36 protein-coding genes are annotated in these 43,906 nt (G+C 32.7%); 22 read left to right on the top strand and 14 right to left on the bottom strand.

Going from position 1 to position 43,906, the window contains the following annotated elements; all coding sequences use genetic code 11:
* Positions 1–388 precede the first annotated feature (388 nt).
* Positions 389–862 carry a regulatory protein RecX gene (locus HSX10_RS17135; RefSeq protein ID WP_173589476.1) on the bottom strand — a complete coding sequence of 158 codons (474 nt, stop codon included), beginning with the start codon at positions 860–862 and terminating at the stop codon, positions 389–391.
* A 246-nt stretch (positions 863–1,108) separates the two neighbouring features.
* Between HSX10_RS17135 and HSX10_RS17130 the strand changes: the two genes are divergently transcribed.
* The gene (locus HSX10_RS17130) at positions 1,109–6,934 is read left to right on the top strand and encodes a DUF8693 domain-containing protein (RefSeq protein WP_173589475.1); all 5,826 of its coding nucleotides are present in this window, start codon (positions 1,109–1,111) and stop codon (positions 6,932–6,934) included.
* A 615-nt stretch (positions 6,935–7,549) separates the two neighbouring features.
* Here the strand turns inward: HSX10_RS17130 and HSX10_RS17125 are convergent.
* The 4 genes from HSX10_RS17125 to gdhA form a co-directional block, all read right to left on the bottom strand.
* Positions 7,550–9,979 (bottom strand): TonB-dependent receptor plug domain-containing protein, encoded by a 2,430-nt coding sequence (locus HSX10_RS17125; protein ID WP_173589474.1) that lies wholly within the window; start codon positions 9,977–9,979, stop codon positions 7,550–7,552.
* Positions 9,980–10,008: 29 nt separating this feature from the next.
* A complete protein-coding gene (recO, locus tag HSX10_RS17120) occupies positions 10,009–10,728 on the bottom strand; it encodes a DNA repair protein RecO (RefSeq protein WP_173589473.1) in 720 nt (239 codons plus the stop codon).
* 3 nt (positions 10,729–10,731) lie between these two features.
* Entirely contained in the window at positions 10,732–13,116 is a 2,385-nt protein-coding gene (porZ, locus tag HSX10_RS17115) for a type IX secretion system anionic LPS delivery protein PorZ (RefSeq protein WP_173589472.1), read from the bottom strand.
* A 120-nt stretch (positions 13,117–13,236) separates the two neighbouring features.
* Positions 13,237–14,580: an NADP-specific glutamate dehydrogenase gene (gdhA, locus tag HSX10_RS17110; RefSeq protein WP_173589471.1), complete on the bottom strand. Its 1,344-nt coding sequence runs from the start codon at positions 14,578–14,580 to the stop codon at positions 13,237–13,239.
* Positions 14,581–14,881: 301 nt separating this feature from the next.
* Between gdhA and HSX10_RS17105 the strand changes: the two genes are divergently transcribed.
* Positions 14,882–15,673, top strand: a complete 792-nt coding sequence (locus HSX10_RS17105) for a THC0290_0291 family protein (protein WP_173589470.1) — start codon at positions 14,882–14,884, stop codon at positions 15,671–15,673.
* Between the two features lie 76 nt (positions 15,674–15,749).
* On the opposite strand, the gene HSX10_RS17100 is transcribed toward HSX10_RS17105, so the two are convergent.
* The gene (locus HSX10_RS17100; RefSeq protein ID WP_173589469.1) at positions 15,750–16,892 is read right to left on the bottom strand and encodes a cystathionine gamma-synthase; all 1,143 of its coding nucleotides are present in this window, start codon (positions 16,890–16,892) and stop codon (positions 15,750–15,752) included.
* A gap of 147 nt (positions 16,893–17,039) precedes the next feature.
* Here HSX10_RS17100 and HSX10_RS17095 point away from each other — a divergent pair, with 147 nt between their 5' ends.
* On the top strand, positions 17,040–17,759 hold the full coding sequence (locus HSX10_RS17095; RefSeq protein WP_173589468.1) for a DUF3298 and DUF4163 domain-containing protein: 720 nt from the start codon (positions 17,040–17,042) through the stop codon (positions 17,757–17,759).
* On the opposite strand, the gene HSX10_RS17090 is transcribed toward HSX10_RS17095, so the two are convergent.
* Positions 17,756–19,003, bottom strand: a complete 1,248-nt coding sequence (locus tag HSX10_RS17090) for a cation:proton antiporter (protein WP_173589467.1) — start codon at positions 19,001–19,003, stop codon at positions 17,756–17,758. The genes HSX10_RS17095 and HSX10_RS17090 overlap by 4 nt on opposite strands.
* A gap of 4 nt (positions 19,004–19,007) precedes the next feature.
* On the bottom strand, positions 19,008–19,196 hold the full coding sequence (locus HSX10_RS18790; protein WP_246293552.1) for a DinB family protein: 189 nt from the start codon (positions 19,194–19,196) through the stop codon (positions 19,008–19,010).
* 83 nt (positions 19,197–19,279) lie between these two features.
* Here HSX10_RS18790 and HSX10_RS17080 point away from each other — a divergent pair, with 83 nt between their 5' ends.
* Both HSX10_RS17080 and HSX10_RS17075 read left to right on the top strand, forming a co-directional pair.
* On the top strand, positions 19,280–19,633 hold the full coding sequence (locus tag HSX10_RS17080; protein ID WP_173589466.1) for an arsenate reductase family protein: 354 nt from the start codon (positions 19,280–19,282) through the stop codon (positions 19,631–19,633).
* A gap of 57 nt (positions 19,634–19,690) precedes the next feature.
* Positions 19,691–20,824, top strand: a complete 1,134-nt coding sequence (locus tag HSX10_RS17075; protein WP_173589465.1) for a hypothetical protein — start codon at positions 19,691–19,693, stop codon at positions 20,822–20,824.
* 61 nt (positions 20,825–20,885) lie between these two features.
* On the opposite strand, the gene HSX10_RS17070 is transcribed toward HSX10_RS17075, so the two are convergent.
* Positions 20,886–21,365, bottom strand: coding sequence for an acyl-CoA thioesterase (locus tag HSX10_RS17070; RefSeq protein WP_173589464.1), 480 nt, complete (start codon positions 21,363–21,365; stop codon positions 20,886–20,888).
* Between the two features lie 133 nt (positions 21,366–21,498).
* Between HSX10_RS17070 and HSX10_RS17065 the strand changes: the two genes are divergently transcribed.
* Genes HSX10_RS17065 through nadD form a run of 3 tightly spaced genes read left to right on the top strand, consistent with a single transcriptional unit; the run spans position 21,499 to position 23,554 of the window.
* Positions 21,499–22,356, top strand: coding sequence for a YicC/YloC family endoribonuclease (locus tag HSX10_RS17065; RefSeq protein WP_173589463.1), 858 nt, complete (start codon positions 21,499–21,501; stop codon positions 22,354–22,356).
* A gap of 27 nt (positions 22,357–22,383) precedes the next feature.
* Positions 22,384–22,974 (top strand): guanylate kinase, encoded by a 591-nt coding sequence (gmk, locus tag HSX10_RS17060; protein WP_173589462.1) that lies wholly within the window; start codon positions 22,384–22,386, stop codon positions 22,972–22,974.
* 1 nt (position 22,975) lies between these two features.
* Positions 22,976–23,554 carry a nicotinate (nicotinamide) nucleotide adenylyltransferase gene (gene nadD / locus HSX10_RS17055; protein ID WP_173589461.1) on the top strand — a complete coding sequence of 193 codons (579 nt, stop codon included), beginning with the start codon at positions 22,976–22,978 and terminating at the stop codon, positions 23,552–23,554.
* Between the two features lie 31 nt (positions 23,555–23,585).
* Here the strand turns inward: nadD and HSX10_RS17050 are convergent, their stop codons facing one another.
* On the bottom strand, positions 23,586–23,945 hold the full coding sequence (locus HSX10_RS17050; protein ID WP_173589460.1) for a YraN family protein: 360 nt from the start codon (positions 23,943–23,945) through the stop codon (positions 23,586–23,588).
* 181 nt (positions 23,946–24,126) lie between these two features.
* Between HSX10_RS17050 and HSX10_RS17045 the strand changes: the two genes are divergently transcribed.
* Together HSX10_RS17045 and HSX10_RS17040 are read left to right on the top strand one after the other, a co-directional pair.
* Positions 24,127–24,429: a hypothetical protein gene (locus tag HSX10_RS17045; protein WP_173589459.1), complete on the top strand. Its 303-nt coding sequence runs from the start codon at positions 24,127–24,129 to the stop codon at positions 24,427–24,429.
* A 54-nt stretch (positions 24,430–24,483) separates the two neighbouring features.
* Positions 24,484–24,837, top strand: coding sequence for a hypothetical protein (locus tag HSX10_RS17040; RefSeq protein WP_173589458.1), 354 nt, complete (start codon positions 24,484–24,486; stop codon positions 24,835–24,837).
* Here the strand turns inward: HSX10_RS17040 and HSX10_RS17035 are convergent.
* On the bottom strand, positions 24,829–25,854 hold the full coding sequence (locus HSX10_RS17035) for a S66 peptidase family protein (RefSeq protein ID WP_254453265.1): 1,026 nt from the start codon (positions 25,852–25,854) through the stop codon (positions 24,829–24,831). The two genes, HSX10_RS17040 and HSX10_RS17035, sit on opposite strands and share 9 nt — an antisense overlap.
* A gap of 49 nt (positions 25,855–25,903) precedes the next feature.
* Here HSX10_RS17035 and metG point away from each other — a divergent pair, with 49 nt between their 5' ends.
* The 4 genes from metG (at position 25,904) to HSX10_RS17015 (ending at position 30,609) form a co-directional block, all read left to right on the top strand.
* A complete protein-coding gene (metG, locus tag HSX10_RS17030) occupies positions 25,904–27,988 on the top strand; it encodes a methionine--tRNA ligase (protein WP_173589457.1) in 2,085 nt (694 codons plus the stop codon).
* Between the two features lie 171 nt (positions 27,989–28,159).
* Positions 28,160–28,630, top strand: a complete 471-nt coding sequence (locus HSX10_RS17025; protein ID WP_173589456.1) for a lipocalin family protein — start codon at positions 28,160–28,162, stop codon at positions 28,628–28,630.
* A gap of 73 nt (positions 28,631–28,703) precedes the next feature.
* A complete protein-coding gene (locus tag HSX10_RS17020) occupies positions 28,704–29,405 on the top strand; it encodes a YiaD family glycine zipper/OmpA-like lipoprotein (RefSeq protein WP_173589455.1) in 702 nt (233 codons plus the stop codon).
* A 382-nt stretch (positions 29,406–29,787) separates the two neighbouring features.
* On the top strand, positions 29,788–30,609 hold the full coding sequence (locus HSX10_RS17015; RefSeq protein ID WP_173589454.1) for a T9SS type A sorting domain-containing protein: 822 nt from the start codon (positions 29,788–29,790) through the stop codon (positions 30,607–30,609).
* Between the two features lie 55 nt (positions 30,610–30,664).
* Here the strand turns inward: HSX10_RS17015 and HSX10_RS17010 are convergent, their stop codons facing one another.
* Complete coding sequence (locus tag HSX10_RS17010) at positions 30,665–33,196, bottom strand: alkaline phosphatase family protein (RefSeq protein WP_173589453.1); 2,532 nt, start codon at positions 33,194–33,196, stop codon at positions 30,665–30,667.
* Complete coding sequence (locus tag HSX10_RS17005) at positions 33,180–33,326, bottom strand: hypothetical protein (RefSeq protein ID WP_173589452.1); 147 nt, start codon at positions 33,324–33,326, stop codon at positions 33,180–33,182. The genes HSX10_RS17010 and HSX10_RS17005 overlap by 17 nt, the downstream gene beginning before the upstream one ends.
* A gap of 84 nt (positions 33,327–33,410) precedes the next feature.
* Here HSX10_RS17005 and HSX10_RS17000 point away from each other — a divergent pair, with 84 nt between their 5' ends.
* The 4 genes from HSX10_RS17000 (at position 33,411) to HSX10_RS16985 (ending at position 39,621) form a co-directional block, all read left to right on the top strand.
* Positions 33,411–35,537 carry a Tex family protein gene (locus HSX10_RS17000; protein WP_173589451.1) on the top strand — a complete coding sequence of 709 codons (2,127 nt, stop codon included), beginning with the start codon at positions 33,411–33,413 and terminating at the stop codon, positions 35,535–35,537.
* A gap of 98 nt (positions 35,538–35,635) precedes the next feature.
* A complete protein-coding gene (locus HSX10_RS16995) occupies positions 35,636–37,996 on the top strand; it encodes a hypothetical protein (protein WP_173589450.1) in 2,361 nt (786 codons plus the stop codon).
* Positions 37,997–38,087: 91 nt separating this feature from the next.
* Positions 38,088–38,990 carry a histone deacetylase family protein gene (locus HSX10_RS16990; protein ID WP_173589449.1) on the top strand — a complete coding sequence of 301 codons (903 nt, stop codon included), beginning with the start codon at positions 38,088–38,090 and terminating at the stop codon, positions 38,988–38,990.
* Between the two features lie 112 nt (positions 38,991–39,102).
* Positions 39,103–39,621 (top strand): ferritin, encoded by a 519-nt coding sequence (locus tag HSX10_RS16985; protein ID WP_173589448.1) that lies wholly within the window; start codon positions 39,103–39,105, stop codon positions 39,619–39,621.
* 294 nt (positions 39,622–39,915) lie between these two features.
* Here the strand turns inward: HSX10_RS16985 and HSX10_RS16980 are convergent, their stop codons facing one another.
* Positions 39,916–40,248 carry a single-stranded DNA-binding protein gene (locus HSX10_RS16980; protein ID WP_173589447.1) on the bottom strand — a complete coding sequence of 111 codons (333 nt, stop codon included), beginning with the start codon at positions 40,246–40,248 and terminating at the stop codon, positions 39,916–39,918.
* 317 nt (positions 40,249–40,565) lie between these two features.
* Between HSX10_RS16980 and HSX10_RS16975 the strand changes: the two genes are divergently transcribed.
* The 4 genes from HSX10_RS16975 (at position 40,566) to HSX10_RS16960 (ending at position 43,801) form a co-directional block, all read left to right on the top strand.
* Positions 40,566–40,940, top strand: coding sequence for a hypothetical protein (locus tag HSX10_RS16975; RefSeq protein WP_173589446.1), 375 nt, complete (start codon positions 40,566–40,568; stop codon positions 40,938–40,940).
* The gene (locus tag HSX10_RS16970; RefSeq protein ID WP_173589445.1) at positions 40,933–41,316 is read left to right on the top strand and encodes a hypothetical protein; all 384 of its coding nucleotides are present in this window, start codon (positions 40,933–40,935) and stop codon (positions 41,314–41,316) included. Before HSX10_RS16975 ends, HSX10_RS16970 begins: the two co-directional genes overlap by 8 nt.
* 140 nt (positions 41,317–41,456) lie before the next feature.
* Entirely contained in the window at positions 41,457–43,166 is a 1,710-nt protein-coding gene (locus HSX10_RS16965) for an ATP-dependent nuclease (protein WP_173589444.1), read from the top strand.
* Between the two features lie 206 nt (positions 43,167–43,372).
* Positions 43,373–43,801 carry a hypothetical protein gene (locus HSX10_RS16960; protein WP_217363311.1) on the top strand — a complete coding sequence of 143 codons (429 nt, stop codon included), beginning with the start codon at positions 43,373–43,375 and terminating at the stop codon, positions 43,799–43,801.
* The last annotated feature ends 105 nt before the right edge of the window (positions 43,802–43,906 follow it).

Here is a 43,906-nt window from a genome sequence, read left to right as displayed (position 1 = left end):
TCTAAAATACTAAACCAACCAATATCATAAATCCCAAACCCAGACTTCAAAAAACTACAATCTCTTAGTTATCAAATTAAACACAGTCCAAATATCTCATTAAGCACAATCCTTTTTACCACATTAAGTATAATTCTTTTGTCACATTGAGCGCAGTCGAAATGTCTAACCTCCAAAATCTAAAATTCTAAACCAACCTACATCATAAATTGTAAATCCAGACTTCAAAAAACTACAATCTCTTAGTTCTCAAATTAAACACAATCGAAACACCTCATTAATAACAATCCTTTTTGCCACATTGAGCGTATTCCTATTGTCACATTGAGCGCAGTCGAAATGTCTCACCTCCCAAATCTAAAATCCACTCCTATCAAACAGTACATTTTTATTTCAAATACGCATTAATTTTATCATAAACCAAAGCAGATTCCCACCCCCGATACAACAAATAATCCGCCACCTTTTTTTTCTTCTTATAAACATTAGGTTCCTTAACCTGAGCAATGCGCTTTTGCACCAAGTCATCTAACGTCTGCTCATAATCATCAAGATCAATTTCTTTAAGTGCCACATCCATGCTATACTTAGAAATAGCTCTAAACTTCAACTCACGTACCAACCTGTTTTTACCCCATTTTTTCATCCGAAACTTCCCACGTACAAAAGCCTTAGCAAAACGTTCCTCGTTCAAAAAGTTATGTTCAATTAAGTGTACCGTAATATGATCTATAACCTCAGGGATCATACCCATATCTCTCAACTTTTGCCGCACTTCTTTATGGCAACGCTCTTGGTAAGCACAATAATGCTCTAGTTTACGCTTAGCCTCATCTACGGTATAAGTTTTACTGGTATCCATAAGTTTCAAAAGTACAGTATTACTAACTATTTGTATAAAAAGAAAGCATAATCATTTTACAGTATTCATACCAAATACACATTTCACCGATGAAATACGTACTTTTTATCGTATTTTATTGCACTTTATAGTTTTTTATTAATGTTTACTTAATATTTTCTTAATAAAAACATACCTTGAGCAACACTAGTAAAAACAACGGTTCAGCTATCTTTGCCGGTATTTAACCCTCATTAATTACCCCCTATGATTAAAAACTACTCCCTCTTTTTTATAGCATTCTTATGTTTTAGCTTGTCTGGTTATGGGCAAACTTATAATCAAATTACCAGTATAGCCGACCTTACCGATGGTAACTATCTAATTGTTGGAGATGGTTCTACTAACGTTGGTTTAATGAAAAACACAACATCAAGTAGCGTTATTATAGATTATACTACAATCGCAAGTCCAGGAGCAACAATTACTACAGGCTACACAGCTGCCAACGTTTTTGAGATTACAGTATCTGGTGGCAATATCACTATTTACAATTCAAACGAAGGGTATGCGTCATGGGGACGATCTGGAGCGACAGGGAATGATGCAGACTTCTATTCAGGCACTGTGGCCAACACAGAAAGATGGACACCAACAGTCAATGGATCAGGCCTATGGTCACTTGCTAATGTTTCTAATAGCAGTAGAATCTTACAATGGAACAACAGCTCTCCACGTTTTATTGCATATACTTCAAATCAAGTAAAATTAAAGCTTTATAAAGAAGATGCTCCTGCTGGCCCAACAATAACCGCAGCACCAACAACACTTTCAGGTTTAGATTATTTTTATAATATGCCTCCCTCTTCTGAAGATACATTTACAGTAGAAGGAAGCCTTTTAACCAATGATATTGTAATCACAGCACCAACCGACTTTGAAATTTCATTAACTTCTGGTGCTGGGTTTACAAATAGTATTACCTTAACTGAAAGCAGTGGCACAGTAGCTTCTACTACAATTTACGTAAGATTAATATCAGGAAAAGCTCTTGGGACGTACACTGACGATGTAGATATTACAAGCACAGGTGCATCAACAAAAACAGTGTCGGTAACTGGAGATGTAGTAGATATTTATTGTAATGCAGGCCCAACAAGTAGTGCCGATTCGGAAATTGAAAATGTTACCTTAACAGGAGTAAGTCTTAATATTAGCAATGATACTAGCGGAACGTGTACAGGAGGAGGAACAGGTGCAATAAATGATTTTACAGCACAAAGTGCAGACGTTTATCCAGGTGGAAGTTATGCGCTAAGTGTAGCTTTTGGTGATTGTAGCGAAAGTTATATAGATTATGATGGAGCAGGTGGTGTTTGGATAGATTGGAATGATGATGGAGATTTTGATGATACAGATGAAGAAATAACAACAGTAACTTTGGTTGGCTTAAATTCAGGCACAAATCAAATAGAAAACATAACAATCAATGTGCCTGCTTCTCAAGCATTAGGGGATTACAGAATGCGAATTGTTCAACAAGAAGGAGGTACAACAGGGGCTATTTCACCATGTGGTACATTTAGTTGGGGTTCTGTTGAAGACTATACCGTTACTGTAGTAGCAGCAACAGGAAACTTAATTACAGTGACACAAGCCACAGGAGGAACAATTTCTCCGGGTTCAACAATTGTAGCAGATAATGCCAACCAGAGTTTTACAGCAACACCAGACGCGTGTTACACCTTTACCAATTGGGTTGTAAATGGTAGCAATGCAGGAAGCACAAATCCGTACACCTTTACTAATGTAACAGCAAACCATACAATTACTGCCGTTTACACCCAAGACACTTATAATATTACAGCAACCGCTGGTGCCAATGGTACTATTAGCCCAACAGGTGTTACTAGTGTGGGTTGTGGTAATAATCAAACCTATACTATAACAGCAGACAGTGGTTATGTAATAGACAATGTTTTAGTAGATGGTGTATCTGTAGGCGATGTAACGTCTTACGATTTCACTAATGTCACAGCAACACATACAATAAGCGTGAGTTTTGCGGTTTATGTAACACCTCAAATTGTAATTACTGAATTTGCAGGTAAAGGATATGGAGGAAGTTTTAATGACGAATATATTGAAATAGCAAATTTTGGAACTACAAGTATAGACTTAACAGGATGGTTTTTAAAATACTATGAAAGCTCTCTAGAAGAAACCGTTAATTTATCAGGTATATTAGCACCTAATACTGCCTATGTAATTGCAGCAAGAAGTTCACATACAGCCGCAATATTACCAGACATAGTAGCATCCTTTAGCATGAATGCTCCAGCTTATGCAGTTCTTTTAGAGGGAACAACCGTAAGAGATGAAGCAGGTTCCAGCTCTAATAAATTTGATGATGATTATAATTATGAATTTACAGATTGCTCTAATGACAATAAACCAACTGCAAATTGGGATAATCTAGGCACAGGAAATGGAACTCCTGGTGTTGTTAATTGTAACGCTCCAAAACCAGAATTACAATTAGTAGACAATACAGCAACTAACCAAGATTGTGGTTTCACCTTAGACTATGGTGATGTAGCCATTGGCTCAACCTCAGACCTAACCTTTGATATTGAAAACAAAGGAACCCTAGACCTTACCATAAGTGCTTTGGCAATTACTGGAGATTATACAATTATAACACCTGCAACAGTGCCGTTTACAATTACACCAGGAAACGCACAAACCGTAACCGTACGATTAACACCACTATCAGATGACCCAATATTTGGGGAACTTACTATTACAAGTAATGATGACGATGAAGGCAGTTGTATTGTTAATCTAGCAGGTACTGGGTTTACTCCTGGCCCCAACATTAACGTTAGAGCTGTAGTAGGTTCTAATCCTACAATTGCAAATGGAAGCACAACAACTGCTGGGTTTAACAACACGTTATTTGCAGCACAAACCATTAGTACAACACAGCAAACAAAAACGTTTAGAATTGGTAACGAAGCAGGTTCTGCAAATTTAACCGTATCTAGCATTACACTATCTGGTGATACGGCAGACTTTTTTGTAACAGAAAGTATATCTAATCCTTTTGCTATAGATACCTATCAAGATTTTACTATTACCTTTCAACCGACTACAGATTCGGGTTTAAGAAGTGCTACAGTAACCATTGCAAATTCAGATGCTAATAAAGACCCTTATACATTTGTAGTAGAAGGTAATGCAAATTGTCCATCTGTAGGTGGCACAATAGCTCCTGCAGAAGGTCCTGTTGGCACGGTAGTTACCGTAATGTCACCTGGCAATGACCTTACAGGTGCTACAGCAGAATTAAACGGAGTCGCGTTAACCACAATAGCATCAAATGCTTTAGAGCTTCAAGTAAGATTACCTAACACCATTACAACTGGTGGTGCTTTAAGTGTAGAGCTTACAAATGGTTGTATTTTTAGCAATACATTTACACTTATAAATGAAACAATTGCAGGTTGCGAAACAACTTCGGGTGGTGGTAGCTTAACAGATTTATTTATAAGTGAAATAACAGATTCATCTAAAGGGAGTTTAACCTACATTGAGTTATATAACGCAACAGGTGCTACAATTAACTTTGCAACTACAAATTATACGGTTAAAATATATAATAATGGTAGCGCAACAACGTCTTTTAGTTTTGTTATTAATACAGGTACCATTGTCAACAACGGCACTTTCATTATTGCCACAGGCCTATCTATAGCATCCTCGCAATGTAGTTTAATAACTGGTGGAGATGGTAGCTTAGGAGATATGACCATTGCAAATTCTGGTGCTAGTATTAATTTTCACAAAGATGGAGATACAGATTTAGGCCATGATTTTATAGGACTTTATAGTGGATCTTCAACCTTAGTAGATGCATGGGGAGTGTTTGGCGACGCTACTTGGGCAACGGGATTAGGTCTTGGAGAAAGCGGAGTAAATTTCCAAAGAGATACTGCAGCAACACTACCAAATACAACATTTTCTACATCTGATTGGATAATCACAGACTGGACAGGTAATGAATGTGATGACGTAGATTATTCAACTATTGGAGCCTATGACTTTTCCACAGGAGAAGCACCAACAATAACCTTACAACCATTAGACGCTGACTTTGGTTGTGAATTTTCTGCCAGTTTTACAATTAATGGTACAGAAAGCTACAACGAATCAGATGACACACAAGAATTAGCCTACCAATGGTACTATAATACTCCAGGAACATCTACATGGATAGAAATACTTTCTGGTAACACAAACTACACAGGGCAACAATCAGCAACATTAAACGTCATAGACAGCTCTAGTTTAAATGGTTACCAATACTATTGTCAGTTAAGAGAAAATAGCGCTACCTGTTTCACAGCGTCTAACGCAGTGAAACTTGAGGTCTTCGTTTCTGAATGGGATGGTACAAACTGGTCAACAATACCAACAATTAACAGCGCCGTTATTCTTAATGGAAACTATGACACTTCTATACAAGGCAGCTTCAGCGCATGTCGTTTAATCATTAACAGTGGAAAAACACTAACAATTACAGATAACGAATATGCCGAAGTCTATTACAACGTCACTAACAACGGAACCTTTAACATAGAAAACAATGGATCGTTAATACAAATAGACAACACCAACACCAACACCGGAAACATAAGCATGCAGCGTACAACAACAATACGCAAACTAGATTATGTGTATTGGTCTTCTCCTGTGGAAGGATTTAACACCGATGATGTATCACCAGATTCACCCACTAATAAAATTTACAAATGGAACCCAACAACAACTAATACAAACGGCAGCCAAGGAAATTGGGTATCCGCAGCTAATAACACAATGGATCCTGGCGTAGGTTATATCATTAGAGGTCCAGATGCTTTTGGCACAACACTTACGGATTACACAGCGACTTTCAATAATGGTATACCTTTAAACGGAACGTATAATGTACCTATTTCAAGAGGTACTAATCCCACTTACGATGATTCAGACGCAATTGATGACAACTGGAATCTACTAGGCAACCCATACCCTTCAGCAATAAGTGCGGAAGATTTCTTATTGACTAATACCAACCTAAATGGCTATGTTAATATCTGGACACATGGATCACTACCTAACACAACCAATACAGACCCCTATTATGAGAATTTCGCTATAAATTATGGAGATGATTATTTAACTTACAATAGTAGCGGTTCTGGATTAGGCCCTAACACATTTGACGGAAACATAGCTGCTGCACAAGGGTTCATGGTTAACATGGTAGATGGATCTGAAGCTACTGAGAATGTAATTTTTAATAACGCAATGCGAGGAACAGGATTAAGCAACGATGGTTTTTATAGAAATGCAAACACTGAAAAACACAGAATATGGCTAGACCTAATACCAGAAGGAGAATCACTAGAACGTATTTTAGTGGGTTATATAGAAAATGCAACAGATGAAGCAGACAGAATGTATGACGCCGATACTGAATTAAGTAACACAAATAACTTCTATACTATGATAGAAAACAAGGCTTACAAAATTCAAGGGCTTCAGTTACCTTTTCAAATTACAGACGTCATTCCTTTAGGTATAAAGACAACAACGGCGTCTAACTACACACTTGGAATACATGCGGCCGATGGTTTATTTGAAACGGATAACCAAAACATATATCTAAAAGACAACACCTTAGGATTTACACACAACTTAACTACACAGCCCTATACTTTTAGCTTAGATGCCGGTACATTTAATGAGCGTTTCGAAATTGTATTTACACCAACAACATTATCTATCGATGATAATTTTATTAACGCAAATAACATTACTATTACAGAACTACAAAATGGTAATGTGGAGTTTAGAGTTGGAAACCCACACACCATAAAACACGTAGACATTATGGATGTTACAGGACGGATCATCTATAATTTACAAGGTAATAACGCAACTGAAGTTTATGATTTATCTAAACTAAGCCAAGCAGCTTATATCGCTAAAATTACCTTAGCTAACGGACAAGTCATTAGTAAAAAAGCCATTAAACAACACTAACTACATTCCTGTAAGAAGCAAGAAAATATAACAACAGAAAATACCAAAAGAGGTTTCAAATTACAATTGAAACCTCTTTTTTTTGTTACCATAATAAAAGCAATTAAATAGCGAGAACCAATCTAATCTTACGAGAATAGAAAACTCATATTCTTCTGTCATTTCCTTTGTCATTCCTGAGAAATCAGGAATCCACTACACCAAAACAATCAACCAACACAACCGCTTTCTTCGTTTTAAGACAAATCAAAAACATCTATTCGATAAAACTCAAAACAAAAGAAACCCCAGAATAAGAAAATTCACATATTTGTCATTCCGAAGTATAAGGAATCACATAAAGAAAACATAACACCTCCTGTCATTCCCCTGAAGGCAGGAATACACAGTAACACCATAACTTTAAATTAAAACACTAATTTCAAGTATATCGCAGACACTCCATAGATAGTCCGTAGATACTCCGTACATAAGCCGTAGTCAGTCCGTACCCATGCCAAAATAAAAAAACGATTACATTATATAAGTTTGAACTAAATAATTCATCCCTTTTGTCATTCCTGCGAAAGCAGGAATCCAATACAGAAACACAAATCATTACTTCTCAAACAAATCCTAAAAACGATACTTTAAAGCCAAAATTAAATTTCTACCAGCAGCCGATAACCCTGAAGAATAAGGTCTATAACGCTGATCTGTTATATTTTCTAAACTTGCCGTAAAACTAAGCTGAGTATTGTACTGATATTGTGTTCGTAAATTTAGCGTGTACCAAGAAGGCGAATAAGGATCTCCATCAGCATCTAAAGCATACAAATAATCTTTTTCAATTTCTGATGGCGATAATTGATTAAATGATAATTCATTATTATAAACTAAAAAAGCATCAAAGAGTAACTTTTTTCTTTCCCAAATTAAATGCGTGCGTCCAAAACTTGGAGCCACATGTCGTATTGGTTCTTCAATTCCATTATTATCTTCTGTACCCCCAATAATATTATACTGCGAACGTAATTTTAAATCCTTTGCAAAATTAATTTCCAGAGCAGCTTCAAAACCATAAATCCAAGCTTTAGAAGCATTTTGCATGGCTTGAACCGTACTTAATTCGCCATTATATACGATTTCTGTTTCTCCGTTTAATTCATAATCTCTTCGAATCAAAGCATTATCTAAAAAGGTATAATACGTCGCTAAGTCTAAAATAACTTTGTTGTTAAAATCTAGTTTCAAACCTAATTCTCCTCCGTAGGCATATTCAGCTTTTAAATCTTTGTTTGGCACAACTACCGATCCAGGTTCAGAATCAAATACCTTACCAATATCATCAATATTCGGAGCTCTAAATGCTGTAGATGCATTTAACTTCCATTGAATCATAGCACTCGGAGACCATGTAATCCCTGCCGTACCCGTTAGTGCACCTGTATTCACTTTAGCCTCATTAAACGGAAGATCTAAAAAAACATTATTCGCTGTAAAATTGGCTTTAGACCAAACTTGATTGTAACGTAAACCCGACTGAAACACAAATTTGGAGTTTGGTTTATATTTAAAACTGGTATAAGCAGCAAAAGATTGCCATGTAGCACCATCTGGATAACGCGTAACATCTAAAACTGTAGAATTAGTGTCTATATTTTGAGCTTCAGCCTCAGAACCTACCTTATTATATAAATATTCTACCCCATAAAACAACGATGTTTTAGAATTGAAACGCTTTTCTAAATCTAAATTAATGGAAATAGCATCAACATTTTCTTCACTTACATATCGTGTGCTAGATCCGAAATCACGATCCATACGACTTTCTTTAAAATTTTGATAAGCTAATGTGGTCTGAATCTTATCATACAAATTAGAACGACTGCTTAATTTAGTCAACTGAAAATTCCCCATAAACCATTGTTGTGGTCCATAATTCCATTCTGCAGAACGCAATTGATCATCTTTATAACGAAGCAACCTATCATATCTTGAAAAATCTGAAGTTGTTGAATAATAAAGTCCTATATCGAAATCTAAAGTGTTTGAAGGTTTATAGCGCACCTTTTGCATCAAGTTTATTTGATCGTAACCCGTTGGCGTTTGCACATTGGGGTTTGAGTTTACTACAACAACATCTTCACCATTTTGTTGCGTAACATATTCGGGCCTTAAATAATCATCTAGCCCATGAGACCCCATCCGTAAATCTTCAAAATTGGTATAACTCACGCTGCTTAAAAACGCCCATTTTTTGTAACCCAGATTAAAATCTAAATGTCCTGTATTTTCATTATTTACCGAAGCATATCTGGTTAACACACTGGCACTAAATTCTAACGCATCAGAATTAGATAATTGTGGTTTTTTGGTATAAAAACTCATTACACCACCTATGGCATCACTTCCATAAACCACAGAACCTGCACCAAGTGTTACTTCGGTATGATGTAAAGCAAAAGGGTCTATCGCAATCACATTTTGAAGATTACCACCTCTAAAAATGGCATTATTCATACGGACGCCATCAACTGTAATTAAAAGTCGATTGGTAGAAAAACCTCTAATCATAGGACTTCCTCCTCCCATTTGACTTTTCTGAATATAGATATGACCTGTGTTTTCTAAAACGTCTGCACTTGTTTGCGGGTTAGCAAATGCTATGTTTTTAGCATTAACACTAACGATTGTCTGCGGTATATCTCGCTTATTTTGTTCAAACTTTGAGGCCGAAATTACAATCTCATTTAAGCCCTCTACTTTTGACTTAAGATATACAACCCCTTTATTTTTAATAATTTCTGATTTGCTTAATTGCTGACTTTCATATAAAAAATCCTTTAAAAACAGAATTTCATTAGCATCGAAAACCAATAGTGAAGCTTCCCCATTTATATCCGTTAATACAATTTTACTTTGATCAATATTATATATCGTAATGCCTGGAATTGGAGTATGACTTCCTTCCTCTAAAATAGTTACAGTTTGCCCAAAAGTCAACTGTAACAAAAAGAATAAAAAAATACTATAAGTAATTTTGTGCCTCACTTGCAAACTCATAATTCATATAAAAATCAGAAATAAATAGCCTAATGAAATACCTCGTTAAGGATCTGAAGGGACTTCGGTTTTTTAAAACTCCCTAATTGTAATTCAAAATAATGCAATAACATATTTAAAAATGTTTGCCTTTGCGTTGCATTAATTCTTACGGTATTTAAAGCATCAAAATTTGTGCCTAATAAGCGTTTTAGCAGTATTAAATTTTCACCAGAAACAGAGTAAATACCATGATTAGTAGCTTCAAAAATACCAGATTCTAAATTGAAGAAAGGATAATTATTATTGATGTTTTCAGGCTGAAACCCTAAATAACGTGTTAATTTTAAAAGAAATAAGAGATGGAAGTTTGAGAACTGATCTTCATTATCTAAATATTGAAGTGCTGCTGCTATAAAGCCAAATAAGTCTTCATTTTTTTCTTCCTCTTTTAACACATTTGAAAGTATTTCGGATAAAAATAATATGATAGAACTTTTATAAATATTAGTGTGAAGAGTTTTATAGATGTAATTAAACTTAACGTCCTTTATATAATGAAGAGACTGATTAGGTTTATAAGTTTCATCGAGTTGAAGCTGTGATAAAACTTGATAATATACGGTTTTAGATAGTCCTTTTTTAGATTTTAAAACACCTCTTAACAAATAACTTACCACACCACGTTGTTCGGTATAGCACTTTACAATAAGATCGTGATCTCTAAATTTTAATTTTGAAAGGACAATGCTGTTGTTTTTTGAAAGCATCTTTTACTTAACTATAAGCACCTTAAGCACTTTGGTTTCAAAAGTATCTAAATCTGAAATTAAGATGACATAAACACCCGTTCTAACCACATTATTAGCGAGGTTTTTACCATTCCATATCGCTGTCCCACCATCGATAGCAAAATTATAATTAGCATTAGACGATCTTAAATTAACACTAGACTGAGCTTCTGCAACTAAATTACCTTCAATATCCGTAATCTTAATATTTACACGCTCTGTAAGTCCTTTAATTTTTACGCCTTTAGTAACATCGTTAAGATCACTAAAACCAAGAATATTGTATTCTGGACGTACAGGATTTGGATAAACAAAAGCATCTTCTAAACTAGATTGTACCGCAGAACCACCAGCTTTAAAAGACAATAAACCTTTTGCTGTAGCGATATAAACAATACCATCATCTTCATTTATAGAAATATCTCTAATCTGATTAGATGGCAACGGAGAATTATCATTCGTAAAGTGATAAATAGTCGTTTGCCCGTCTGGAGACAAATAGAAAACACCAGAATCTAAAGTCCCTATCCATTTATTATTAGAAGCATCAACTTTAATATCGATTATAGATTCACCCTCTAACAATTCTTTTGCAATACCATCCTCTAAAATAATGATAGAACTTAAACTAGGATTGGTATTATCGTAAAACCCAGATGTATTATATAACACTCTCAGTCCATTTGTAGAACCTGTCCATAATTGATTACTATTGTCTATCGCTAGGCTTAAAAAACGAGAATATGGATCTACATTTTGAGATTCAGAATTAATATTACGTAGCGGGTTTGTTGTTATATTTTCATTATAAGCAATTAATCCATTATCGTAAGACCCAATCCATTTGGTCCCATTATTATCAATCTCCATATCAAAAAAACCTTCTTCTTCACTTGGCGGATCAATCAAATTCGAAAAATCGTAAGACCTCCAAGTTCCAGAACTTGAATCATAAGATTTTAACGGACTTTCAATTCTACTAGATATTATCCACAACAACCCACTGCTATCAAAGTCGGTTGCAGAAACTCTTACATCTACATAATCAGGATCTCCAGACACCAATAAAGACTCTAATCCACTATTAGCTTCATTATACAAATTGGTAGCTTCAAAATCATTAATTTCTACCAAACCATTAAAAAAAGAACTAATAAACACCTGATTAGGATTAAATATACTAGGTGTAATCTCATTTAATTCTACAGCATTAAAAAGACTATCAACGGGTATGTCATCCCAAACATCGTTATAAAGATAACTAACCCCCATAGAGGTTAAAGGATATGGATTAAGTACATCAGAGTATTCTCCATAAGTAGCCCAAACCGTATGAGTCGTTGCATTTAATTTAAAAATATTATTATCTATAGGACCACTAGGTTTAATTTGGGTAGAAATAGAGGGGGTAGAAATACTATTAGTTAAAACCCCAAAAGCTGCCGTACCAATAAACACCTCATCTTCTAAAACTGTAGCTGAGGTAAAATCAGTATCAAAATCTTCTGAGGGTTCAAAATTTTGTACAAGCTGTAAATTTTCATCATATAAACGCACACCTCCTGAAGTTGAATAAATAAGATTAGCGCCAGAGACATCTGCATCTACAGGCAACAAAGGCAAACTAAATAACCCGACAACTGAAGCTCCATTAATTTCATAAATCATATTATTACTTCTAACAGAGTACATCTTATTATTAATGGTGTTCATGGTATAAAAACTTCCCAAAAAAATGGTTTGCCATTGATTATAGTCTATTAAGTTAGGACTCGTTAAATCTGCTTTTTTTAAACCATTTCCATCAATACAAGCCGCATAAATTTCATTATTTAAAATTGAAACTTGCTTAACTGTAACCTGAGAACCTCCACTCCCTATAAAATAAGTATCACCAAATTCTAAGCGCTCTAAATCATAAATAGAAATTCCATAATCTGTAGAAATATAGATTAGACCTTCGTTTTCAAAAAAATGATTAATACCTTTATTTGCTGGTGTAATATTTTGTTTATCTAAGATATCTACCACAGTAAATACAGAATTATCTGTTTCAGAATACAATTCTATTAATCCCGTTTCATAACCAATAAGTAAATACTGATAAAACTCACTGTAATAAATTGTGGTAATTTGCTCACCCGATAGACCTTCTACGGAAGAAATAGTCGTAATCTCATGAGTTAGTGTATTATATTCGAAAACAGCATTTTGTGCCGCTGCAAATATTTTATTTTCACCACTAACAACATCAACAATAGCATTATAAGAATAATGGCTTTGCCATAACGATGAATAATCTTGACTATAACTTGAAGCCGTAAGTCCAAATACAAGGATTAAGATTTTTAAATAAGTGTTAGACATTAGTATATTAAGGTTTGCTCAAATATATTTAATACTAACGATAATTTTGTCTGATTCATATATTATATATAAAAAAAGCTTCTGCGAAAACAGAAGCTTTTAATTATGAGACCGATTTTATTAGACAACACCTTGCGCTAACATAGCATCTGCAATTTTAACAAAAGCAGCAATATTTGCTCCTTTTATATAATCTATAGAACCGTCTTTATTTTCTCCGTATGAAACACAAGATTGATGAATAGCTTCCATAATAGCTTTTAAACGTGTATCAACTTCTTCTTTAGACCAGCTTAAACGAAGTGAATTTTGACTCATCTCTAAGCCAGAAGTAGCAACGCCTCCTGCATTTGAAGCCTTACCTGGCGCAAATAACAATTTAGCTTCTTGAAATACTTGAATAGCTTCTGGTGTTGAAGGCATATTAGCACCTTCTACAACACAAATACAGCCATGACTTACTAACTGTTTTGCTTCATCTCCATTTAATTCATTTTGAGTCGCACACGGTAAAGCAATATCACATTTTACAGACCAGGGTCTTTCCCCTACAAAATACTTTGCTTTAGGAAATTCTTCAACATAATCACTAATACGACCACGTTTTACATTTTTCAGTTCTTTTATATAACTTAATTTTTCTGTATCAATACCTTCTTCATCTAAAATATACCCACCAGAATCCGATAATGTAAGCACCTTAGCACCTAATTCAATGGCTTTTTCTGCAGCAAACTGTGCGACATTACCAGAACCAGACATAACTATACTTTTACCTTCTAATGTTTCTTTTTTAAGCTTCAGCATATTTTGAGTAAAATAAACCACTCCATAACCCGTAGATTCTGGTCGCATTAATGAACCTCCCCAAGTTGGTCCTTTCCCTGTTAGAATCCCGGTAAACTCATTTTTTAGTTTTTTATAAATTCCAAACATATAACCAATCTCTCTTCCACCAACACCAATATCACCTGCCGGAACATCAGTATTTGGACCTATATGCCTGTATAATTCACTCATAAATGCTTGACAAAAACGCATTATTTCTGCATCTGACTTTCCCTTAGGATCAAAATCAGCTCCTCCTTTTCCTCCACCCATAGGAAGTGTTGTTAAAGCATTTTTAAACACTTGTTCAAATGCTAAAAACTTTAAAATACTTGCATTTACAGAAGGATGAAAACGTAGACCTCCTTTATAAGGTCCGATTGCAGAATTCATTTGAATCCTATAACCTCTATTAACTTGTATTTCGCCTTTATCATCTACCCAGGTAATCCTAAAAGAAATTAACCTTTCAGGCTCAACCATTCGTAAAAGAATATTTTTACCGTTATACACTTGATTATCTGATATGTAAGGGATTAAAGATTCTGCAACTTCATGAACAGCTTGTAAAAATTCAGGCTCATGACTATTTCTCACCTCTACTTTAGCTAAAAAATCGTCTATTTCTTTTTTCATTTAACTATAATTTAATTTTGAAATTAACTATAACATTGAACATTTATAAATATTAATCTATATTTGGCAAAATATTTAGGATAAATTATTCTAAGAATATTTTAATATATTGTACCCTTATTCTTTTAGAACAAGACAAATATCAATTTTATTATTATAATCTTCTAAAGATATTTATTCCTAATGAAACAAGATCAAATTTTATCAAAAAACCGAAAAAATAAACATTTAATCGGGTTTGCTTGCTAATTTATCGGGTTTACATATATTTGCTTGGTAAGCGCTTCAATTTTAGAATTACATGACACTAAGAATAAAACAATTACTCTTTGCTTTAGCACTAATATTATCTGTGCAATTTAGCTATTCGCAGATAGGCTTTTCTAGTGAGATTGGTATTATAGCTGGTCCTGTAGCTTACCAATCTGACTTTGGAGAACGTTACGATTTCGGCACAAATTCAGGTAACGTTGGTTTTGGTATTGGTATTGTTTACTACATGAACTTTGATTATATCGCTAACTACAGCCGATCATTCAGAAATAGTTATTTTAGAGATCACTTTAAAGTACGTGCAGAATTATCTTGGAACAAAACAACACTTGATCATTACGGACAGTGGGCAGACAAGAATAGTGTTGCCGGTGAAAAATTAAGAGCACATTCTGGAGAAGCACAAAATTTGAATTTAGGCGCACAATTAGAATTTTACCCTAGGAGTCTTAAATCTTTCGCATACGGACGTAGAGGTGGTGATAAATTTGCTCCTTTTATAAGTTTGGGAGCACAATATGTAGCATTTAGCCCTAGTGTTACAACAACTTACGGAGATCAAAACATATATAATGCAGATAATTTCTATCCTGGTTGGGAACCTGGATCGATAACTGACGAAAACGGATCTACACTTTCTATCGTAGGTAGTGTTGGTGTAAGATATAAACTGACTACACTTTCAGATTTAATGATTGATTTTAGAGTTCAAAGCTTTTTTGATGATAAAACAGATGGTTTAGATCATCAATTAGCATCTAACAAAACGAATGACTGGCTTGTTTGGTTAAACTTTGGGTATATTATTTACTTGAACTAAAAACTCACTTTACAATATTAAAAAAAGCCAAATCATATGATTTGGCTTTTTTCATTTTTATAACTGGTTGTAGAAATTAACTTCCGATAGCTTGCCCTAAATCACTAAGCAAATCGTCTTCATCTTCAATACCTACACTTAACCGAATCATAGAATCTACAATACCTGCTTTTTCACGTTCTGCCTTAGGAACACCAGCATGCGTCATACTTGCCGGATGCCCCGCTAAAGATTCTACACCACCTAAAGATTCTGCTAAAGTAAAAATCTTCAAGTTCTCAACAATCTTAATAGCTTCTTCATAGTTATTTCCTTTGGTAGTAAATGACACCATACCACCAAAACCTTTCATTTGTAATTTTGCAATATTATGGTTCGGGTGATTTGTAAACCCTGGCCAATACACATTTTCAATTTTAGGATGATTCGCTAAATATTCAGCAACAGCTTTAGCGTTTTCACAATGACGTTGCATACGGACATGCAACGTTTTTATTCCTCTTAAAGCCAAAAAAGCATCTTGAGGCCCACAAATAGCACCACTTGCATTTTGAATAAAATATAAACGGTCTGCCAAATCTTTGTCCTTAACAATTAAAGCTCCCATTACCAAATCACTATGACCACCAAGATATTTGGTCGCTGAGTGCATTACAATATCAGCCCCCAAATCTAAAGGCTGTTGTAAATAAGGCGTAGCAAATGTATTATCTACAGCAAACCATATTTTATGTTTTTTTGCAATTTTAGCAGCACCTTTAATATCTATAATATTTAACATTGGGTTGGTTGGCGTTTCTACCCAAATTAATTTTGTATTAGAATTGATATAATCTTCAATAGCTTCAACGTTATTCATATTCACGAGATGAAAAACAATACCAAAATCTTCAAATATCTTAGTGAATAACCTGTAGGTTCCTCCATATAAATCATTTGTAGAAACCACCTCATCACCTGGTTTTAACAATTTTAAAATTGCATCTATCGCTGCTAATCCCGATCCAAAAGCTAAGCCATAAGTCCCATTTTCAATACTCGCTAAAGATTGCTCTAAAGCATGACGCGTAGGATTACCAGAACGCGCGTATTCAAACCCTTTGTGACCTCCAGGTGTAGATTGCGCAAAAGTTGATGTCTGATAAATAGGAGCCATTACAGAACCATAAGCTGCATCTGGCTCTTGACCTCCATGTATTGTTTTTGTATTGAATTTCATACTTGTATATTAAAAATTTTAAATGCTTCAACCTTTTTAATCAAGTTAAAAAAATAATGAATGAAGCCACACAAAATTAAAAGATAATTCGCTGTATTAAAAAGTAAACAATACCTTTATATCATGTTTAACAAAACGAAAATGACCTTGAAACACATATTCCCTTTTATAATTGTCTTAGTACTTTTTAGTGCTTGTGACGAAGCGGTAAAACCATTAGAGTTTAAGACGCACAATATTGATACAGCATACGAAGCTAATATCACTGTGGCTTTTGACGAAGCTGAAAAGAATAAAGAGCTAAGTAAAACTGTAAATAAAACAATAGAAAACGCAATAGTTGAAACTGTAAATTCATCAGACAAGGATTCTGATCTAGAAATAGTATTAAAAAACTTTAATGATGAATACTTAAAGTTCACCTCTGATTACCCAGATGTAACGGAACCTACTTGGGAATTGAATATTGAAACAGAATTAACCTACCAGTCTGAAGATGTTATTACAATAGCAATTAGCACTTACGAATTTAAAGGTGGCGCTCATGGTAATGACCAGGTAAAATTATTAAACATTGACACTAAAACAGGTCAAGTTTTAGACATAAATGCAATAATCAACGATATTGATGGTTTTACAAAGCTTTCCGAATCTGAATTTATAGCCTCTTTAAAAGAAGATGACGACAACATTACTATTGAAAATTTCTTCTTTGGAAAACCTTTTCAACTCCCAGAAAACATAGGATTCAGTGAAGAAGGTTTAATATTAATTTACAACGTTTACGAAGTTACTTCTTATGATTTAGGTTATACAGAGTTTATGATTCCGTTTGAAAAAGTAGAATCGTATTTAAAACTTCATTAATTTTTACCGCGTGTTAATCGTCTAATTAAAGGCCCAACAGTTAAACCCTGACCTATAATTGACACCACAACCACAACGTAAGTTATAACGAGGAATAATTCTCTATGCATATTTTCAGTTAAACTTAAGGCTAATGCTATAGAGATTCCACCTCGTAATCCGCCCCAAGTCATAATTAAGTTTGTTTTAGGCACAAAATCTAAACGTCTTGAGAAAAACTTTATGGGTATAAATAACGAAATATAACGACACATTAATATAATCGGTATTGCTAATAAACCGGCATAGATAAATTTACCATCTAAAGTTAAAACTAACATTTCCATACCTATCATTACAAACAAAATAGTATTAAGTAAAACATCTACAAGTTCCCAAAATTTATCTACATATAGCTCTGTTGTTTCAGACATAGCTGAATTACGAACCGTATCATTACCTACAATTAAACCTGCTGTAACCATAGCTAAAGGTGCAGATAAATGAAATTGATGTGCTAACATTGTTCCTCCCATTACTGCCGCAAGTGTTACAATAACTTCAATTTCATAACTATCAATAGAACGCATGAGTTGATAAGTAATCCACCCCAACAATAAACCTAAAACAATTCCTCCTATAACTTCTTGCCCAAATAAAGTTGCGATATCTGATAACTCAATAGCCGCATCTGGTTTAGCTGCAATCGCAAAAATGGTTAGAAACACCACAACACCAACACCATCATTAAACAATGATTCTCCAACAATTTTAGTTTCCAATTTTTTTGGTGCTCCTGCTTTTTTCAAAATACCCAAAACCGCAATTGGATCTGTTGGAGATATTAATGCACCAAATAACAAGCAGTAAATAAAATCAATATTTAAACCCATTATTTGCAGCACATAAAACATTGCAATTCCGACTAAAAATGTAGAGACCAAAACACCTAAAGTTGCAAAAGCTAAAATGGGCCATCGCTGTACTTTAAGCTGATTAAAATTAGTATGTAAAGCACCTGCGAACAAGAGGAAACTTAGCATTACATCAAGCAAGACCGTTTCAAAATCTATCATTGAGATAAATTCTTTTTCTTGTAGTAACAATGTATCATCAAATTGCCCAATAACAACGACAACCACTGTAAACGCAATGGTGATTACCATTAAGCCAATAGTGATTGGTAGTTTTAAAAAACGCTCATTTATGTAACCAAAAAGAGCCGACAAAACGATTAAAATAGTGGTAATTGAATAGTAATCCATAAAACTATAGTGATTTTCTGAGTGCTAAAATATAACCTAAATGCATACCTTCATGAAAATTATTGAATTCAATGGCTTCTTCCACATTATGCAATGTACTTTTCATGCCAACCGTATATTCATAATAGGTTTTAAAAACACCTTTGGTATAATCTTCTTTGGTTTTAAGAGTTATGCCGAAGGTCCAATCCATAAATTGATAATTTTTTTAAATGTAATTAAATTTCATTATAATTAAGGTTAATTTGCATTTTGAAAAATTAGAAATTCACTATTATGAATAAAATATTTTACCTCAGCAGCTGTAGCACTTGTAGCCGAATTATTAAGGAACTTAATTTACCTGAAGATTTTCAACTTCAAGATATAAAGAAAGAACCAATTACAAGCGAGCAAATAGAACAGATGCGAGCATTAACCGATAGCTACGAAAGTTTATTTAGCAAACGCGCTATGCTATACAAAGAATTGGATTTAAAAAACAAATCTTTAACGGAAGAAGATTATAAAAACTACATTTTAGAACATTATACTTTTTTAAAACGCCCTGTAATTTTATTTAAAGATTCTATTTTTATCGGTAATGCTAAAAAAACTGTAGAAGCTGCCAAAGTAGCGATACACGGATAAAACAAAGTGTAATCTTTTTTCACAATAATATCAGCTTCATCAAAAATTGAAACTAATTTGCAAATAACATCTGAAGTTTTTACAACGGTAAACGCTATTCCAAAATCGTATTGGGATAGCGTTAAATGTTGTGCCAATATTTATTATTCACCTGAATTTTTAAAAGCTTTTGAGTCTGCCAACACAGACATTTCTTTTAATTATATTTTCATTTTAAAAAACAAGGAAGCCATTGCCTTTGCAAACACACAAATTGTAACCATTGGGATTAAAACCATTACTAAAAACATTAGTATGTCTGATAAATTAAGATGTACAGTTAACAACATGTTTTGTAATAATCACATTAAAGTTCTATTCTGCGGGAATGTGTTTTTAAGTGGTGAATATGGAACGTTTTTAAAAGAAGGAGAAGATAAAATTTCAACTTTTAAAGCTTTGGCTGATGGTGTGAAACTACTGGCTAAAAACACAAAAAAGCTGAGTGCAACTTTTATTAAAGATTTTAAAAATGAATCGCTTTCCATAACCAATCAACTTAAAACTTTAGATTACGCCGCCATGCAAGTGGAGCCTAATATGATTATTACTTTAAAACCAGAATGGTATTCTTTTGAAGATTACACTAAAGCTTTAAAATCTAAATACCGCGTTAAAGCCAATAGAGCAGATGCTAAAAGTAAAAATTTAGAAGAGCTTCTTTTTACTGAAGAAGATATTATAGAACATAAAAACGAGCTTCAAGAACTTTACCAAAACACTATTGCTAACGCTGATTTTAATGCTCAAATTCTAAATTTAGAAACTTACATTCACCTTAAAAAAGCCTTTAAAGACCAGTTTATAGTCAAAGGATATTTTCTAGACCAAAAATTAGTCGGTTTTTTATCAGCAATGCAAAACGACAGACATCTCGATGCCCATTTTATTGGTATCGACTACGATAAAAATAAAGAATTTGCTATTTATCCTCGTATTTTAAATGATTACGTTAGATTAGGAATTACTACAAAATCGACAAAAATTAATCTAGGAAGAACCGCTTCTGAAATAAAAAGCACACTTGGCGCACAACCCGAAGATTTAACCTGTTATTGCAAACATAAAAGATATTTACCTAACCAGGTTTTAAAACCGTTTATTAAAAATGTGCAGATAAAATCTTTTAAGCAACATTCGGTTTTTAAGTAAAAACAAAACCTATGAAATTATAAAAAATCGCATAGGTTTTATATTTATAAATTAAGAAATCTTACATTTTTAATGGCTTTGGTCTCACGCCATGCTTACGCGTATCTTCTTTTGTTAATACCTTAAAACTGTCTGATTTAGGAAATTTATGAGCTAAATCTAACAAAACCTCAGGTAAACCCGATAATTTTCTAGCCTTAAGATCTATCCAACCACCTTGCATTTCGCAATACGCCAAATGGTCTCCTTTATGGTTGTAAAAATTATGTTCAAACATAAAATACATACCATCTTCACTAATACCCGAAACTTCAATTGTAACTGTAATTGGAGTGCCTAAAAAAGATTCTTTAAAATAATACATATGTTCATAGAACACTACAGGACCCACATTATGTTTCATAATTTCTAGCATGGAAAAACCTTGCTCCGTAAAGAAAGACATCCTTGCATGACTCATAAAATTGGTGTAGGCAGAATTTGCTAAATGACCATTAGCATCTACATCGCTCCAGCGAATTTCGAACTGTTTTTTGTACATAAATTTTGTTTCTGTTGTGAATTACAAAGTTATAAAACTACATTAGTTCGCCTTAATTCTCGCTAAACTATTTAATCAAATAATAAAACCATTCAATTTTGTACCTTTGCGCAACTTTAATTGCAATGCTTTAATGATACAATCCATGACTGGTTATGGGAAATCTGTTCTTCAGCTCCCAACAAAAAAGATTTCAATAGAATTAAAATCTTTAAATAGTAAAAGTTTAGACCTCAACGCTCGCATGCCTTCTATGTACAGAGCAAAAGAATTAGGAATAAGAAAACTTATTGCAAACCATCTTGTTAGAGGTAAAGTTGATTTTTCGCTTTTTGTAGAAATCACAGGTGAAGACACTAGCTCTAAAATTAACCAAACCGTAGTTAAGGAATACATTAAGCAACTTAAAGAAGTTGTAGATGGTGATGCTACAGAGCTATTGAAAATGGCCATTCGTATGCCAGATGCTATCACTACAGAGCGTGATGACATTGACGAAGATGAATGGACACTTATTAGTACAGAAATCAATAAAGCCATTGCCAACATCGTAGAATACCGTAAAGACGAAGGCGCTACTTTAAACCAAGATTTTACAGAAAGAGTTGCAACTTTAAAACGTTTACTCGAGGAAGTAATTGCCATAGACCCAGAACGTATTGATGGTGTAAGAGCTCGTTTAGAAAAAGGCGTTTCTGACCTTAAAGAAAAAGTAGATGAAAACCGTTTTGAACAAGAATTGGTTTATTACATTGAAAAATTTGATATTACCGAAGAAAAAGTACGTTTAGATAATCACTTAGAGTATTTTATAAAAACTTTAAATTCTGACGATTCTAACGGAAAAAAATTAGGATTTATTTCTCAAGAAATGGGAAGAGAAATTAACACCATCGGTTCAAAATCTAATTATGCTCCAATGCAAAAATTAGTAGTTCAGATGAAAGATGAACTTGAAAAAATTAAGGAACAGCTATTAAATGTTCTTTAACATTAGTAAGCAAAAAAACATTACACTTTGTCAGACATTAAAAACGAAAAACAAGGCAAGCTTATCGTCTTTTCAGCACCTTCAGGATCTGGAAAAACAACCATAGTTCGTCATTTATTAAAACAGCCAGACCTAAATTTAGAGTTTTCTATTTCAGCAACATCTAGAGAAAAGCGCGGTAACGAAATTCACGGTAAAGACTACTACTATTTATCTTTAGAAGAGTTTAAAAACCGAATAAAAAACGATGATTTTCTAGAATGGGAAGAGGTTTATAGAGACAATTTCTATGGTACCTTAAAAACTGAAATCGCTCGTATTTGGGCACAAGGAAAACACGTTATTTTTGATATTGATGTTTCAGGCGGACTTCGTATTAAAAGAAAATTTCCAGATCAAACAATTGCTATTTTTGTTAAGCCACCAGATTTAAATGAATTGGTAAGACGTTTAAAAGAACGTGGTGAAGAAAGTGAAGACAAAATAAGCATGCGTGTTTCTAAAGCACCTGCAGAATTAGCAACTGCTCCACTTTTCGATGAAATTGTCATCAACTCTAATTTAGATGAAGCTTTAGCAAATGCTCATAAACTAGTTGCAGATTTTATAGCAAAATAATATGAAGGTTGGTTTATATTTTGGTACGTTTAACCCTATTCATATTGGGCATCTCACTATTGCCAATCATTTAGTTGAACATAGCGATTTAGATGAAATTTGGTTTGTGGTAACCCCGTTAAGTCCTTTTAAAAAGAAAAGCAGCTTACTAGATAATTACCAACGTTTAGATATGGTTCATTTGGCTACAAAGGACTATGATAAACTACGCCCGAGTGATATAGAATTTGGATTAAAACAACCCAACTACACCATTGACACTTTAACGTACCTTTTTGAGAAACACCCAGATTTTGAGTTTTCTCTCATTATGGGAGAAGACAATTTAAAGAGTTTTCACAAGTGGAAAAACAACGAAATAATTTTAGAAAATCATAGTATTTATGTGTATCCTAGATTATCGGAAGGCAAGGTTGTTAACGAATTAAAAGATCATCCTAAGGTTATAAAAGTTGAAGCGCCAATTATGGAACTTTCCTCTACTTTTATTAGAAATGAAATTAAAGCAGGAAACAATATTAGACCAATGCTCCCTAATGACGTTTGGAAACTTATAGATGAAATGGGGTTTTATCGTTAGTATAATGTCATTCTAAACAGAATAACAGCCATTAAAAATGATAAAAAGCATCTTCATAATGCGTTATTTTTTCAGTTGTTTTATTCTTTAATACGGCTGTAATATCAAAACGAGTTTCTAGATCAATAGCATTGCTTGTAATATATTCATCCATTGCTTTTACCAACAACTTAATCTTACTTGGTGTTACAAACTCTTGTGGATCTCCAAAAAAATCAGAATTTCGAGTTTTAACCTCTACACAAACCATAAAACCATTGTGTTTTGCTATAATATCTATCTCTGCTTTTTGAAACACATAATTTCGCTCCACAATTTCATATCCTTTTTTAATAAGATAATCCGTTGCCAATTGCTCTCCTAGTTGACCAAGTTCATTGTGTTCTGCCATTATTCCTGAGAAAGTAAGAATCTAAATTTCGCAAATTTTAGATTCAAAATTAAAACCTTGTACTACGCTTATATGTTCTTAAAGATAAGCAATTAAATAGTTTGAGTCAAAACCTCTTTCTTTCAAGCACATAAAATAGTACAATTAGTCCTATCTTTAATTTAATTTCAAAATTGATAAAATGGCGAGTCATGTTAAGTGTCCTAATTGTGGTGTCTACAATACAAATGAAGAATATTGTACCCAATGTAATACGCTTTTGTCTTATAAAAAAAGACGCGAATTAGCCTTTGCTCAAGACAAAAAAGACCGTTTAGAACGTGAACGTCTTCAAAATGAAGCTTCCCCTTCTTTCTATGAAAAGTACAAAGACCATAAATTTTTAATCGTGCGTGTTTTTGTAAAAATCACACATTCTATTTGGCTAGGTTTTATGACTATTGGTGTATTTATCGCTTGGCTCATTACAGCAATTGCAGCATAAAGATCAAGAAATGATTAAATAAATTCTGTGTGAGCTTTAGAAAACAATAAGACTTTGAAAATATTAAAACAGCCTTTATTCTTAATCAGTATTGGCATCGCTTCTGCTATCTATATTGCAAATCGATTTGAAACACCGCTACCAAATTGGATCTATTTTTACGTGAATGACTTTCTATGTATGCCTATTGTTTTAAGTCTATGCTTGGCTGTTTTACGCATCTATAAAAAAACAGAAATACTTTACGTGCCATTAGTAATCATTATGCTATTAACCACTTTTTTCGCTTTGTATTTTGAAGTATTCCTACCAAAAACAAACGCACGTTATACAAGTGACCTTATAGATGTTGTACTCTATTTTTTAGGCGCGTTTTTATTTTATAAATTTCAAAAAAAGTTATTTTAAATATTTTAAAGTCGACTGTCCTTTACCCACAACCAATTTCACTTCTTTTCCTAATATCAACGCACGATTGTCTTTTTCGTGACCCGCAGGCATATTAAACGTAATTGGAAAATCATATTCTGATAAAGCATCTAAAATCAACTGCTCTACAGAAGTTCCCCAAAGCGTTGTGTTTTTTCGCATTCTCGTCATGTCACCAACTACAAGTCCGCTTAAATTATCAAAGTAACCCGCGCGTTTCAGACTTTGCAACATACGATCTACATGATATTTATATTCTCCTATTTCTTCAATAAAAAGAATTTTACCATCCGTATCTAAACTTTCTTCAGAACCTAACATGGTATGTAAAATGGTAAGATTCCCTCCTATTAATTCACCCGATGCTTCGCCTACTCTATTATATTCCGATCCTTTTAAAGTATAATCTACAGGCTGACCAAAAATGGTAGATTTAAATGTAGCAACTGTTTCTTTAATGGTGCTTATATCGTTTGGTAAACTCACACACATTAAAGCATGTAACGACTGAAAACCTTCCTTATGCATTTGATTGTGCAAAGCTGTTATATCTGAATAGCCAATAAGCCATTTAGGGTTTTCTTTAAATTTGGTATAATTCAACTTATCTAAAATACGAACCGTTCCATAACCACCACGGGCACACCAAATCGCACTAATTTTAGGATCGTCCATAGCTTTTTGTAAATCGGCACAACGTTCATCATCGGTTCCCGCAAAATGATTGGCTTTACTAAACACATGTTCTCCAACAACGGCATGTAATCCCCAACTTTTTAAAAGTTGTATCGCATGTTGTACTTCACCTTCTCTATTTTTTAAAATTCCAGAGGGCGCTACAATAGCAACTGTATCTCCTGCTTTTAAATATGGTGGTTGAATTAATTCTGAAGTCATTTCAATAGATTTATTAGTTTCTATTTGGGCTTGTATTTTCGATGATGTCATTAAAATAACGACAAAAACAAGAGCCATTAAGTGTGGTCTAAAAGTCATAAATTCTGCTTTTGGTAAAAGTACATTTTTTTTCTAAATCCCTTATATATTGCGTACTTTTGTAGCTTCAAAAAACAAGAAAAACATGTCTAAAAGATATACCATAACAGCAGCATTACCTTATACCAACGGCCCAATACATATTGGTCATTTAGCCGGTGTTTATGTGCCTGCCGATATTTATTCTAGATACTTAAGATTAACAGGTAATGATGTTGCCTTTATTTGCGGAAGTGACGAGCATGGTGTGCCCATCACCATTAAAGCAAAAAAAGAAGGCGTAACACCACAGGATATTGTGGATAAATATCATGCTATTATCAAACAATCTTTTCTAGATTTTGGTATTTCATTTGACAATTACTCACGTACCTCAGCTAAAATCCACCATGATACAGCTCAAGAGTTCTTTAAAACACTTTACAACAAAAATGAGTTTGTAGAAGAGGTTACTGAACAATTATACGATGCAGAAGCCAATCAGTTTTTAGCAGACCGTTTTGTAACAGGAACTTGCCCTAAGTGTGGGAATGAAGAAGCTTATGGTGATCAATGTGAAAGCTGTGGATCGAGTTTAAATGCTACAGATTTAATAAATCCTAAATCAGCAATAACAGGAAATGTACCAAGTTTAAAAGAAACTAAGCACTGGTTTTTACCTTTAAATAAGCATGAAGAATTTCTTCGTGAATGGATTTTAAAAGGGCATAAAAAAGACTGGAAACCTAACGTTTATGGTCAGGTGAAATCTTGGATCGATGATGGTTTACGTCCACGTGCCGTAACTAGAGATTTAGATTGGGGAATTCCGGTACCTGTTGAAGGCGGAGAAGGAAAAGTCCTTTATGTTTGGTTCGATGCTCCTATTGGGTACATCTCTTCTACCAAAGAATGGGCAGAACGCGAAGGTAAAAACTGGGAAGATTACTGGAAAGACGAAGACACTAAATTGGTGCATTTTATAGGAAAAGATAATATTGTATTTCACTGTATCATTTTCCCTTCTATGTTAAAAGCTGAAGGCTCTTATATTTTACCCGAAAATGTCCCTGCAAATGAATTTTTAAACTTAGAAGGTCAAAAATTATCGACTTCTAAAAATTGGGCCGTTTGGTTACCAGATTATTTAATAGATTTCCCAAATCAGCAAGATGTATTGCGTTATGCATTAACGGCAAACGCGCCAGAAACTAAGGATAACGATTTCACTTGGAAAGATTTTCAGGCAAGAAATAATAATGAATTGGTAGCAATCTTCGGAAACTTTATTAATCGCGTGGTTGTTTTAAGTAATAAATATTACGATGGCATTATTCCTGCACCTTCTGATTATTTAGAAATTGACAAAGAAACTTTGGCTGCTGTAAAAGCATATCCTGCTGTAATTTCTAGCTCAATTGAACGTTACCGTTTTAGAGAAGCGAGCCAGGAATTAATGAACTTAGCACGACTAGGAAATAAATACTTAGCAGACGAAGAACCTTGGAAAACGATTAAAACAGACGAAGCACGTACCAAAACAGTAATGTTTGTAGCCTTACAAATCGCTTCTGCTTTAGCTGTTTTATCTGAACCCTTTTTACCATTCACTTCAGATAAGTTAAAAGGTATTTTAAACATGAATGACAATGGTTGGGAAGATGTTTCTACGAAAGACATTCTTATTCCTGCGTTACATCACATAGGAAAAGGCGAATTGTTATTCTCTAAAATTGAAGATTCAGAAATTGAAGCACAATTAGAGAAACTAATCGCTAGTAAAAAAGCTAATGAAGCTGCTAATAAAGTTATAGAACCACAAAAAGAAGAAATTGTATTTGAAGATTTTACAAAATTAGACTTGCGTGTAGGAACCATTATAGAAGCTGAAAAAATGCCTAAAACCAAAAAGCTTTTAGTATTAAAAGTAGATACAGGCATTGATAAACGAACTATTGTTTCCGGAATTGCAGAAAGCTTTAAACCAGAAGATGTTATTGGCAAACGTGTAACCGTTTTAGTCAATTTAGCACCACGAAAATTAAGAGGTGTAGAAAGTCAAGGTATGATTTTAATGACGGAAGACGAAGGTGGTAATTTGGTGTTTGTAAATCCAGATACCGATGGTGTAAATAATGGACTTCAAATAAGCTAATTACATTTATCATAGGTATTAAATTTATATAGGTTCCATTTTGTAAAGACTACAAAATGGAACCTATTTTATATTCATATTTTTTGCTAATGCATCAATATTTTTTTCTTTACAAGTAAGAAAACCTTAGTCTTTAAACTAATTTTGACCAGAATCATTATTTAAAAGACTATGAAAAAACTAGCAATATTGTGCTTAACAGTCTGTTTTCTGGCTTGTGGCACATCAAAAACAGTACGTCAATCTAAAAAAACAATTAAAGGAGATTGGTCATTAACATCCGTAAAATATTCTGCTTTTGGAGATTTAAAAATCACGCTTCTTAACGATGCTGAAAAAGCCTGTTTCGAAAACAGTACTTGGCAATTTATACCCAATAACAATACTGGAACATATACACTGTCAGGAATGAACTGCGACACAGATCAACGTAATTTCTCGTTTACAATAGACGAGGTTGATGAGGATACTGGCTTGTATAATTTCCTATTAAAACCCACTACTAAAAAAGGAAAATCGGAAACCAATATAGGCTACCGAATGGATTTAACAGCACTTTCTGAAACTTCAATGCAATGGGAACAAGTATTGACTCTAGATGGAAAACCCATTACCATTACTATGAATTTCACAAAAGCATAAAACAAAATGTTCAAAAAATTATCATTGAAAGAAATGATGATAGTGAACATCAATCATAAAAAAAGATAAATACATGAAAAATTATAAATCGAATATAGCCTTAACCTTATCACTAGTTTTAGTATTAATGACAAGCTGTAAAGCTGTAGACAATGCAAATAACAAACAAAAAGGTGGAGTCATCGGTGCAACGGGCGGCGCCCTTTTAGGTGCTATCATAGGAAATAATGTTGGTAGCGGAAACAATAGCGAATTAGGTGCTGTTATTGGAGGTGTAGTTGGTGGTGGAGCTGGAGTGCTTATTGGTAATAAAATGGATAAGCAAGCCCAAAAAATTGAAGAAGAAATTCCTGGAGCAACAGTAGAACGTGTGGATGATGGAATTGTATTAACTTTTGATGAGCAAAGCGGTGTTTATTTTGCAACCGAAAAATATAATATTAACGAAAAATCTCAAGAAACACTTAATAAATTAGCGCGTGTGTTTTCAGAATATCCAGATACCAACATTTTAGTTGTTGGTCATACAGATAGCTCTGGTAATGCTGATTACAATATGACTTTATCTAAAAATAGAGCTGAAGCTGTAACCAATTACCTAACTGGAAAAGATTTAAGTAGTGGACGATTTACAACACACTGGTATGGTGAAGAACAACCTACAAACGACAATAGTACCGCAGAAGGACGTTCTAAAAACAGACGTGTAAACATTGCCATTGTACCTAATGAAGCTATGGTTAATGCTGCTAAAAAAGAAGCGAATGCGAATTAATAACAAAATTATATTTTACAACTAAATTAGTTGCAATAGCATACCTGCTTTATTATAATTTATGCGTTTTATTTTAGAATTTACAACTAAAATAAAAACGCATTTTTTTTTATAAAAAATTTTAAATTCCGTAGCAACACAAAAGAAACTATTTAATCTTTTTAGAACCAGAACCCTCATTATCTCTTATTTCAATTAATATTAACATGGTTTCAATAAACGGATTCATAATTAGAAGCATATTTTTTAATGAAAATCAAAAAAAACCAACAATTAAATAAGATAAGCTTAAAAAATATACTAAAAAAACAAATTAAAACAGCTATTCATGTGTTTTTTTTAAAAATAATGTAATTTGCTAAAAACTTAATACATTATAAATATGAAAAAAACTACTTCTTTAAAATTATCTAAACAACTAGCTAAATACGGTGCTTTAACAGCTGCCATTGTTGGTGTTAATGATATTAATGGGCAATCTATTATTTATAATGATATTACAGACTTCACAGGAGGAGTTGGTGACATTTTTCAATTGGATATAGATAACAATGGAACTAATGACTTTCAAATAAATAGTGAATCAGGGTATTTTAGTTCCGTTAATTTATTTATAGAGCCCTTAACAGCAAGTAATGAAGTTTTAGGTTCTGGTGGTAGTACTTATGCATATCCTTTTGCATTGAGTAATGGAGCAGCCATTTCTAGTGGAGCTAATAGTTGGTATAACAATGGCTTTACTTCCGGATTTCAATCTTTAAATTATGGTTCGTGCAGTTTTGGAAATTGGTGCTCTATTACCGATGGATACTTAGGACTACGATTTAATATTTCTGGAAACACACATTATGGATGGGCACGCCTTGATATAGATGGTGGTGGTAGCGTTTGGACCGTTAAAGATTTTGCTTATCATGACACTCCAGATACTCCAATTACCGCAGGACAACAAACTTTATCCATAGAAGATAGTGTTTTAAATGATATTAAAATTGTAACACTAAACAAAAGCATAGGGTTATATAATTTAACAGAAGCTACTAATTACCGATTAATTAATATGACTGGTAAACAAGTTATGGACGGCTTAACTACTAGTGATGATTTTGTTATTGAAGCCAACTCCTTAGCAACAGGAATCTACATACTAGAGTTAACAGATTCTAACACAAAAGCTACTTTAAAAAAGAAACTTGTACTTTAAACAAAACATATAAGTAAAAAGCGTTTACCTTAAATAGTAAACGCTTTTTTTTGTTTTATACCTTATTTCTATATAACGTTTTATCAACGCAAGATTTCATTTGCTCTACATTCATAGCTTCTTCACCAATAAAGGAAATTACTTTTTTTACTACATCCTCCGTATCATATAATGACTCTTTATAATCTACATAAATAAGTTCCACACTTGGCTCTCTATCTTTCCATGTTTCTACTTGCTTTAAATGTTTTTTATAGGTTTCATATAATTTTACTGGAAATACATCTACATCTTTTCCAATCATTTTTTGTTGCGATTTTATAACTTCATTTAAATCTCTAGTCATAAAAACAACTTTGTAGCGATACTTAGGATCTAAAAATTTAAGTAAAGGCGCAACCACTTTTAAGGATTTATTTTGTGCCTCACCGAGCCAACTATTGTCATGATGTAAAGCCATTACGGGTGCATACTCTAAATAGCCCTTTGGGTTAGAAGCATCTGCTTTTCTATTGGTATCCGTTAAAGCATTTATTCCTCCTTTATCAAGCATTTGCATCATTAAAGAAGTTCCTGACCTTGGCAAACCAGAGACTATTACAATTTGATCTTTTCGATACTTAAAATCGCTTTTATCTTTAAACGCTATTGAATCTATTATTTTATCTTGAATATTCTCTATAGCCTTTTCTGCTCTATGGTACGTTTTAACTTTTAGTTTAGCAGCCGTTTCATACGCTTTTTTTGCATTTTCAGTATCTCCCAATTTCTCAAGCGCTTCTCCTAATGTATAATGTGCATCTGGAAAATATTTTATCAATTCAATAGCCGTAAGTGCATGTTCTGCCGCTTCTTCATAATCCTCAAGTCTTATTAATACCACAGCAAATGCTTGGTGATAATGTGCATTATCAATTTCAAACGTAAGCGCATTTTCAAAAGCAGCTTTAGCATCCTCTAACTGATCTAAGCGCGTATATATTTTTCCTATTTGAAACCAAACTTCACCATTAGGCTTGTTGTTTTTTGCTTTAACTAAAAGCTCAAGCGCTGCATTCACCTTATTTTTGGATAATAAAATTTTAGCTTCAGAAAAATAGGTGTTAATTTCAAACTTCTTTTCCCTGACTCTTAATTCATTAAGATAGATTTCTGCTTTATCAAATTCCTCTTCATTAATACTAATTGTCAATAAATCCATATAATACGGAATAACATCTACAGGTTCCTTTTCTTCAATTAGTTCTAACAATATCAATTTTGCATTTTCATAATCTTTTTTACCTAGATAAACACGCGCAAGATTATATTTTAAATCACATTTTGTCTTCAAAATAGAAACCTCTAGTTTTTCATCAGGACGATCAATGTAGCCTAAATCAATTAATTGTTGCATTGCTTCCTGATCACTTAAGGAATCCGTATTATGATTTTTTGAATGTTCTCCAAAATCACCTGCAACCGTTTCCCAACTGTCTATAAATTTAGGTGGTTTTATATTTTCAAAAATATCTAAAGCAATTTTACCATCCATATCTTTACCGATAGGCAAATTGAACATATGCAAAATAGTAGGCGCAACATCTACAAGACCTAATCCAAAAATCTTTTCATTCTTCTTTATATTGGGTCCTGCTGCAACAAACATTCCAAATTGCCGATGCTCTAAAGAAGGAGCGGCTTGATATTTTGGCATTTCAAGAATACGCTTATTACCAGATTCATAGCCATGATCAGACATTACAATAATGGTAGTATCATCATCTGTTAACTCTAACATTCTCCCCAACATCATATCCTGAAATCGGTAAGCACTTAAAACACAATCGTTATAAAGTTCAAATATTTTTTTAGGAATAGGCCCTAATTTAGGTGGATGAAATTTCATAAATGCATGACAAAAATGATCTATAAAATCATAATAAACCCCCATAAAATCCCAATCAGTAGTCCGCATTAAATTAGTAGCAGCTGCGTGTAAAGACACATTTTCAGCCATAATTTTAGAAAACGTTTGTAAACTTTGGTCTTTATCTTGGTCTATTTCTCCTGCTTTAGGTATAAAAGGTAAAATATGGGCTTCCGTTATTTCAGAAGGATGCACACGTAAATCATGCAAACTTTCCACCAAACTTTCTGGGTGAATTGTACCTTCTACAATAGGACTTTTTTTATTGGGATTAATATTAACCTTCTGAAATTTATCAGTAACCACCACGCCATTTATAGGTTCGGCAGGAAAACTTGGCCACCAACCTACTAGATTACTTTTTAAACCTTGATTATGAAAAATATTCCATAATGCTCTAGATTTTCTTGATTTTACAGTTACAGGCCTAACCCCTTTTAAATCTGGCATTAACTCTAAAAACCCTAAAACTCCATGTTTGTCTGGTGTTTTCCCTGTTGCAACGGTAGACCAAAGCATAGGGGAGTATGGTGGATTCATTGTTGCCATATTACCATAAACACCTTTGTCAATAAGTTTTTTTAAGGAAGGCATTTGTCCTTTTGCTAATAATGGTCCTATAATTTTCCAATCCGCAGCATCCCAACCAATTAATAGCACTTTACTTTTTTTCTTCATTTTTCCTCTTTTGTTGTGCTTCGTTCTTTACTTTTCTCCATGCTCTCAATCCTATATCACCTAATGCAAGGATACCTAGCGATCCTTTTTCGGTAATAGTATAAGGGAGTTTCTGTAATTCTTTACCCATAAGTATTTTTAATAATTTTGTAGAAATAGAATAAGCATTAAATTTAAATAAATTAGGTTTACTTATTCTTAAAAACAGGTTTTAATGACACAATTATTACAATTTATAATATCAAAAACGCAATTAAAAGAGACTTCCGTTAAGAATACCATAAATCTATTAAATGAAGACTGCACAATTCCCTTTATTTCCCGTTATAGAAAAGAAGCGACAGGAAATTTAGACGAAGTACAGATTGGAGACATCGTTAAATATAAAGAACAATTTGAAGCTTTAGAGAAACGAAAAACAGCCATTTTAAAAGTTTTAGAAGAACAAGATATCTTAACAGAAGATTTAAAACAAAAAATTGAAAAAGCTCAAGATCTCACAGTGCTTGAAGACCTCTATTTACCCTACAAGAAAAAACGAAAAACAAAAGCAGAAACAGCTCGTAAAAATGGTTTAGAGCCTTTGGCTAAAATCATCATGAGTCAAAAAGCAAATGATATAGAATCTATTGCATACAAATATGTAAAAGGAGATATTAAAACGACAGATGAAGCTTTAGAAGGTGCAAGACACATTATTGCCGAATGGATTAATGAACGTGCAGATATTAGAAATAGTTTAAGAAATCAATTAGAACGACAAGCTCAAATTTCTACTAAAGTTATAAAGACGAAAAAGGAAGATGAGAAGGCACAGAAATTTAGAGATTATTTTGATTGGTCGGAGTCCTTATCTCGTATTCCATCGCACAGATTACTCGCTATTTTAAGAGCAGAAGGCGAAGGATTTATTCGTGTTAAAATTGAAATTGACGAGATTAGAGCCTTAGAACTTATTGATAATAGAATTATAAAGAGTCAGAATGCTTGTGCAGATCAAATAGAATTAGCAATATCAGATGCTTATAAACGTTTATTATTTCCGTCGTTGAGCAAAGAAACTTTAAATAATGCCAAAGACAAAGCAGACGAATCTGCGATTACGGTTTTTGCAAAAAATCTGAAACAATTATTATTAGGATCACCTATAGGAGAAAAGCGGGTTTTAGCTATAGATCCGGGTTTTAAAAGTGGTTGTAAAGTAGTTTGTTTAGATGCTCAAGGGAATTTAAAACATAATGAAACCATATTTCCACATCCACCCCAAAATGATAGTATTGGTGCTATTAAAAAGATTTCGTCTTTAGCGGAAGCTCACAAAATTGAAGCCATTGCTATAGGAAACGGAACAGCATCTAGAGAAACTGAAGCTTTGATTCGTAAAATTCATTTTAAAAATGATTTAGAAGTTTTTGTGGTTAGCGAAGCTGGTGCTAGTATTTATTCGGCATCACCAATTGCTCGCGAAGAATTCCCTAATTATGATGTTACCGTTCGTGGTTCAGTTTCTATTGGAAGAAGATTGCAAGATCCGCTGGCAGAATTGGTAAAAATTGATGCAAAATCTATTGGTGTTGGGCAATACCAGCACGATGTTGACCAAGCCAAGCTTCAAAAACAATTGGATACAGTTATAGAAAACTGCGTAAATGCTGTTGGTGTAAACATCAATTCTGCTAGTAAACCTTTATTAAGCCATGTCTCTGGAATTGGTCCTAAATTAGCTGAGAATATTTTTGATTACAGAGCAGAGCACGGTGTTTTTAAATCACGAAAAGACATTTTAAAAGTACCGCGTTTAGGAGGAAAAGCTTTTGAACAAAGTGCTGCATTTTTAAGAATTAAAGGCGCTAAAAACCCATTAGACGATTCTGCTGTACACCCTGAAAGTTATGCTATTATTAAAAAAATGGCAAAAGATGAAGGTGTTTCACTTCAAGAATTAATTGGTAATAAATCTAAGCTTCAAAATATTGATTTAAAAAAATATGTATCTCAAGAGGTTGGTTTGTTAACGCTTCAAGATATTATTAAAGAATTAGAAAAACCAGGTTTAGATATTAGAGAGAAAGCTAAGGTTTTCACTTTTGATCAAAAAATAAAAACAATTACCGATTTACACGAAGGACAATTACTACCAGGAATCGTGAATAACATCACTAATTTTGGTTGTTTTGTAGATGTTGGTATTAAGGAAAGTGGCTTAATACATGTGTCTAATTTATCTGATAGTTTTGTGAAAGATGTTAATGAGCACGTGCAATTACATCAACAAATTATGGTGAAGGTTTTAGAGGTTGATGTAGCTCGGAAACGAATTCAGTTAAAACTAGAAAAGTAATCTATATAAAAACACATAATCTCTTGTATTGTAACAAATTAAAATATATCTTTTTTTAAAATTAATAAATAGATTATTTTTAATCCTAAATCTTATATATGAATTTATCGTTAACAGTAAGAAGCCTATTCATTCTACTTTTTTTGTCATCACTCACAATAATTCACGCTCAAAATGATAGCTTATATTCAAAATTTGATAGTTACACTGAAGCACCCAGAGAGTTAGCTTATGTTCACCTTAACAAATCAACTTTTATAAAAGGAGAGGTTCTTGCTTTTAACGCATATATTTTAGACAAAGACAGTAAACAACTGTCTTTGCTCACCACAAATTTGTATTGTGAAATTATAGATGAAAATAAAAAAGTTATAAAAAGTAAACTCATTAAAGTTCTTGGAGGTATAGCACCAGGTGAGTTTTTTGTTGACAGTTTATTTACTTCTGGAAATTACACTTTTAAAGCCTATACCAATTGGATGCGGAATTTTGATGAGCAAAACTATTACGCTCAAAAAATACGAATTATTGACACTGATTTAGAAACGACAATAGCATCAAAAACCATCACAAACACCATTGATGTACAGCTTTTACCCGAAGGCGGACATCTTGTTTCAGACACAGAAAACTCGATTGGAATTGTAGCAAAAGACAGTTTAGGATTTGGTATTGAGTTAGAAGGTTATATTTCTGATGGTTCTGGAAATCAATTAACATCTTTTAAAACCAATGCTTTAGGAATTGGTAAATTTTTATTTACACCACATAAAAACACAAATTATACAGCACATACAACGGTTAATAAAAAAACACAAACATTCCCTTTTCCTCCTGTAGAACATACAGGAATTAACCTTATACTATCTGATCTTGGATCAAAAGTAGCCATCACATTTAGAACCAATATAGAAACACTTCAACAAATAAAAAACAAAACCTACACACTGAGTTTTCATAACGGAAAAAACATAAAAACCACTGAATTTTCATTTAGTGAGACTACAGAAGTTATTAAATTTATTAAATATGATAACCTATCTACAGGTATTAACATTTTTACCCTTTTTGATTCACAGAATAATCCGCTTTTAGAACGTTTATTCTTTAAGTATGAAGGTTTAAATACTATAGAATCTAGAAATGTACTTACAAAAACTCACCTAGACTCTATACATATCAAATTACCAATAAAAGCAATTGACACATCCAAAATTAATAATTTTAGTATTTCCGTTTTGCCTGCAGAAACAAAAGCTAATATGCAGCATCACAACATTATTTCTTACACCTATTTACAACCTTATATAAAAGGTAGTATTGAAAATGCAGCTTATTATTTTGTTAATATTAATAACAAGAAAAAATACGAGTTAGATCAATTGTTACTTACTCAAGGTTGGAGCAGCTATGATTGGAACAATATTTTTAATTACCCTCCAAAAGCACTTTATGATTTTGAAATAGGAATTAAAATCAATGCCAATGCTAATAAAAAGAAAACGGGGCAGTATTTAGTATTCCCTTCAAAATACAGCCCCTCAAATGTAATTTCACTCGCTAAAGAGGAAACAACATTTATACGTAGTGAATTTTTCTTCTTTGATGATGAAACCTTAAAAATCGGAGAACTCTCCAGGAAAGGAAAAGTAGAAATCCCTGGTTTATATATACAATTTACACCATCAATTATTCCAAATTTAAAACTAAAAAAAGATCCGTTAGTTGTAAAAGAACAGGTATTTATGGATTATTCTCAGAAAGGATTTCAACCCGCTTTTGACAAAACCCAAATCTTAGATGAAGTGCTTATTACTGGGGAAACAAAATCAACAAAACTCCAAAAACTAAAAGGAAGCGCACCTGGAAATATAACAATATTCGATGATGCTAAAAGAAATCAATATTTTGACTTTGCAGCCTTCGTACAAAGTCAAGGTTATACCGTGCAGCAAATTGATGGTCAACTTTCAATTTTACCACAACGAAGCGTTTCAATACAAGCCCCAAAAACCGCACCTCAAATCTATTTAGATGATATGCTTATTTCGGATTTAGATTATTTTTACAACTTCCGCTTAGATAATGTTGATTATATATTTGTAGATAAAACCGGATTTGGAATGGGAGTAAGAGGTAGTAGCGGGGTTATTAAAATTTATACCGATCCTCTTATAGGAGCATACAAAAAGTATGGGAAATCTTTTAGAACCTACAAAATACCTTTATCATTCACCACACACAAAAGGTTTTATACCCCTGTATACGAAAGCTATCATTCTAACTTTTACAAAGAATATGGTGTTATTGATTGGTTTCCTAATTTAAGCACAGATGCTCAAGGCAATCTCAATTTCAATATCTATAATACAAACCTAAAAACAGTTAAACTTTACATAGAAGGCATAGCTAACGACACACAATTTATTTCTGAAGAAAAAATAATAGATGTTAACTAAAAATAACAAATGAAATTATGAAAGCTAGTTATCGCTAACACTTTAGAGCTTGTTATGATGAAAATTGAATTCAATTAAAACGTATTAAATAATGCTGAAAATAGCATTTCACCCAATATACAGACACCATATACCCGAAGGTCATCGCTTTCCTATGGAAAAGTACGAGCTGTTACCACAACAACTTTTGTATGAAGGGACTTGCAATGAAGATAATTTTTTTCAACCAGAAGAACCAAATGACAAACACATTCTGGCTGTTCATACACCAGAATATTATTACGATTTAATAAATTTAACATTAAACCAAAGAGCGGCTCGTAAAATCGGATTTCCATTGAGTAGAAATTTAATTAAGCGAGAAGTTATTATTGCAGACGGAACCATAAAAGCTAGTGAATTTGCTTTAAAATATGGTATCGGCATGAATATTTCTGGTGGTACACATCATGCTTTTACAGACCGAGGTGAAGCTTTTTGTCTACTACACGACCAAGCTATTGCTGCACGATACCTTCAAAGTAATGGACTTGCTAAAAAGATTTTAATTGTAGATTTAGATGTGCACCAGGGAAATGGGACAGCAGAAATATTTAGGACTGACACATCGGTATTCACCTTTTCTATGCACGGTAAAAATAATTATCCTTTTGAAAAAGAGAAAAGTGATTTAGATATCGAACTAGAAAACAATACCGATGATAAAACGTATTTAAAGTTATTAAAAGCGACGCTTCCAAAGTTAATAGAAGAACAGCAACCCGATTTTATATACTACCTGTCTGGTGTAGACGTTTTAGCCTCTGATAAATTAGGTCAAATCAGCTTATCTATTGATGGTTGTAAATCTAGAGATCGTTTTGTTTTAGGGCAGTGCAAACAAAACCAAATTCCTGTAATGTGTAGTATGGGAGGTGCTTATTCCCGAGATATAAAAAATATTATTACCGCACACGCTAATACGTTTCGTTTAGCTCAAGATATTTACTTTTAGAGTTAATAGTGCTAAAAAAAATCACATATATTAGAGAATATTAAAAGCGATTTATCACAAATATTTTATCGCGGGATGAACAATCCTTATATTTGAATTAAAACACCACACTATGTTATCAAAATCTATCGAAGCCGCATTAAACAAACAAATTAGAATCGAAGCAGAATCTTCTCAAGCTTATTTAGCCATGGCAATTTGGGCAGAAGTTAAAGGATTAGAAGGTATTTCTAATTTTATGTACGATCAATCAGACGAAGAACGTGCGCACATGCTAAAACTTGTAAAGTTTGTTAACGAACGTGGTGGACACGCACACGTTTCAGAATTAACAGCTCCTAATGTGACGTTTGAATCTTATAAATCAATGTTTGAAAAACTTTTAGAACATGAAATTTTTGTTTCTGAAAGCATTAACGAACTTGTTCACATATCGTTACAAGAAAAAGATTATGCCACACATAACTTTTTACAATGGTATGTTGCAGAACAAATTGAAGAAGAAGCAACAGCAAGAACCATTCTTGATAAAGTAAAAATGATTGGAGATGATAAAGGTGGTTTGTATTTGTTTGATAGAGATATTCAGCAACTCACTGTAAATTCTGCTGCGGAAACACCTGTAGCTTAAAACGTTAAAAATTATTTAGATTAAATATAAATAACTACTTTTGTACTATTGATTTTTATCCAATGGGCAAAAAAAAGAAAAATAAGAAGCTAAAGAAAGAACGCATTAAAGTTCTTGAAGCTAATGGATTAGACACTTTAGACAATGTAAAATCTAAATGTTGCAAAAAATTTAAAAAATCAGAAAATAAGCGTTGTAAAAAATGCCCTTGTTTTGATTTACTTAAAAAAGTAGCATAACTAATAAACCCAAAGGACAATTGTAATTATTGCTCTTTGGGTTTTTATATTTCTACTATTTGCCTAACATTAAAAGTTCGCTACAAACAACCTCTGTCGTATAGCGCTTAACACCATCTTTATCTTCCCAAGACCTGGTAGTTAAACGACCTTCAATAGCAACTTCTTTTCCCTTTGTAATAAATTTCTCTACTACCTGAGCCGTTTTACCCCAAGCTACAACATTATGCCATTGCGTATCGGTTACTTTTTCTCCTTTAGGGTTTTTATACGTTTCATTAGTAGCAACAGAGAATTTTGCTAATGTTTTTCCGGATTCAAAATTGGTGATTTCTGGGTCATTTCCTAAGTTACCAATCAACTGTACTTTGTTTCTTAATGTGTTCATAATTCTAAATTTTAATGGTTAAACAGTTAATACTATTGAACCTACATCGATTCAACACTGCAAAGATGTGCTGACTGACAAATAATATTCGGTAGTTACCTATTTACATCCGTTTGTAATTACTTGTTACCGTTTGAAAACTCATAATCACTTATTGATATTGAGTTTTGTTGTATTTTTAGATTTATTGGAAATAGTGAACTTATTACACGTTGTGGTGCATTTAACGAAACCCATAAATGAATAGAAATCATAGAAACATATTAGCCGAAAACCTTCGCCAATATCTATCTGGAAGAATAACAAACTTTGAGTTTATGGACAGAATTGAACCAATTTATCCAACAGATGATAAAGGAGTTAAAGCGGTCGAAAATAGTTTCTGGTATTGCTATGATGATTTAAGAAAACACAAAAACACAGGAAAAGACAAATTAACTGTTGAGGCTGAAGGTCATATTAAAAGATTTATTCTGTTTCTAAAGTCTGACAATGAATACGAATGGAAAGACCCAAAATTCTCGAATCCGATTAAATGGATTTTGAGTTTAATAACGTTCGGAATTTATCCAAAAAAATCAGAGGGAAAAGAATTGGAGAATATTGAAATTGGAGACGAAGAAGTTTGGCCATTTTTCAGACCAACTGAATTTGAAAAAGAAATTAATAACCCAAAATATCTAAATGGATAAAGTAACATTAGAAACGGAATCTTATTTAGTTGAAGAAAGAGGAAATGAAAGATTTTTTCCTTTTTTGGAAATAGAGTATAATGAAACTATTATTTACGAAAATGAAGTTCCAAAATATTATTTATCATTTTCAAGTGAATTAGAATCTGCTAACGGTTTTGGGAATTGGTTTATGGAAGAATTACAAAAGAAAGGAAATGACTTGAGCGGATTTATAGTTGAACTTGGAAAAAGTCTAAATCTCAATTGGGATGTTTTTTACACAGGTTTTGGAGAAATAATTGAGGACAGTTGGAATTCCGAAATTGTTGAACTAATTGAATTTAATGACAGACTGATAGAAAAATTAAAAACGACACCACAACACCGTGTATAATTAATTGCTTCTTTTAAGCCTACTTACGAACATTCCTGCGGAATATTCTATCTGTGATTTATTTGCTAGCTTTAGTGATTAAATCACGCAACTAACCATACACAATCACGTTACCCTTCATTAAAAAAAGAGCAACATAAATGAAAATAAAAAAAATTGAAATTTCGAAATTTCGCTCTTATGAAAAAATAACAATCAACTTCAATAATGTTACAGCATTAGTTGGTCAAAATAACGCTGGTAAATCAGGTGTTTTTCGAGCTTTGAATGCATTTTTCAATTTTGAAGATGAAAAAATATCTTTCCTTCAGGACAAACATCTATATAAAACTAGAACAATTCCTATTATAGATATAACTTTTGGTAACATTCCAGAAAAAAATATTTATAACGATAAACTTGTTGGAGACGAACTTTTATTAAGATTTAAATATTCTCATAAATCAGCTAAATACTTTTTCAAATCCCCAATTAGTAACTCTTTCGAAACAATCGACCAAGAATTTATTAATAAATTAAAAGAAGATATCACTTTTGTTTTAATACCAGTAGTAAGAGATTATCGCCTCGCTCAAGCTCGAGAAGAATCTATTCTTAGAGAAATACTCAAATTTTATCTTGAAAAGCATACCGCCAGAATGGACAGACTTTCTCCAAGTGTCAATAAAGCTGTATCAATTTTAAAAAATAATGCTTTATCTAAGATTTCTAATGAAATAAAGAATTTTTATGACATTTCAAATGATTTGGAGTTCGAGATAACAACTGACTCAGGAATTGATTATTCAATATTTCTTGATAAATTAGTTATCAAAGTAAAAGAAAATGAAAATTATTTTGATTTAAATGAGTGTGGAAGCGGTATTCAAAGTGTGTTAATTATTGCACTTTATAGATATTTATCCAAATTAAAAAAACAAAATATAATTCTAGGAATTGAAGAACCCGAAATAAATCTACATCCACAAGCAATAAAAGAATTCATCAAATCAATTCATAATAATGAATCAGTAAATCAATCTATAATAACTACACATTCTCCTGTAGTTGTAGATTTATTAAATCATTCTGATATTGTTCTTTTTCGTAAGTATAAAAACTTATCAAGAGGTGTAATTACTAAAACAACTCAATTATTAAAAGATTTTTGGGAAAGAAATAATCTTAATGAAATCAAATATCTAAAATTCTATAAATATAAAAACAGTGAATTCTTTTTTGCAAATTTTGTTATAGTTACAGAAAGTGATTCAGATTCTGAAATTATTGAATATATACTTGAAAATAGAAATGTAAGTCTTACTAGAAAAGGGGGAGCAATGTTAAACCTTGATGGTGTGGGGAAAATAAATTATCCATTTAATCTTTTTAAGGAGCTAGAAATACCTGTGCTTTACATTCTAGATAAAGACTTTTTTCTACCGTATAAAATAAATAACAACAAAGAACAAAGTAGAGTAAATGGTTACTTTACTTTCAAGAAAGAATACCACAATAATTCTATGATTTCTAATCTAATCCCAAATGAAGCTGATAGGAATCTAATTTTAGATTTATTTTTTGAAAATCATTCGAAGGCTCAAACCGAATTGAATAAACATAATATTGTTTCAATGAATATCAATATGGAAATGGATATTATGAAATCGGAAAAAGCATTGAATCTGGCGTATGAAAGATTCAATATTCTTGAAGAAAATAAAAATTCAGAACATTTATTAACAAGTCACAAAAAGAGTATTAAAAGCATAACTAGTTTAATGCATTTTTTAGAAAATATGGAATATTCAAATTACCCTCACAGTTTGAAAAGAATAATAAAGTTAATAAAAGAAAAAAACGAAGGGTAACACCGTATATAATTTATTGCTGGCTTCTCGCCTACTTACGAAAGTCCTCGCGGACTTTCTTGGTCGGTAATTATTTACTAAATTAGTTGCTTAAAACACGCAACAAACCATATACAAAAACGTTGGCAACAAGCTGAACCCAAAGATAAATTCAATAACCCTAAGCAACCTTTTGGTATATATCTCATCTTAAAATAAAAAACATTATGAAGTTTTTCAATTTAATTAAGGCATATATATTATTTATTGTTATTGTAACAAGTAGTTGTGGCAAAAATAGCGATGATAATATAATCATTGAACCAGCAGGTTCAGCAGAGTATTTTATAAATAATGAAACAAATAAAGATATTGTTATAATTTATCAGAAATCGGAAGAATTAGGATTCGAAATAGATACAACTGATGTTATAGAAAAAAACACTTCTCTCAAAATTTTTGAAGATGGTATAATTGGCGTAAATCCAGTCCCTAAAAATTCATTTAGTGAAATTAAATTTTATGAATCACAAGATTTGATTAATACTTTTTCAATCTTATCACCAGTTGAGAATGAAGATTGGACAGTCATCAATCAAGATTTAGGAAGTTCAGGGTATGGCTTAACAACTTATGAAATTAAATTGACTGATTAAAGATTAATATAACATAAAAACCAGTTGCCAACAAAGTACTGTGGTAAAAAACAAGTAAAAACTTATTAATTTATTGCTAAAGTACTTCTGTAATTATTATCATAG

The organism is Winogradskyella undariae (assembly GCF_013285155.1).
In the GTDB taxonomy this organism is placed as follows: domain Bacteria; phylum Bacteroidota; class Bacteroidia; order Flavobacteriales; family Flavobacteriaceae; genus Winogradskyella; species Winogradskyella undariae.
The sequence above is the reverse complement of the archived record's forward strand: the minus strand, read 5'-3'. Positions and strand labels throughout refer to the sequence as shown.

Coding starts and splice junctions, on each gene's coding strand:
- HSX10_RS17125 (WP_173589474.1), bottom strand. CDS start 9,979: ATGAGTTTGCAAGTGAGGCACAAAATTACTTATAGTATTTTTTTATTC.
- HSX10_RS16965 (WP_173589444.1), top strand. CDS start 41,457: ATGAAAATAAAAAAAATTGAAATTTCGAAATTTCGCTCTTATGAAAAA.
- HSX10_RS17090 (WP_173589467.1), bottom strand. CDS start 19,003: ATGGATTACTATTCAATTACCACTATTTTAATCGTTTTGTCGGCTCTT.
- recO (WP_173589473.1), bottom strand. CDS start 10,728: ATGCTTTCAAAAAACAACAGCATTGTCCTTTCAAAATTAAAATTTAGA.
- HSX10_RS17020 (WP_173589455.1), top strand. CDS start 28,704: ATGAAAAATTATAAATCGAATATAGCCTTAACCTTATCACTAGTTTTA.
- porZ (WP_173589472.1), bottom strand. CDS start 13,116: ATGTCTAACACTTATTTAAAAATCTTAATCCTTGTATTTGGACTTACG.
- HSX10_RS17010 (WP_173589453.1), bottom strand. CDS start 33,196: ATGAAGAAAAAAAGTAAAGTGCTATTAATTGGTTGGGATGCTGCGGAT.
- HSX10_RS17070 (WP_173589464.1), bottom strand. CDS start 21,365: ATGTACAAAAAACAGTTCGAAATTCGCTGGAGCGATGTAGATGCTAAT.
- HSX10_RS16980 (WP_173589447.1), bottom strand. CDS start 40,248: ATGAACACATTAAGAAACAAAGTACAGTTGATTGGTAACTTAGGAAAT.
- HSX10_RS16975 (WP_173589446.1), top strand. CDS start 40,566: ATGGACAGAATTGAACCAATTTATCCAACAGATGATAAAGGAGTTAAA.
- HSX10_RS17035 (WP_254453265.1), bottom strand. CDS start 25,854: ATGACTTTTAGACCACACTTAATGGCTCTTGTTTTTGTCGTTATTTTA.
- HSX10_RS17130 (WP_173589475.1), top strand. CDS start 1,109: ATGATTAAAAACTACTCCCTCTTTTTTATAGCATTCTTATGTTTTAGC.
- gdhA (WP_173589471.1), bottom strand. CDS start 14,580: ATGAAAAAAGAAATAGACGATTTTTTAGCTAAAGTAGAGGTGAGAAAT.
- HSX10_RS16970 (WP_173589445.1), top strand. CDS start 40,933: ATGGATAAAGTAACATTAGAAACGGAATCTTATTTAGTTGAAGAAAGA.
- HSX10_RS17105 (WP_173589470.1), top strand. CDS start 14,882: ATGACACTAAGAATAAAACAATTACTCTTTGCTTTAGCACTAATATTA.
- HSX10_RS17000 (WP_173589451.1), top strand. CDS start 33,411: ATGACACAATTATTACAATTTATAATATCAAAAACGCAATTAAAAGAG.
- HSX10_RS17050 (WP_173589460.1), bottom strand. CDS start 23,945: ATGGCAGAACACAATGAACTTGGTCAACTAGGAGAGCAATTGGCAACG.
- HSX10_RS17025 (WP_173589456.1), top strand. CDS start 28,160: ATGAAAAAACTAGCAATATTGTGCTTAACAGTCTGTTTTCTGGCTTGT.
- HSX10_RS17005 (WP_173589452.1), bottom strand. CDS start 33,326: ATGGGTAAAGAATTACAGAAACTCCCTTATACTATTACCGAAAAAGGA.
- HSX10_RS16990 (WP_173589449.1), top strand. CDS start 38,088: ATGCTGAAAATAGCATTTCACCCAATATACAGACACCATATACCCGAA.
- HSX10_RS17135 (WP_173589476.1), bottom strand. CDS start 862: ATGGATACCAGTAAAACTTATACCGTAGATGAGGCTAAGCGTAAACTA.
- HSX10_RS16960 (WP_217363311.1), top strand. CDS start 43,373: ATGAAGTTTTTCAATTTAATTAAGGCATATATATTATTTATTGTTATT.
- HSX10_RS18790 (WP_246293552.1), bottom strand. CDS start 19,196: ATGGATTGGACCTTCGGCATAACTCTTAAAACCAAAGAAGATTATACC.
- HSX10_RS17065 (WP_173589463.1), top strand. CDS start 21,499: ATGATACAATCCATGACTGGTTATGGGAAATCTGTTCTTCAGCTCCCA.
- HSX10_RS17045 (WP_173589459.1), top strand. CDS start 24,127: ATGGCGAGTCATGTTAAGTGTCCTAATTGTGGTGTCTACAATACAAAT.
- nadD (WP_173589461.1), top strand. CDS start 22,976: ATGAAGGTTGGTTTATATTTTGGTACGTTTAACCCTATTCATATTGGG.
- HSX10_RS17080 (WP_173589466.1), top strand. CDS start 19,280: ATGAATAAAATATTTTACCTCAGCAGCTGTAGCACTTGTAGCCGAATT.
- HSX10_RS17015 (WP_173589454.1), top strand. CDS start 29,788: ATGAAAAAAACTACTTCTTTAAAATTATCTAAACAACTAGCTAAATAC.
- HSX10_RS17100 (WP_173589469.1), bottom strand. CDS start 16,892: ATGAAATTCAATACAAAAACAATACATGGAGGTCAAGAGCCAGATGCA.
- HSX10_RS16985 (WP_173589448.1), top strand. CDS start 39,103: ATGTTATCAAAATCTATCGAAGCCGCATTAAACAAACAAATTAGAATC.
- HSX10_RS16995 (WP_173589450.1), top strand. CDS start 35,636: ATGAATTTATCGTTAACAGTAAGAAGCCTATTCATTCTACTTTTTTTG.